A 57671-nucleotide genomic window follows, 5' to 3' on the forward strand; every position below is an offset into this window, starting at 1 on the left:
CTACGTAGCCCGCGAGCTCTATCGACTCATCACATCAAACGATCAAGAACACGTCGCTTGACATCCATAGGAGCATCCTCCCGTCCGGGTCGTTCTCATCCGTCCCGGTCTCGACTAACCTACCGACCAGCCGGTACGGATGGGAGACGCCGTGTGGGAGCCCGAACTCGCCGAACTGGAGCGCCGACGGAAGCTGGCCGAGCGCATGGGAGGCGAGGAACGGGTCGCCCGCCAGCACGCCACCGGACGGCTCACGATCCGCGAACGCCTCGCGGCGCTCACCGACTCCTGGACCGAGATCGGCGCCCTGACCGGCCACGCCACCGGGCCTGACGGCTTCACGCCGTCGAACGTCATCATCGGCCGGGCGACGCTCGGCGGGCGGCGGATCGTCGTGGCGGGCGACGACTTCACCGTGCGCGGCGGGGCGGCCGACGCGGCCATCCACGACAAGCAGATCCTGGCCGAGCGGATGGCGGGGGAGATGCGCGTCCCGCTGGTCCGGCTGATCGACGGCACCGGCGGCGGGGGCAGCGTCAGGCAACTGGAGGACTTCGGCCGTACGTACGTGCCGTTCAACCCCGGCTGGGACCAGGTCGTGGCCAACCTCGGGAGGGTCCCGGTGATCGCGCTGGCGCTCGGCCCGGTCGCCGGGCTCGGCGCCGCCCGCCTGGTCACCTCACACGTCTCGATCATGGTGAAGGAGCTCTCCCAGGTCTTCGTGGCCGGTCCGGCCGTGGTCGAGGCCGGGATGGGGGAGAGCGTCGGCAAGGAGGAGCTCGGCGGCTGGCGGGCGACCTCGGCGGCGGGCACCGTGGACCTGGTCGCCGCCTCGGAGGAGGAGGCGTTCGAGCTGACCCGGCGGGCGCTGTCCTACCTGCCGCAGAGCGCCTGGCGGCTGCCGCCCGTCACACCGTCCGAGGACGACCCCGGCCGCGCCGACCCGGAGCTGGCCGGGATCGTGCCCCGCGACCGCCGCCGGCCGTACGACATGCGCCGGATCCTCGATCTGGTCTTCGACACCGGCAGTGTGCTGGAGCTCGGCCGACGGTTCGCCCCGTCCACGATCACCGCGCTCGCCCGGCTCGACGGGCATCCGGTGGCGGTGCTGGCGAGCGACCCGCGCGTGTACGGTGGCGGCATGACGGCGCTGGGCGCGGACAAGACCGCCCGGTTCGTCGACCTGGCGGAGACCTTCCACCTGCCCGTCGTGCACCTCGTCGACCAGCCCGGCTTCGTGATCGGCAGCACCGCCGAACGGGCCGGCACGATCCGCCACGGCGCCCGCGCGCTGGCCGCCGTCTACCAGTCGACGGTGCCCTGGGCGTCGGTGCTGGTCCGCCGTGTCTTCGGGGTCGCGGGCGCCGCGCACCGGCCCCACCACAGGTACGGCCTGCGCGTCGCCTGGCCGTCGGGCGACTGGGGGTCGCTGCCGATCGAGGGCGGGCTGGAGGTGGCCTTCAAGCGGATGCTGGCCGAGGCGGGCCCGGAGGCCGCGACCCTCAAGGCCGAGATCGCGGCCCGTCTGGAGGCGGTCCGGTCGCCGTTCCGCACGGCGGAGGCCTTCCTGGTGGAGGACCTCATCGACCCGGCCGGCACCCGGCCCGTCCTGACCGAGTGGGTCCGCGACGCCTACGCCGTTCTCGAACCAGGCCCGAGAGCCACCACCCGTCCCTGAGCCCGCGAGGAGCCGTTGAAGGCGCGACGGTAGGCGGACGGAGACGTGCGCATCGCCCGCGAGAAGTGGTGGCGGAACGTCACCGGGCTGTCGAAGCCCACCGCCGCCGCGATCTCCTCCACCGGCACGGTCGTCGACTCCAGCATCGGCAGGCTGGCCGACACCCGCTGGAAGTTCACCCAGCGCAGCGGGCTGGTGCCGGTCCGCCGCCTGAAGTGCCGGATGAACGAGCGCTCCGACATGCGCGCCACCCTGGCCAGGCCGCCGACGCTGATCGGCTCCGTCAGGTTGGCCAGGGCCCACTCCATCGCCCTGGCCACCGGGCCGTCGTCCTCGACCGGGGTCACGGCGCTCTCGACGAACTGCGCCTGGCCGCCCTCCCGGTGCGGCGCGATGACCAGCCTGCGGGCCACCGTGTTGGCCACGCTCGGGCCGTGGTCGACGCGCACGAGATGGATCAGCAGGTCGAGCCCGGCCGCGCTGCCCGCGCTGGTCAGCACGTCGCCGTCGTCCACGTACAGGACGGAGGCGTTGACCGAGACGGCGGGGAACCGGCGTTGCAGCAGGTCGGCGTACTTCCAGTGGGTGGCCGCCTCGCGCCCGTCGAGCAGCCCGGCGGCGGCCAGCGCGAACGCGCCGGAGCAGATCGACACCATCCGTGCGCCGCGCTCGTGCGCCGCCCGCAGCGCGCGGACCAGGTCCTCGGAGACCTGACCGCGCACGTCGGGCACCCCCGGCACGATCACCGTGTCGGCCGAGGCGAGCACGTCGAGCCCATGAGCGGCCCGCATCGTGAACCCGCCCACCACCCGGAGCGGCTCGGTCGTCTCGGCGCAGACCTTGAGGTCGTACCAGGGAACATGGAGCTCCGGCCGGGGCAGTCCGAAGATTTCCACGACGCAGCCGAACTCGAACGGCGCCATCCCGTCGAAGGCCAGCACGGCGATCGTGGGCAGACGTTCGGGCATGAGCATGGCCGCATGTTAGCCCTCGGCTCCCTGCGGCAGAGAGAAGGCATGCACATTTCGGGGGTACAGACCGTTTTGCCCGGTCACCGCTACGCGCAGGCGGAGATCACCGAGGCGTTCTCCCAGTTGACCTCGGCCGATCGAGACCTCCTTGAACGCTTCCACGCGGCCGTCGGCGTCGAAGGCCGCAGCCTGGCGCTCCCGTTGGAGGACTACGCCAAGCTCGATTCGTTCACCCGCGCGAACGAGGCCTACGTCGAGGCGGCGCTGGACCTGGGCGAACGGGCGATCAGCGGGGCGCTGGAGAAAGCCGGCCTGCCACCGGAGAAGGTGGACCACCTGATGCTCTGCTCGACCACCGGGCTCGCCACTCCTTCGCTCGACGCCCGGCTGGCCCAGCGCGCCGGGCTGCGTGACGACGTCAAGCGGGTGCCGGTGTTCGGGCTGGGCTGCGCGGCGGGGGCGGCGGGTCTGTCGCGGCTCAACGACTACCTGCGCGGCTGGCCGGATCACGTGGCGATGCTGGTCTGCGTGGAGCTCTGCTCGCTGACCGTGCAACGCGACGACACCTCGGTGGCGAACCTCATCGCCGGCGCCCTGTTCGGGGACGGCGCGGCGGCGGTGGTGGCCACCGGGCACGGGCCGGGGCCGGAGGTGTTCGCCACGCGCGGCAGGCTCTATCCCGGCACCGAGCACCTCATGGGCTGGGAGGTCGGCGAGCACGGCTTCCGCGTCGTGCTCGACGCCGGGCTCACCGACTTCGTCGCGCGGAAGGTCGGCGGTGACGTCAGGGACTTCCTTGCCGACTATGGCCTGACCCCCGACCAGGTCGCCTCCTGGATCTTCCATCCCGGCGGCCCCAAGGTGATCGACACGCTCGCCGGGGCGCTGGGCCTGCCCGAGGAGGCCGTTCGGCTGACCCGGCGGTCACTGCGCGAGCACGGCAACCTGTCGTCGGTGTCGGTGCTGCACGTTCTCCAGCAGACGCCTCCCCGCCCGGGCCAGCCCGCCGCGCTCCTCGCGCTCGGCCCCGGTTTCTCCGCCGAGATGCTCCTGATGCACTGGTGAACGCCTGGCCCGGTGCTGATCTCGGGCCGGCCGAGAGGCCCAGCGAAGGGCTCAAATCGACCAGTTTGCTGCCAAATTGCCGAAAACTGGCTAAATCAGTAAAGATCGTTCGATGACGCTTGAGGTGCCGCACGGGGGCGGCCTGGCCTTCACCGTTCTGGGGCCTGTCCGCGTATGCGGCGGTGGCGCGGTCAGCGCCCTCGGCCGGTCCCAACGGCGCGGTCTGCTCGGCTTCCTGCTGCTCAACGCGGGCCGGGTCGTCACCATGGAGGCGGTGATCGACGCGCTGTGGGGTGGCGCGCCCCCGACGTCGGCCCGCGCCCAGATCTACTCGGGGATCCACGTCATCCGGCGGGAGCTGCGTGCCCTCGGCATCGACGAGGTGGTCTCGTCCCGTGGCGGCTACACGTTACGGGCCGACGCCGCGAACCTGGATCTCGCCCTGTTCGAGGAGTGCGCCCGGCAGGCCGGGGCCGGGCAGCGGCCCGAGCAGGTGGTCCGGTCGCTGCGCCGGGGCCTCGCCCTCTGGAGCGGCCCCGCGCTCAGCGACGCGTCCGGCGCCTACGTCGAGGCGGTCCGCGCCCATCTGGAGGAGACCCGGCTCGGCTGCGTGGAGAGGCTGATCGAGGCCGAGCTCGCGCTCGGACGGCACCACCACGCGATCGGCGAGCTGCGGCGGCTGGTGATGGAGCACCCGCTGCGGGAGCGGCTGCACGCGCAGCTCATGCTCGCGCTCTACCGCGATGGCCGCCGCACCGAGGCCCTCGACCTCTCCCGCGACCTGCGCCACAGGCTGGTCGAGGAGCAGGGGCTCGACCCGAGCCTGGCGGTGATCGAGCTGGAGCAGGCCATCCTGCGCGCCGATCCGGCCCTCGCCCCGCCGCCGAACGGGTTCCTGTCCGGGGCCGAGACCGACGGGCCCGCGCGGGCGCGCGGTGGCGCGCCCGCCCAGCTCCCGGCGGACACCCCCGACTTCACCGGACGGGATCGGGAACTGGCTCAGGCCCTGCCGGCGCTGGCCGTCCTGGCCGGCGAGCAGGGGAACGCGCCGCCGATCTGCGCGGTGACCGGCCCGCCGGGGGTCGGCAAGACCGTGTTCGCCGTGCACGCCGCGCACCGGATCCGCGAAAGCTACCCCGACGGCCAGCTCTTCGTTGACCTCCGGGGGGCCGACAGCAGGCCGGCCGCGCCGGCCGAGGCGCTGTCCGGCTTCCTGCGCGCCCTGGGCGTCGAAGGAAGGGAGATCCCGGAGGGCTGCGACGAGCGGTCCGCGCTCTACCGGACGCTGCTCGCAGACCGGCGGGTGCTCGTGGTGCTCGACAACGCGACCGACGAGAGTCAGGTACGGCCGCTGCTGCCCGGTGCGGGCACCTGTGCCGTCCTCGTGACCAGCCGCAGACGGCTGGCCGGTCTCGGCGCGCAGACCACCGTCGAACTGCTCCCGTTCGACGGGGAGGAGTCGGTCGAGCTGCTGGGCCGGATCGCCGGAAGCGAGCGCGTCGCGGCCGAGGACCGGGAAGCCCGCGAGGTGGCGCGGCTCTGCGACGGGCTGCCGCTCGCGCTGCGCATCGCCGGGTCGCGGCTCGCCGCGCGACCCCACCGCCGCATCGGGGAGCTGGCCAGGCGGCTCGCCGACGAGCAGCGCCGCCTGGACGAGCTGTCGTACTCGGGGCTCGCCGTGCGAGCCGGTCTCGATCTGAGCTACCAGGCGCTCGGCGAGGCGGAGCGCCGCCTGCTGCGGCGGCTGGCCTTCCTCGACGTCCCGGAGGCAGGGCCGTGGCTGGCCGTAGCGATCAGCGGCGAGCGTCCGGCCGACACGGAGGAGATGCTGGAGGGCCTGACGGACATCCACCTGCTGCGGGTGACCGGCGTCGACGGCACCGGGCAGGTCAGGTACGGGATGCACGACCTGGTCCGCACCTACTGCCGGGAACGGATGGCCGAGGAGGAGACCGCGGACACGGCGCTGTCCGTGCTCTCGTCGGCCGCCCGGCACCTGCTCCGGCTCGCCGCCGAGGCGCGGGGCGCCAACCGGGGCCACGACTACTACGCCCGGCTCGCCGAGGAGCTGGTCGTCCCCATGGAGGAGGAGGTCGTACGGCACGCGGCGGAGCACGCCGTGGACTGGCTGGAGGCCGAGGCCGCCACGGTCTTCGGCGTCCTGCGGCAGACGTCGGCCCACGGGCTCTTCGACGAGTGCTGGCGGATCGCCCTGATGGGAGGCTGGCTGTACGACATCCGGTGCTGCGCGAGTGAGTACCGGGAGATGCTGTCGATCGCGGGCCGGGCGGCGGAGGAGTCCGGAGACCGCCGGGCCCAGGCCATCGTGCCGGCGCTCTCCGCGGAGCTGGGCGTGCTCACCGGAGCCCTGGAGGAGGCCGTACTGACCCTGGAGCCGGCCGAGCGGATCTTCGTCGAGATCGGGGACGAGCACGGGCTGGCCGAGGTCTGGCGGATGCTCGCCCACCTGGAGCGCACGCGCGGCGAGCATGCCGTCGCCCTGCGCCGCTACGAGCGGATACGCGAGACCTTCAGAGTCCTGGACGACCACTCGGGAGAGGCCTTCACACTGCGCTCCATCGGGCAGATCCACCTCGTTGAGGGCCGCGTGGCCGAGGCGCTGCGGTACCTGGAGGAGGCCGTTCGCGTCGCGGAGAAGAGCCGCGGCGACTGGAAGCGGCTCAACACCCTGTTCTGGCTGGGCGAGGTCTATCTGAGAGTGGGACGCGTGGGGGAGGCCCGGGCCGCGTTCCTCACGGTCGCGGAGGCGGCCGACCGGGTGGGCGACTTCACCGGAGGCGCGTTCGCCCGGCTCGGCCTGGCCCAGGTGGCCATCGAGGCGGACGACCACCGGCAGGCCCGGACCCAGCTCGCGCTGGCCCTCGACCACGCCGAACGCTCCGAGCTGGCCCTGGTGCTCTGCAAGATCGGCCTGGCGGTCGGCGGCGTCCTGCTGCGCCTGGGGGATCTCGCGCAGGCCGAGGAGACCATCGAGCGTCTGCTGCCGCGGATCGACAGCCTGGCCTCCCCGCTGATGCGGGCCGAGGCCGTGGAACTGCTCGCGCGGGTCCGCGAGGGCCGGGGAGACGGGGCCGGGCCGGCCTCCGGCGCGGAGTGGCGGAAAGGCGTGTAGCCGGCGTATAGCTCGCGCATCAACCCGGCCTGGCAGAAAGGGAGGCGCCAGCCCGCGTCTCTGTCCGGCGGGCGGTCCAACGGGGGAAGTGGAGGAGTTCTGCGCTGCTTCGACTGGGCGGATCAGCCGAACGACGACGGGGGCACCGAGAACCACGGGGCACTGAACGGGAGGTGGGTTCCGAGATGCGCGACATCATCTGGAACTGAGCGGCCGAACGACAACGACGGGCACTGAAGGGGAGGTGGGTTCCGCGATGCGTGACATCATCTGGAACTGAGCGGACCAGGCCGGGCCGGTTGGACGGGGACCGTGCGCCGGTTCCCGGTCTCCGGACGGCCTTGACTCACCCTGCGGCCGGCGGCGCCTCCAGTGCGCCGCCGGCCGCCTCCGCGCGATGACAAGCGGCCGAGAGACGCGGCTGAGAGAAGCGGCTGAGAGAATGGCTGACGCGAACGGCTGAGGGGAGGCGGCGATGAAGAGCGGTGGGGTGGGGACCTTCCGCCGGGCGTTCGCCGTCACGGAGTTCCGGGCGCTCTGGGGCGCGATGGCCGTCGTGCGCGCGGGGACCCAGCTGGGCCGGGTGGCGCTGGCGGTGCTCGCCTACGAGCGCACGGGGTCCGCCGCGGTGACCGCGCTCGTGTACGCCCTCACCCTGGTGCCGGCGCTGATCGGCGGGCCGCTGCTGGGAGGGCTGGCGGACCGCTGGCCCCGCCGCCGGCTGATCGTCGTCTGCGGGCTGGCCCGGGCCGCGCTGATCGCGCTGGTGGCCGTGCCGGGGATCCCACTGCCGGTGCTCTGCGCCCTGATCTTCGCCTCGCAGCTGCTCGAATCGCCGGCCGTGGCCGCCCAGATGGCGCTCACGCCCGACATCCTGCCCAAGGACGTCTACCAGTCGGGCATCGCGATCCAGCACCTCACCTCGCAGATCGTCAGCCTGGCCGGGTTCGCGGCGGGGGGCGTGCTGGTGGCGGCGGTGGGCACGACCGGGTCGCTGACGATCAACGCGGTGGCGTTCGCGCTGGCCGCGCTGATCGTGCTGCGCGGCATCCGGCCGCACCCCGCCGCGCGGGCCGCGGGAGGCGCGGGGGCCGGCCTGGGGCGGGGCGGCGGGCCGCTGGAGGGGCTGCGCCTGCTCGTCTCCGACCACCGGCTGCGCGGCCTGCTGGCGCTCGCCATGCTCGCCGGGTTTCAGGTGGTGCCGGAGGCGCTGGCCGCCCCCTACGCCGCCGGGCTCGGCCAGGGCACCGTGATGGTGGGCCTGCTCATGGCCGCGATGCCGGTGGGGAACGTGCTGGGCGTGTTCCTCTTCACCCGGTTCTGCCCCACTGAGACGCGGCTGCGGCTGCTCGGACCGCTGGCGTGCGCCGCGAGCGTGCCGCTGCTGGTCTCGGCGGTGGTCCCGGGTCCGGTCGCGGCGCTGCTCCTGTGGGCGCTCGTGGGGGCGCTCGGCGCCTACCAGGTGACGGCGAACGCGGAGTTCGTTCGGATCGTCCCCACTGAGCGGCGCGGCCAGGTGCTGGGGATCGCCTCCTCCGCCCTGGTCGCCGTCCAGGGCATGGGCATGATCGTGGGCGGGCTGCTGGCCACGAACATAGGTGTGGCGGGCGCGCTGGGCGTCGCGGGGGCGGCGGGGCTGGCCGCCGGCGTGCCGGCCGCGCTCGCCTGGCGCCGGGCCCGCGCCCGCGCGGGTCAGGCTCCTGGCCGGGAGACGCTGATCGCCTCCAGGCCCTCGGGCTCCTTGCCGGGGTAGAGGCCGGTGAGCAGCGTGCTGACCGTGTAGAGGTGCCAGGCCAGGGCGGGCTTCTTGACCACGGGATCGGCGAACAGCGCGCGCACCTCGTCCGGGTTGACGATCGGGGTGAGCGCGTCGAGGCCGCCGAGCACCTGCTCGCGCAGCACGTCCGTCAGCGCCGGGCCCGGGCTGGTGCGCCAGCTCCACCCGCCGCCGGTCCTGGGAGTCGGCATATGCGCGGGCGGCACGTGCGTCCGCTCGAACCAGCGCGGCCGACGCGCCGCCATCGCCTCCGCGAACCGCCACGGCTTCCCCTCGATCGGGACGTCCCGCAGCTCGGGGGCAAAGCGCAAAATAAGCGAATAAATCACCTCTTCGGAGAGTCGCCAGCCCTGGTCCAGGCTCAACGCCGCCCGCACCACCCGGTTGTCCAGGAATGGCCGGACCGGGTCGCCCCGGCGCAGCGAGCCCGCCCGTGCACTGGCCTGCCAGCGGCCCACCTTGTACCAGATGTAGATGTGGTCCAGCGCCTCCAGCCGGTTCGGCCGGGCCTGCCACGGCTTGGCCAGCTCCCGCGCGTGCGCGTTCGCCTCGGCGGTGAACAGCTTCTCGTCCTTGTAGAACGTGTTGTTGATCCGCCGGAGCAGTGCCTTGTCGCCGAGGTCGGTCTGGAGCAGGTTGAGGCTGCCGGCCCTGAGGGTCTCACCGCTCTGCCCGGACATGGTCGGCTTGCCGGAGTAGGGAAGGTAGCTCACGATCGACTCGTACGCCGAGGTCATCCCCTCACAGGTGCGCAGCGTCTCCCACGCCCGGCTCAGCGGGTGCTCCACGATCACCGCGTCCTTCGCCGCGGTCTGCGGCGGCGCGATGACCGTGTGCTCGACCTTGAGCCTGGCCGCGATCTGCCGGGCGAGGATCACGTCGGGGTGCGTGTCGAGCCCGTTCGTCGTCACCCGGAACGGCACCCGCGCCGCGTGCAGCAACGCCGCCAGGATGCGGGTGTCGCGCCCGCCGGTCAGCGCCAGGTTCACCGGCTCGCCGGCCTCGCGCAGCGGCGCGACCGTGGCCAGCAGCGCGTCGGCCAGCTCGTCGACGGCCGCCCGCTTGCGCCGCGCCGACGTGGGCGCGGGCGCCGCCTCCGGCAGCGGGGTCTCGGTGATCGTCCGGCTCCCGCCCCGGAGGTCGATCCGCGAGCTGGGACGCAGCGCCGACACCCCCTTGTACGGGGTCTCGTCCGACAGGAAGAAGCCCTGCCTGATCATCGTCTGCAGGGCCATCAGGTCGTGGTCGATCCGGTCCACCTGCTGGGCGGCCAGGTGCACGAGCAGGGCGCGGCTACCCACGACGTGCAGGTCGGGCGTCTCGGCGTAGAAGACCGGGCAGACCCGGTTGATCGCGGTGCTCGCGGTCAGCTCGCCGTCACGGGCGATCCAGGCCGAGAAGCAACCGCCCACGGTGTCGCCGGGCAGCCGCGCGGCGTCGGCCGGATCGGCCAGGTGACCGTTCAGCCCGAGGACCCGGCCGGTCTCCTCGGAGATCAGCGGAGGCCGCCGCGAGTCGTCGGGCTCGTTGGTCCACCCGAACAGGGACACGCCCCTGCCGTGCCACTCTCTGCCGCGGATCACGTCGGCGGGCACGGGGAAAGCGGTTTCGACGACGGCTCGAACCCGGTCGAGGACACGGGCCGGGATGTCCTGCCGCTTCGCGGCCAAGCCCAAATAGACGCGCACGGCACCCATGCCTACCGGATATGACCGCTTTGCCACAACCGATCACGCGGCGGTCGCGGTTTGCGCTCGCTTACGTCACCGGCCCGGCCACCCGTCCACCCGGGCCGTCATACGGCGTGGAGGTGCTTGCAGTGAAATTTCGTCCTTTAGTCATAGGTGTCGGACTTGTTGGAATGCTCGTGCTCGCCGCGTGCGGTGGCGGCCCTGAAGGCTCCGGCGACTCCGGGGAGCGCGCCCCCAGCAGCGAGCACCGGCAACCGGTCCCGACCGCCAAGCCCTCGCCCCTCAAGAGCGAGAAGGCCCCGGCCGAGACCCAGATCTCCACCTTCGCCCTCGACGTGGACACCGCCTCGTACGGCTACGCCCGTCGTACGCTCCAGGAAGGGCGCTGGCCCGAACCTGGGCAGATCCGGCCGGAAGAGTTCGTCAACTCCTTCAGGCAGGACTACGTGGAGCCCCCGGACGACGGGTTCACCGTCCACCTCGACGGCGCGCGGATGACCCGCGACAAGGCGGTCCTGCGCGTGGGGCTGCAGACCCGTGGCTCCTCTGCCGCCGCCCGGCGCCCAGCCAACCTCACGTTCGTGGTCGACGTGTCGGGCTCGATGGCCGAGACCGGCCGGCTCGACCTGGTCAAGCAGGCCCTGCACACGCTGCTCGACCAGCTCGCTCCCGGCGACCAGGTGTCGATCGTGTCCTTCAGCGACGAGGCCCGGCTGCTCGCCTCCATGACCCCGCTCGCCGCCCGCGCCGACCTGCACCGCGCGGTGGACGAACTCACCGTCCAGGGCGGCACGGACCTCGAGTCCGGCCTGGTCGCCGGCTACCAGGAGGCGGCCAAGGCCTTCCGTCCCGCAGCCACGAACCGGGTCATCCTGCTCTCCGACGGTCTGGCCAACCAGGGCAGCACCGCATGGCAGACCATCCTCGACCGGGTCAAGGAACACGCCGGCCGGCAGATCGCCCTTCTCACCGTCGGCGTCGGCCGTGAGTACGGCGACGAGCTGATGGAGCAGCTGGCCGACAACGGCGACGGCGCCGCCGTCTACGTCAGCAGCCAGGAGGAGGCCGACAAGGTCTTCGTCAGGCAACTCCCCGCCACCATCGAGCTGCGCGCCCGCGACGCCAAGGCGCAGGTGGTGTTCAACCCGTCCGTGGTCGAGAGCTTCCAGCTCGTCGGCTACGAGAACCGCGCGCTGAAGGCCGAGGAGTTCAGGGACGACAGCCGTGACGGCGGCGAGATCGGCCCCGGCCACGCGGTGACCGCCCTCTACTCCGTGCGCCTCAGGCCGGGCGCGACCGGCCAGCTCGCCCAGGCCACGGTGCGCTGGCAGGACCCCGACACCAGGAGCCCCGCCGAGGCGAGCAAGTCGGTCGACGCGGGCGCCCTCGCGGACTCGGTCTGGTCGGACGCCCCCCTCCGGCTCCAGGTGGACGTGGTCGCCGCCGCCTTCGCCCTCTACCTGCGCGACCGCGAGGCCTTCGGCCTCGACCTCCCCGCGCTCGCGGAGCACGCCGGCCGCCTGGCCGGCACCGCGGAGGACCCGATGGTGACCGAGCTCGCCGGCCTCATCGAACGGGCCCACGCCGCCGGTTGACCCTCGCCTGTGACGTCGGCGCCCCTGTGCCGTACGCGGTTTGGGGGTGCTTGACCGTCTGCGGAGTCCGATACACTGGTTCACGCAGCAAGGGGCTATGGCGCAGTTGGTAGCGCGCCTCCATGGCATGGAGGAGGTCTGGGGTTCGAATCCCCATAGCTCCACCCCATCATCGACGTTCGAGCCTTGCCCCGCGTGATCGCGGGCAAGGCTCTTTCGTTGCGCCGGCTGCTCGTGACGCTGAGGATCGTGGCGAAGCGACACGCTTCAGGGCGTGCACCGCCGGCCCGACCCCAGACCGTCCGCCTGGCGGTGTTCCGATGGATCACCCGACACAACACGGTCAGGCGGCACTCCCGCCTCGGCCGGCTGAGCTCGATCGACGACGAGAAGACGGCAGATAGCCTGAAGGCCGCCGCTTGAGATCGGTGCCCGCACTCAAGGGAAAGTCCCGACGCCCAGCTCTTTTCGACGGGATGTCGGTCGAGTCAACGAAAGAAGCAATAAATGGATGATCTGAGATCGGTGAATCGACCAGGTCCTCGCTTGATTGTGCTCGGCGTCCTGATGGCCTGCTTTGCGTGGGCGCTGATCATCCCGATGTCCTTGACGACGCCTCCGAGCATATTGCTTGCCGCGGTCTTCATGACCGGGCTGGCTTTATTCGGTGCCGCCATGATGCTGGTGTTGTGGGTCGTGGTGAGCCCGAGTCCTGCCCTCGGCGCCGCATGGTGGAGGACCGCACTCCTCTTGGCCGTCTCATTGGCGCTGTGGGCACCAACGTACGGGTGGGCGGAGCGTGGAGAGCAACCATGGGCATGGTTGGCGGGCTTCGCGATCGCCGCCTGTGCGCTGATCACGTGGCAGACGGGAATCGTGGCGGCGGTGGCCTTGGGAACCGCGGCTTCGATCGGTGGCCTCGTGTTCGATACCGCAATCGCCGCAGGTGTCCTGATAACGCTCGGCTGCGCCCTGGTGGTATGGGCGATGTGCCAAGCATTCGTGTGGCTGCTGCGGCTGCTGTGGGCGGCGCAGGCAGGGCGGGAGGCGCAGGCGGAACTCGCGATCGCCGAGGAGCGCCTGCGCGTCAGCCGCGACCTCCACGACGTGCTCGGGCACCGCCTCGGCATCATCGCTCTCAAAGCAGAATTGGCCGCGGACCTCACCCGCCGTGACCCCGCCCAGGCAGCCATGGAAAGCGAGGGGATCCGCGAGCTCGCAAACGATACGCTGGTCGAAGTCCGGCGGGCGATCCACGGCGAGACGACCGCTGACCTCGCGACCCAGCTCCAGGCCGCCGACCTCGTGCTCCGTTCGGCCGGAATCGAGGCGAGCATCGATGCCGACCAAGAAGTTCTTCCACGTATCCCCCAGGCGCTGTCACGCCTCCTGGCGGCGGTGGTCCGAGAGGCGGTCACGAACGTGCTGCGACACAGTGACGCACGGCATGCGTCGATCACCGTTGCGGACACCGAACCGCTGATCAGGCTGACCGTCGTGAATGACGGAGTCCGCGAGGCCGCGCGGAGTGAGGTGTCCGGCGGCAGCGGTCTGGCGACGCTTTCGGCCCGCTGCACCGCCATGGGCGCCCATCTGATCGTCGATCGCCAGGCCGATAAGAACCGTTTTGAGGTAAAAGTGGAATGCCGAAACGATGCGGGTCGGTCCCGATGAGCTCGCCGATCCGGGTCCTCCTGGCCGAGGACGATGAGTTGATTCGAGAGGCGCTCGTCGGGCTCTTGGAGCGCGAGCCGGACATCAAGGTCGTGAGCGTCGCCAGTGACGGTCGGCAGGCGGTCGAACAGGCAGTGACATACCGACCAGATGTCGCGGTTGTCGACCTACAGATGCCGAAACTCGACGGTTTAGGCGTCATCGTGGAACTCAGCCGAGTGCTACCCGAGTGCGCCGGGGTGATACTCACCGGCCACGGTCATCCCTACGTGCTGCGCCAGGCACTGTCGTCCGGAGCGCGGGGATTCCTCGCGAAGGGCGCCCCCGGCACCGCGCTGGCCGACGTCGTGCGTCGTGTACACGAAGGACGGCGCTACGTCGATCCCGTACTCGCCGCAGATGCGCTCACCATGCCGCCGACACCGCTGACGCCACGCGAGACCGAAGTGCTTCTGGCCGCGCAGGCGGACCGGCCAGTCCGGGAGGTCGCACGGGAGCTCTTCCTCTCGCCAGGAACCGTACGCAACTACCTCGCCATCGTCACCCACAAACTCGGAGCGGACACCCGCTCAGAGGCCTACCGGATCGCACGCGAGAACGGGTGGGTCTGACGTCAGGCTCTTCAGGGTGCACGGACTTTTCATGACAGATGCACGGGTCCACCCGGCGGGGACCGAGCAGAGGCTGTCGAGTATGAACAACACGACGAATCTCGACACCCACGCACACCGTCATCCGTCCGGCCGCGCCGCGGCTGTCGGACATCACCTCCTCGCACGCTGGCCGTCCGTCCTCGGTCTGCTGGCGCTGATCGCCAATATCGCGAACGGAGCGGATCCGCATGTGACCGCGATGATCATCATGCTGGCAGCGATGTGCTACCTCGCCGCCGCCGCTGTCGGATCGCGGCGAAGCGTCTGGGTGATGGTGGGCGTCGCGAGCGTCGCGGTCGTCCTTGCCCGCCTCACGGGACTCGATCCGACCGCGACGCTGCTCGTCATGGGCGCAGGCTTCGCGATCTTCGGGTTCCTTCGCGGCACCGGGGTCGATCGCCGGGAAGTCGGAGTGCAAGTGCTGGGATTCGTGGGCTTCAGCGCCATCGCCCTGACGGCCATGATGTCCAGTCCGGCGTTGGCCGTATTCCTGGCGGCCGTCGCCGCAATCGGACACGCGATCTGGGACGTGATCCACTTCGTCCGCGACAAGGTCGTCAGCCGCTCGCTCACCGAAGCGTGCTTCGTGCTCGACGTCGGCCTGGGAGTCGCGCTCCTGCTGATGTCCTCGACCGCGCTGCCGGTGTGAAGACTCCCGCTGCTAGACGGAGCGCATGACGTGCAGCAGATACTCCTTGCGGTCGAGCGGGTTGTGGTCGGTGCGCGGCCGGGCCGGGGGAGTGCCGGTCACCTCCTGGTAGTGGTCGAAGGCGCAGTCCAGGATGCCCTCGCCGCCGGTCAGCGACGGCAGCCGCCGCTGCAGCGCGTGCACGTGGGCCGCCGGAAGGTCGCCCTCCAGCACGTACGAGGAGCCGCGCGCCACCGAGTCGCGGGGCACGGCGCGCAGGCCCGCCAGGACGGGCATGACCACCCCTACCGACTCGGCCGGGACATCGAGGTGGAAGCGGTGCATGGGCTCGTACACCCGGGTGCCCGCCCGGCTGAGCGCGCTCATCAGGATCAGCGGCGTCAGGTGCCGGAAGTCTCCGGCGGTGCTCGACATGCTCGCGTCGAACACCCCGCCCGAGTGGCTCTGCCGCGCCCAGTAGCCCGACCGGGTCAACGTGACCGCACAGTCGGTGACCTGCCAGCCGCGCAGGCCCTGGCGCAGCGTCTCGCGCACGGTCTCCTCGATCGCCCTGAGGAACGCCGACGGCAGCGAGCCGAGCTCGATCTCCAGCACGAAGCGCACGCCCGAGCCGACGGGGGCCGGGTCGACGCGGAGCCCGACGGTCGCCAGGAACGGGTTGGGCTCCTTGGCGATCACCTCGACGGCCTCGCCGGTGCCGGCCGGGCGTTCGACGCAGATGGTCGTCGTCTCGCGGAAGGTGACGTCGACGCCGAACTCCTCCGCCAGCGTCGCCTGGATGACCTCCTTCTGCACCTCGCCGTACAGGGAGACGGAGAGCTCCTGCCGGACGTCGTCCTGCCGCAGGTCGATCAGCGGGTCCTGCTCGGCGAGCCGGGCGAGCGCGGCGTGCAGCGCGCCCCTGCCGGCCGGGTCGAGGGGCACGACGACGGTCTCCAGCGTCGGCGGGGCGAAGTGGTGGTCATCGGACGTGGCGCGGGGCGCGCCGACCCGGTCACCGATGCGGATGTCGTCGAGCCCCCAGATCCTGCCGATCCGTCCCGCCGACACCGACGCGCTCCGGACGTCCGCGCCGTGGTCGAAGACGCTGATCGCGGTGACCTTCCCCTCGCCGTGGTGACCGAACGGCAGCCGGTCCCGCAGGCGTACCGTGCCCGAGAAGAGTCGGACGTAGGCGATCTTCTCGCCGGACGGGCCGCGTTCGACCTTGAAGACGGTGCCCGAGACCGGTCCGGCGGCGTCGCCCCCGCCGGCGGGCAGCAGCTCGCGGACGCCGGCGATCAGCGCGTGCACGCCCGCGCCCGTGATCGCCGAGCCGAAGAACACCGGGTGCACCAGCGCTCGCCCGGTCTGCGCCGCGAGCTCGCGGCGCAGCCGCTCATGGGTGAGGGCCCGCTCGTCGTCAAGGTACGCCGCCAGCAGCGTGTCGTCGTGGCCGGTGAGCAGATCGGCCAGCGCGGCGGCGAGGCAGGGGTCGTCCGGAGCATGCGGCGTGAAGGCGGCGCGAGCGGTGCCCAGGGCGTGGGCCGAACCCATAGCGACGATCGACGGGGACAGCTTCTCGGACATGCTCCGCAGCAGGCCGGCGTCACGCGCGCCGCGACGGTCGATCTTGTTCACGAAGACGAGCGTCGGGATGCGCAGCCGTCGCAGCGCGCGCATCAGCACGCGGGTCTGCGGCTGCACCCCCTCCACCGCCGACACGACCAGCACCGCGCCGTCGAGCACGTTGAGCACGCGTTCGACCTCGGCGATGAAGTCAGGGTGACCAGGGGTGTCGATCAGGTTGACCACGACGTCGCCGACGACGAACGACACCACGGCGGACTTGATCGTGATGCCCCGCCGTCGTTCCAGCGCCAGGGAGTCGGTCTGGGTGCTGCCGTCGTCGACGCTGCCGATCTCGTCGATGACACCGGCGGCGTGCAGCAGCCGCTCGGTCAGGCTCGTCTTACCGGCGTCTACATGCGCCAGGATCCCCAAGTTGAGCGTTCGCACGAAGCGTCATGTCCTTTGTGAGGCTGATGATCCTTTCCCGGGTGGACATGAACGTTCCTCGCATGTGCTCGCTCCTTGGTCGGCGGCCGTCACCCCGTAGTGCAGCAGGTGGCCGTCCGGCCGGGCAACCGGTTATCCGGGCCGCAGGCGGTCGAGGCTCTCCTGGTAGAAGTCGATGTCGTCGCGCAGCCGCCGCCGGGTGAAGCGTTCGGGCTCCTGCGCGCGGGCCTGCGTGCCGAGGGCGGTCCAGAACGCGCCCGGTGGCGGCTCCTCGTCGCCCTCGGGGATGAACTTGACCGCCTCCAACGCGGCGTCCCTGGCCAGCTCCCAGCCGTCGGCGGCGTCAGGGGAGGACAGGATGTCGTCCTCGACGGCCATCCGGGCGTAGGCGGTGGAGACCAGGACCCACTGGCCCGCGTCGACCAGAGGCGAGGTGCCGGTGCCGAAGTGGAGACCGTCGCGCCTGGCCTCGTACTCCGTCTGGTAGGGGACGCGGAGCTCGATGTGGTGGCCGGCGTGGTCGAAGACCAGCGTCCAGGCGTCGTCGCCCTCCGTGAGAGTGGTCCAGCGGCTGTAGTCGGGGTTGGGGCCCGGCGCTCCGTCCGCGACCGTGAGCCCGATGTGCACGTACGCCTCGGCGATCGTCCTGGCCTCAGGCATGGGCGGCCGCCAGCTCGCGGTAGGTGTCGCGGACGATGAGGAGCCGGTCGAGGGAGAACCTGCCCGGCTCGGCGTCGCGCGTGTCGCGGCCCTGGGCCGACCAGAAGGCATGGTCGGGCACCCTGTCATGGCCCGCCGGGATGAACTTGACCACCTCCTCGACCGCCGCCGTGGCGATCGTCAGCGCCTGACGGGCGGCGGCCTCGTCGTCGGTCGGGACGTTGCCCGCCGTCAGGTCGGCCACCCAGAGCCATTCGCCGGCGTCGAGCAGTTGGGAGGGCTCGCCGCCGCCGAAGTTGGGAAAGTCACCGGTCATCGTCTCGCGCTCGGGCAGGCCGAACAGGAACTCCCGCTCCGTGCCGCAGTCATCGCAGGCGCCCGAATAGCGCGAGGTCAGCTCGCCGCCGGCGGTCACCAGCGCGGTGTCCCAGGTCGTCTCGACCGAACCGCAGGCGCACGGGTGCAGGTCGAGGTACAGATGCGCCTCGTCCCTCGTGCGTGCTATGGCGAATGGCATCGCGTGCTCCCTTCCTGCGTCACTGGTTCCGCCGACCATCATGCCGGGACCTCAACCCCAGGCGTGTCCGCGGATGGTTCCGGAGTGGGACTGGAACTGCGGACGGTGGGGCGTGTCGAAGACGTCGGTGTTGCTTCGGGGGTCCCGGGTGTGGGTGTCGAGACTGGGGGCTTGGGGTCCGATGGGGTGGAGGTTGGTGTGGGTCGGGGGCTTGAGGGGGTGGGTGTCGGTTCGGGGTCGGTTGGTGTGGGTCGGGGGCTTGAGGGGGTGGGCGTTGGTTCGGGGTCGGTTGGTGTGGGCTGGGGGCTTGAGGGGGTGGGCGTTGGTTCGGGGTCGGTTGGTGTGGGCTGGGGGCTTGAGGGGGTGGGTGTCGGTTCGGGGTCGGATGGCGTGGGTGTGGGAGTCGGTTTCGGCGTGGGCGCCGGGTTCGCCGGTGCCGGGGTGCTGGGGGCGGGGTCGCTGGGGCCGGGCGGGCTGGAGGGCGGGTGGTATGTCGCACTGGGATGCGGCGGCGCGGTGTACACGGCACTGGGATCGGGCGGCGCGGAGTAGGTGACATGCGGCTCGGGGGCGGCGGGCGTGGGCTTAGCGGACTCCCGAGCCTCCCGCTCCCGAGCCTCCCGCTCGCGGCTCTCCTGTTCCCAGGCCCCCTGATCCCCGCCGTCGTCGGACTGCTCCGGGACGTGGCGTTCCTCCTCGTACTCCTCCGGGGGGTACCAGCCGGTGCCGTTGGCGATCTTGCGCATGCGCTCCCAGAACGCGTGCCGGGGCTCGCCCTCGATGCTGTGGTCCAGCACCTCGGTGAGCTCCGCGCCGATCGGGTACGGCAGGAGGGCCCGATTGGCGTCGCGGTCGGGGGAGCGCCTGCCGAGCCCCCGGAGCTCGGCCATGTGAACAAGGAGGGCGAATCGGCCGGGACGCTGCTGAGGGGTAGCGGTTCGCACCTGGTTGAGCAGTTCCTGGAGCTCGATGGCCAGATAGACCTCCCTCCTGGTAAGGGTGCCGCCCGGAGCGCTGGGGACCGGCACGGGCTGGTCCTCAGGCACGCCCGACGCGGTGAGGATCGCGCTCACCATCCTGACGGCCGCGCCGCGCTCGAGTGCCGGCACAGGCCAGCCGTGGTCCACGGTCAGCATGTGCACGCCATGGGCGGTGGTGAGCTCGACCGTGTCGCCTATGGAGGTGAAACCGGTGACCACCTCAACCGGCATCCGCGTTCCATCGGGCAGGGTGATGTCGATCAACGTGGAGCCGTACCTGGTGGTCGTGGCCCCGAGGAGGGCGGCGGTGCGGGCGACGGCGGCGACGGTGGCCGTGGCGGTGGGGTGCACGGTCCGGCCGGACAGCTCGTTGATGAGGTCCAGGTGCGCGGCGGGCAGCAGGCCCGTGCGGGCGGCGCTGACCTGCCTGGCCGTCGCTCCCTCGGTGCCGGGCGTCAGCCCCGCGTCCCGCAGTTCGGCGCGGAGCCGGTCCTCGATGGCGCCGCGCTCAAAGGGCGAGGCCGCGGCGCGGGCCTCGATCAGCGCCCTGACGCGGACGAGCGTCGCGGCGTCGCCGCGCCGCAGGTCGGGGACGGAGCTCAGCGGCCCCGGTCGCAGCGCGTGCCCGGCTTCCATGCCCAACTGGTCGGCGACGGCCTCCGCGATCAGCTCGGCGAGCCGCATCCGGACGCTCGTGCCGTCGGAAGGGGACACGGTGACGGAGAGTGTGCCCGGCGCCGACGCCCGCACCTCCACCGTGCCGGCCGGCAGATCGGCCTCGGCCACCTCCAGGGTGAGCGGCCCGGCGGGCGAGGTCACGGCGAAGGTGCTCGGCTGCCCGGCAGGTGTGGTCGCGGTCCTCGGGGAGCCGGTGGGCGCGATGGCCCCGACCCCGGACAGGTCCGCGAGCGTGCCGAGACCCGCCTCGGTCGTCGGGAGGGCTCCGACGGCGCCGGCGTAAAAGTCGGGGGTCGCCGACCGGCCGGTCGTCCAGGGGAACGACGGAGGTGTGTGACCCAGAGTGCGGAGCCGGGCGTCCAGGGCCTGCAGCTCGTGCCGCCACTTGCGTGCCTCGTCCTCCCTCTCGGGGGTGGGCTCCAGGTCGTGGGCCGCCTTCGCGGCCGCCCACCTGCGCGCCAGGTGGCGGAACTCGTCGAAGTGTGCCGACACGCAATGGTCGTGGCCCACGATCGACTTCGCGTGGGAGATCAGACGGCGCAGCACGTTCTGCCGCGCGGCGTACATGGCCTGGCCGGCGTGTGAGATCTCGTGCAGCACCGCGCGGGCGAGCTGGTCGTTCGAGGTACGCGCGGACACCACCATGCGGCCCGTCTTGGGGTCCGTCATGGCCACCCGGCCCGCGGGGACCTCGCCGACCTCGACCTGGAAGGTGAGCGTCCCCCACGCCTGGGTCTGCACCGTCAGCGTCGATCCCGACCAGGTGAGACCGAGCAGCTTCCCGCCGAAGTCGGAGATCCTCAGGTCGCGTGCCGTCGCTTCCTTGAGCTCGTCGAGCGTCGCGTCCGGCAGGTGCGGCGATCTACCGTCGGCGATGAACGCGGAGTCGGCGACCTCTGGCGCGCCCACTCCGCCCGTCGAGCCCACGGAGCGGCCGCCGCTCGCGGTCTCGCCGGTAAGGACGGGGCGCGAGGGCCAGACCGTGGGCGCCTCCAGGGCGGTGAGGTCCGCGCCCCGGGCGGCCAGCTCCGTCTGGACCCGGCTGGCGAAGGTGGCCTGGGTCCGGGGGTTGTCGAAGAGGTCGCGCAGGTCGAGGCCCATGCGGTCGGCGAGCTCCACCAGCGGCGGCGACAGGGTGGCGAACGCCTCCGCGAAGGCGCGGTTGGCGTCCTCGCTGCGCAGCGACCCGTCGGGGGAGATGTGGTAGGTGTAAGTGCGGCCGTCCGGTCCGGTGACGTCGATGCTGATGTCCGCGCCTGAGCGGCCGGCCTTGACCCGGGCGTCCATGAGGGAGCCCCACGGCCTGGCCGGGTCCGCCTGCTCCACCTGCTCCCGCGGCGCCGTGCTCGCCTGTGGCCCCCAGGAGGCCGTGGGCTCCGGCACGAACTCCCACTCGGGGCCGAGGGGAGAGCCGGCCTCCATGGCCGCTACCAGCGCCTCGTAGTCGGTTTCGGACATGATGGCGACCACCTCGCCCGTGGCGGCGCGGGGCAGGTGGATGGGCATGGCCTCGTACCTCGTCCCTTCGGGGGTGAGCGCCTGCCTGGTGAAGGTCAGGTCATAGTCCGTGGTGAGCTGGACGATGACCGCGTTGTCCCTCTCGAAGCGGCTCATCTCCCGGCGGTTGCCCCCGGCGTTCGTCCTGCTGACCGAGGACTGCTCGCCGACGGAGACGCCGCCGTTCACGCCGGAGGAGGCGTCGGAGAGGCCGAAACTTCCGCCGATCGGGAACGCCATCCCGCCGCTGGACGACGAGCCGGCGATCCGCTGGAAACGCCAGACATGCCCGATCTCCACTCCTTCCAGGCCGCGGGCCAGGAGCTGGAGGTTGGACTGCACCGCCTTGACCCAGACGTCCACCTCGCGGTTGCGCAATCCGATCACCGGAAGTCGGATCCGGTGGCCCCGCTCGCCGGTCATCCGCTCGAACAGAGAGGTGGTCGCCATCTCCGACAGCTGGTTGCGCAGCTCCACATCGAGCACCTCGACCGCCTCACCGAACAGCCGCGGGTCCTTGAGCGCTTCGCTGATCCTCTGATACAGGTCGGTCTTGACCGAGTTGGCCATGAAGCTGTGCATCGCAGGCACCTGCCGGGGGTCGAAGGTCCTGCCCGGCTCCGCGGGCTGAGTCCCCACGGGCCTGGTCAGCCCGGCCGGGATCAGCCGGTCCATATCGCCGGTGAGCTCGACGGTGACCTTCCCCGCAGGCTCCTCCCGGGGGGTGAGCCCGACCGCGCCCGCATGCTGACGGGTCCGCTCCACCTCGATCACGAGTTTCACCCGCTGCTGAACCAGGTCCATGCCGTTGAAAAAGGCGAAGCGCTGGAGCTCGGTCTCCTGCTCGCTGAAAGAACCGGTGCTGGCGCGGCTGCGATCGGCGTTGACGCCGGGGCTGTGACCGTGCCCCTCGTCGGAGACGTCGACGCCGGCGTTCACCGAGTTGGACGTCGAGCGAGTCTGCGACCTGCCCTGCTCCTTGTAGTTGTAGTCCTGAACGATGGCGCCGACTTCGTTCGTGCTCTCGAGCAGTTCCGCCGACGGGTCGGTGAACTCGGCCCGGACCGTCACCACGACCTTGTCGCGCCAGCCGAGCTCGTCGTAGGGGGTGTAGTAGCGCAGCGGCGGCAGGCCGTCCGAGCTGAAGATGTTGTCGATCGGCCCCCACCAGCGCGTATCCCCGATGGCCTTGCGGAGGCTGTCGGCTATCACCCGGTCGTGGAGGGCGTCCGGAGCGACCGCCTCGACGGCATCGAGGACGGCGTTGAGCAGCTCGACGTCCGTGCCTTCGCGTGCCAGGCGGATGTCCTCGATGAGGGTGATTCCTATCGAGTCCATCAACCATCGGGGGATTTCCACCTCACGCGGGATCGCGATCAGCTCGGTGGCCCTGGCCAGGAAGTCGTCCACCTTCGTCAGCGTGGATCCGGCGTTCACGACCGTCTTCAGCCCGCCGATCAGCACGGCCGGCGTATGCCCGGCCGCCAGCGGGATCCAGTCCGTGGACTTTGACAACTCCGACAGGTAGCGCTTGACGAGTGGTACGGCCACGCTGCGGTCAAGCTGCAAGGTGCGGTCGAGGAACCGTTCGACCACGTCCGCCACCTGGTACAGGGGCAGATCGAGGCTCCCTTCGGCGTACAGGCGCAGGGCGACACGCTCCGGCACCGTGTAGAGCATGGAGCCGTCGGCCGTTCTGGTGACCTGCGTTCCGTCCCCCTCCACGGCGGTGACGTCCAGTTCGATCTCGGTCAGGAACCTGTACTCCTTGCCGAGCCCGATCCCGAGCCGTTCCCTGCCATAGATGGCCAGGTCGTACTGCGAGCGTGACTCCCCGCCGAAGTGGCCGCCGCCGACCTTGCCGCCCTCCCCGGAGCCGTCGGCGTCCTGGAGATTCACACCCACCGAGCCTTCGACCTTTCCGCCGGACGACCGGCCGGCCGTGACGCCCATGCTGTACAGCGTGAGGTTGATGTTGCCCTTGACGTCGTTGTTCACGCCCAGGAACACCGACTTCCCCACCCTGCCCTGTACGGAGATCGACGCCTTGGTCGGCGCGGCGCCCTGGGGTCTGATCACAAGCTCCGTGCCGTACGGGGTGAGAAGCATCTCTGGGTGGGCGATGAGGCTGCGGACGTTGAGGAACTCGGCGAGATGATGGAAAGCGGGTGAGTCCGGACGTGCTGCTCGCGGAAGCAGCTCCCGGGCCACGTCCAGGAGGTTTGGCACGTCCATGTGCTGGATCGTCGCGTGCCGCATCATCTTGTCGGGGGTCGGCGCCGGCGCGGAGGGCGGAGGCAGGGGCCGTTCCGTGCCGTCCTCGGGAAGGTAGTCACCGGAGATCAGCAGCCGGGCGCTCCCGTCCACGCTTGCCAGCAGCTCCACGTCGCCGTTGGCATGGAGCAGTTCGACGCGGGCGGTGTGCGGGACGTCGAAGATCGCCGGGGGGACGGTGGACTCGGTGAGCTTCACCCCGTTGATCGTGAGACCGGTGGTGTGGGAGAGGTTGCGCGAATAGTCACGTCCGCCGCCCACGCCGGCGTTGGGGCTGACCCCCTCCTGCTCCTTGGGCACCGGATGGTTGGCGCCGTAACCGATGCCGCCTGACACGTTCTCATTGCGTGCGTGCGACCACACGTTGGTGTCGGAGCCGATGTCCAGGTTGACGATGGCGTACTTCTTGCTCATGCCCCCGAACACGGACCTCGGCTTGCCATGCTCGTCGGTGAAGTGCTGGTCGAGTGTGACACGGAGCGTGAGGTGCCGTGGCGCCCGCCCACTGCGCAGGGTCACCAGGTCGATCATGATGCCGTCCTGCGCGGCCTGGTCGTAGCCGGTCTGCAGGCGGTGCTTGACCAGCTGATCGGCGATCTCGCGCTCGTTGACTATCTGGCTCAGCCGTTCCAGCGGATCGGAGGAGTAGATCGGCTCTCCGGTCACCGGGTCGAGCGGGGCCAGCACGCCCATGGCGCGCAGCTTGTCCTCGGTCTCCTTCCTGAGCCGGTCGGCATCGTCGATCCCCCGGACGAGCGCGGGGCCCGCGCCGCGCAACTTGCCGGGGCCGTTGCCGTAGAAGCTCGGCAGCTCGCCCTTGCGGCCCTTCGGAGGGTTGGGATCAGGGTCGTCGCGATGCACCACCGTGCCGTCCTCGCGGACTTCGATGGCCTGCCGGACGACGGGCAGGCCGTACCAGTAGGCGTCCGACTCCGCGAATCGGAACAGTCCGCTGCCTTCTCCCTTGATCGGGCCTATCTGCTTGTCGTCCTCGATCAGATGGGCCGTGACCTCGTAGTCGAACTCCAGCTCCACGCCCTGGGTGTAACCGGTGTACCGCTGGACGCTCGGGTGGTAGGTGACGCCGTTCACGCTCAGCCCGTCCGCGGCGGAGGCACCGGCGGAGGCCCGGCCGTTCGGCCCCGAGGCGACCGCGTACTCGCCGTCTCCGCGAACGGCGTCGAGCTCCGGCACCACCCTGAGGCCGAGCGAGCCGCCCACGCCCGCGGATCGGCTGGACGACTGGTTGCCCGTGGCGCTGGTGACCCCGACGCGCAGCCGCTCCTGCCAGTGCGAGCGGCTGGGCGCGCCGACGGGCTCTGCCGTGTCGACCCGGGGCACGGCCCGGAACGACAACTGGGCGAACGGGCGGCCGTCCACGTGGATGATCCGGGGGACACCCTGTGGATCGTTCACCGCGTGTTCCATGCGGCTGTAGAAGTCGTCGATGAAGGCGGTCAGGACCTGCTGGCGGGCGACGCTGCCCGGCGGGAAGTTCTTCTCGCCCAGAGCCTTCATCGTGTCGTCGGCGAGCTTGAGCATCCCGGTCAGGCCGAGGACGACGTGTTCGGGGAACTCCGCCCGGCGCTGGTCCGCGGGCAGCCGCAACGGGTTGACCGGCGCGCTGTCCATGTACGCGTGCGACACGTAGGCTCGCAGGCTGCCGACGTCGTCGTGGTAGCCGTGGTCCACGACGACCTCGGGCGGCCAGCCTTCCATGGAGGAGGAGCGGGCCTGGACACTCCATCGGGCCTTGCCGTCATACTGGACCGACTCGCCCCGGTTGTCCTCGACACCGCCGTCCAGCCCGAAATCGGTGGCGTTGCCGGTCACCGAACTCGAGAAGCCCGTGTTGTACGTGGCGCTCATGTCCAGATGCTTGAGAAACTCCTTGAGCTGGCCTTCGGGCAACGACGCGATCAACGGGTCCAGCCTGAGGCCCACGTTGACGCCGCGGTGGGCGTTGGCCGTGGCGCCGATGGTCTGACCGCCCTGCGGGAGCACGCCTTGCATGATCTCGGAGGCGACCTTGCCGGGGTCGAGCACCTCCACGAGGTCGGTGACCGACAACTTGATCAGGATCTCGCCGGGGGTGTCGCGCCCCACCCTGATCAACGCGCCGTCGGCCGACAGGACCCGGCTGAACTCCGTGGACAACCTGCGGCCCAGCTCGGCGGGGGTGAAGATCTCGTCGATGCCGCGCTCCTGGAGCAGGTCGTTGACCGTCTCGGTGAGCCTGTTCAGATGCGGCAGCCGGTCCGCCGGGACGAAGCTGGGCAGGGCGGCCAATGAGGGCAGCGACGCGGTCAGTGCCTTCTGGAAAAGGTCCAGCCAGCTCTTGGCCTGCTCCGCCAGCGCGGCGACCTCGGCGGGCGCGGCGCCCCCTTCGAGTGCGGCCAGCAACAGCTCGTACGCCTCCCGCGCGTAGTGCGCGTATTCGCCCGCCGTGTCGTACGCCTGCGCGATGCGTTCGTGCCGTTCGTACATGGTGAGTTCGTTGGCCTCGTTGACTCTCGCCTTCCGCGCGCGTTCCGGCGCGCCATGGTCCTTCTGCCCATCGGCTCTGTATGCCTGGTCCCACGCCACCTTGGCCGCCGCCAGAGCCGCTTTCGCGCTCGCCTCCTTGGCGTTGTACCGTGCCTCCAACCCGGCCATGGTTTCGGTGAGCGAATCAACGGTCCGGCGGACGTACGCGACCAGGTCGGCGTGCGGTGTGGTCACCGGGGGCGGCGCGGCGGCGCTGCCGCTCGACCACGGCGGCAGGGGCGGCGACTGGCCGCGGTCACGCAGGTCGGCGAGCAACTGGTCGATCTCGTGCGCCCAGCGCTGCTTCTCGTCCATCGACCCGGCCGCGCGCCACTTCCTGGTCAGGAAGCGGAACTCGTTGAGCCGCGGCGTGACGCACTCGTCGACGCCCTCGACGGGACGCGTCCTCGACACCCATCGCCGCACTGTGCCCTGCTCCGACCGCGACTCCGCGGCCGCTCGCGTCTGGCCGCCGTGTGAGATCTCGTGCACCACCGCCCGGTACAGGGACTCGTTCGACGCACGCGGCGCGATCTTGATGACGATCGGGTCGGTGACCGAGCCCGTGCGGATCTCCGACTCGGCCACGTTGTCGCCGCTGACGCCGCCGATCCTGATCCGGTAGTGCAGGGTGCCGTGCGTGCGGGTCTCGACCAGCATCGTGGTGGAGGACGGGTCCGCCCAGGTCAGGCTCAGCACCTCGCCGCCGAAGTCCGTCAGGTCGAGATCCGCCGTGATCGCCGCCCGGATCTCCGTGCCCGTCACCGCGCCGTGGTGCGCGGGACGCCGGCGCTGAGGCTGGAACAGCGAGTTCTCGATCTGCTGCGCGGGCACGGTCCGTGGGCCGCCGGTCTCGGGGGCGGGGGCGGGGGCCTGCTGCGTGCCGAGAGCCGCCAGCCGGTCCATGATCTCCTGGGCCGCGATGTCGTAGAAGCCCGCGCGGACGGCGGCGTCGGGACCGAGAGCCCTGGCCGACAACCGGCTGGCGACCTGCTCCGCGTGCTCCACGTCGTCGTTCCAGGCGCGGCTGTGGTCGGCGGCGTCGGACGCGGTGCCCGGATCGGCGTCGGCGAGCTGATCGAGGCCCTCAAGGGCGCCCTCGTTCGCGGGCCTGCCGCCCGCGATCGCGATCTCGGCGCCCAGGGCGGCCGCCGCCTCCGCCACCAGCCGCTCCGCGGTCGCGCCGTTCGCGGCTCGCGACGTCAGCCGCTCCTCGGTGCGTCGCAACGCCTCCGGTGACAGACTGACCGCCCGCCCTCTGGCATCGGTGAGGAAGACCCCGCCGTCCTGCAGCGGGATCGCATGGGGGAAGGCCAGGCGCTGCGCCTCCGTGACGGCCGCCTGGGCCATCACGGCGGACAGCGTGTTGGGCGCCGTGGCCGCCGTCGTGCCGCCGGCCGTCGTGGTACTGCCGGCGGAGGGCGTGGGCTGGGCGGCCGGGTCGGGCGCCGCAGCGTTGACCGGGGCCGGCGGCGCCATCGCCGGATCGGGCGGCGCCCAGGGGGTAGGCTGCGCGGCCTGATCCGGCGGGACTCCCGGGGAGGTCTGGGCGTTCGCCGCGGATTGGGTGTTCGAGGCAGGTGGGGTGTTCGGGCCTGGCTCGGTGCTCGCGGCGGGGTCGGGTCTCGGCCAGACCTGCTGATCTGGCCGACCGGCGTTCTGGTTCGGCTGGTGGGGCTGCTCCTGCTGGCCCTGCCGGGTCTGGTCCGGCTGCGCGCTCTGGTCCGGAGGCGTGGTCTGCGCCGAGCGGGTGCCGGGGGACGACCTGTGCGGATCCGGCTGCGCGGTCGGGTCGGGCGACGCGGGCGGGCTCGGCTGGGTATGCGCGGCCTGCTGGGCGGGAGTGCGCGGGGCGTTCGGAGCGGTCTGCTGCGTGGTGCCAGGGTCTGGCGAAGGCTGCTGGCCGGGCTGGCGGGCCCCAGAGGCGGGCGCCTGAGGGGCGGCCGAGGCGGGGGTCGTCGAGGCAGGGGACGCGGTGGACGGCGCAGGAGAGCCGGACGGGCTCAGCGCGGCCGGCGTCACCCCCGCCGGTGACGGCGCGGAGGAGGTGGGAGCGGTGGACGGGGCGGGCCGGTTGGCCATGGCCTGGTCGACGGCCCTGGTCACGTCGCTGCGGTTGGCCGTGTCGGTGGCCTGGGCGAGTGCCGCGCTCGGGTTGGCCAGGGCCATGGCCACGTCCGGGTTGAACGGGCTGACCGTCCCCGTACGGCCGACACCGCCCATGAAGCCGCCGACGAACGCGTCCGCGCCCGGCATCGCCACTTGCCCGTACACCAGCGCGTTGGCCGCCACACTCCCGACCGGTGAGGCGATCGTGTTGTTGAGGCCGGTGCTCATGGCCCGGCCTGGGAAGCGGAGAAAGGCGTTGCCGAAGCCGGGCGAGTCACCGGCCAGCCGGTTCAGCTGCGAGATGCCCGGGATGGAGTTGGAGAGCCTGGAGGTCCTGTTGGCGAGCCTCATGCCGACGTCCGCACCGAAGAGCGCGCCGACGGCCGAGGCCGCCATTTTCCTCCAGTCCGTCCCCTCCCGGGTGCCCATCTTCCGCTGCTCTTCCTGGCTCTTGTAGTCGATGTAGACCTCTTCGCCGACCTCTTCTAACCGTTCGCGGGCCATCGGCGAGGCGATCAGCCGGGAGAGGCCGGCCAGGGCGGTCACCCGGCCCACGGAGGCTGCGACGAACCCGCGTCCCGCGTTGATGGCGAGCACCTCCAGGATCCGGGCGATGGCCCTGCGCGCCGCGGCGGCGTACGGGCCCACCAGCCAGGCGGTGGAGCCCGCTGAGAAGAAGGCGGCCAGCAGCGCGATGAACGCGGCGATGAGGGCGATGTAGAAGGCCACATTGATCGAGATCTTCGAGTATTGAGTCTCGCGGGCGAAGGCGTCGATCTGCCGGTAGTAGCCGTCGGACTGTTTCGCCAGTGCGCCGGCTCCCGTGTTCTCCCCGAACAGCCGGCTGACCTGCCTGAGGTAGCCGGGTGTCGCGGGCGCATGCCACCCGGAGAGGACCAGCTTGACCGACTGCGCCGTCGGATCGAAGGCGGTGACCATGGCGTTCATCGTTTGCTCGTGTGGCTTGGCCATCGCCCACAGGCCGCTCTCGCTGGCCTTCGGCCAGGACTGCCCGGAGGCCAGCAGGGGGATCAGGACATAGTTGACCCAGTCAGGGAAGGACTCGGTCTCCCAGACGGGCCGGATGTCGGTGGACGACGTCCCACCTTCTCCAGCGGACGGCAGGCCGCCGGACGTGCTGGTGTTGACGTCTATAGGCCCGCCGGCCATGTCCCCCCCGGGTTCTTGTCACCTGCCGGATTCCGGCCGCCGTTCGATGGGCGGTCCTGGTAGGTGTCAGATCTCGGTGAGCAACCTCTGGATGCGTGCCGCCTCGGCCTGGTCGGTGGCGACCGAATTGCTGATGGTGGCGCGCAGGGTCTGGCCCGCCTGGACGATCTGCTCGATGATCTCACGCCCGGATCTGACCATCTGCAGCGGTCCGCCGCTCCGCATGAGCGCCGCCTGGAACTGCAGGCCCTCCGTTCCCTGTCCCCAGGGAGCGGCCGCCATGTGGTCCTCGATCTCGGAGGCCGCCGAGTCCCATTCCTTCTTCAGGACGCCGGCCATGTCGTTCCAGACGCCGAGGCCCGCGGCCACGGTCCGGTCGCTGAAGCGCACCCCGTTGAGCATGAGATCACGTCATCCCTTCCCGGTCATCCGGTCTGCCAGTTGCCGCATCGCGGTCTCGACGTCGCCTTCGATATGGGCTTCCATCTGGTCGGGCGGGATCAGGGGGGCGAAGATCTCCACGACGCGTTCACGCGCCTTGGCGGCGGCGCGGCCGACGGTCTCGGTGATCGTGTCGGCCAACTGCCTGGAGTCGGGGCGGCGGTAGATGCGAGGGTCGAGGTCCAGCCGGATCAGCTCTCCGCGCGCGCCCACGGTGGCCGAGACCAGAGCATCGGCCGACGTCTCCGTCACGCGTACGGCGCGGGCCTGCGCATGCAGCTCCAGCGCCTCGTCCTGCATACGCATGAACGTGGTGCGCAGCTCCTCCGCGTAGGCTTGCATGCCTGCGGCCTCAGCCGACCCGAACTCCACGTTCACCCCGATACGCACAGGTAACATCGCCCACTTTGAGCAAGATTTTCCATAAATTTCACATTGGGCACAAGAGGTGAACAGAAAGAACTTCTAGCACAGAAGAGATTCCACGTGCTCACGTAGGTCGCCGACCTCGCTGAGCGAGACCCGGCGCCGGTGGACACCGCGCTCGACCCGCTCCAGCTCCAGCCGCCTGGCGACCGTGACCCGTCCGCCGATGTATTCGAGCAGCAACTCGTCGCCGATCCCGTCCACCACCTGGAACGGCTCGCCGCGCCACACGCAGACCGTGGTGACGAAGACGGCCTCCTCGCACGCGTCGGCCTGGACCGGCCGTACGAAAAACCCTGGCTCCACCTCTTCGAACCCCTCGGCGGGCACCGGGCTGCGCAGTCGCATCCACAGACCGTCGGGACGCGGGTCAGGGGTGGCCGCGTACTCCACGCCCTGCCAGCGGGCCCGGTAGCCGTACCAGGTCATGCGACGTTCTCGCGTGGCATGACGTGCACCAGCAGCCATCGTCCGGTGTCGCCGTCATAGACGGCGCGCCGCCGCTCGATCCCCTCCGCCGTGAGCTCGACGATCACGGCGCCGTGCGTCAGCACCACCCCGTCGATCTTGTACTCGCGGATCACCTGGTTGACGTTCGGCACGAGCCCCAGGCCGATGAAGGGCGGCTCCTCCTCCACCCAGCCGGCGACCGCGGCCATGGTGTCCTCGTCCACCCCGCCGTACGGCGTGCGGTAGAGGGCGGGCCCGGCGGCATGCCAGCGCAGGATGTTGACCGATCCGTCGTCCGTCACCGCGTCGGGCTCGCCCAGGGCGTCGGCCAGCACGGAGGGGGTGGCGATGTGCGCGACGTCCAGTGCGTGGTGGCAGTAGCCGGACACCCGCGCCTCGCCGCCGACCAGGAGAGCGTGGATGCCGGACGGTCGCAGCAGCTTCTGGACGACCGGCAGCCCCGACGCCGGGTCCAGGAGGAGATCCTGCGCCATGGACGGGACCGCGAGCCTGGCTACCGTCCCCGATTCGAGCGGGAAGGCGACCGGGAGCCCGGGGTTGACCGCCAGCCCCCAGTGCGGGTCCGGCCAGCCGGCGGCCAGCTCCGGGAGCGAGGTGACCCGGTACGTCGTGACGCCGGTGACGGCCCGCATAGCCTCGACCGAGGTGAAGGCCGCCACCCAGGTGCGCTCGTCATCGGTCACGGTCGCCCACGCGGGCCGCTCCAGCCCGGCCGCCGCCTCGGCGCTGATCGGCAGCGCGAAGTCGGCCTCGCGCAGCAGGGACAGGCAACGGGCCAGGTCCCCGGCCGTGTGCGCGGCTTCCAGCTCTTCCTCGAACGGGCTTCTCGCCCCCCACCCCTCCATGCGTTTCACCCTACGACCGCCCGCTGAGGACGTGATCTCGGCGGGGCAGGAAGACTCGCGCAGCAGCGCGAGATGGTCCGAGGCACCCGTACGGCGCTAGTGTGGCTAGAACGCCATTCTAGACCGCTCTAGACCGCTAGGGAGAGCCATGCCGGACGACCTCATCTTCCGCCTGCCGCCCTCGTTCGAGACGGTCGAGGAGGAGCGCCGGCACCGCAAGGAGCGACTGGCCGCGGCGCTGCGGATCTTCGGCAAGTTCGGCTTCGAAGAGGGCGTGGCCGGGCACATCACGGCCCGCGACCCCGAGCTGACCGACCACTTCTGGGTCAACCCGTTCGGCATGTCGTTCAAGCACATCAGGGTCTCCGACCTTATCCTCGTCGACCACGACGGCAAGGTCGTCGAGGGCCGCTACCCCGTCAACGAGGCCGCCTTCGCCATCCACTCCCAGGTGCACCAGGCCCGGCCCGGCGTGGTGGCCGCCGCGCACAGCCACTCCGTCCACGGCCGCGCCCTGTCGGCCCTCGGCCAGATCATCGAGCCGATCACCCAGGACGCCTGCGCCTTCTACCAGGACAACGCGCTGTTCGACGACTACACGGGTGTGGTGACCGACCTGGAGGAGGGCAAGCGCATCGCGGCGGCGCTCGGCGGCAACAAGGCCGTCGTCCTGCGCAACCACGGCCTCCTGACGGTCGGCGACTCGGTGGACGCGGCGGCCTGGTGGTTCATCACCATGGAGCGCTCGGCCCAGGTGCAGCTCGTGGCCAAGGCGGCGGGCCAGGTGATCCAGATCGAACCGGCCAACGCCGCCCTGACCCACCGGCAGATCGGCAACGACCTGGTCGGCTGGATCAACTACCAGCCCCTGCACGACCAGATCACCCGCGAACAGCCCGACCTCTTCGACTGAACGGTCAGCCCACGGGCCGGCGGAAGGTGTGGCGGTAGGCGAGCGGCGACACACCCACGGCCGAGTGCAGGTGCTGGCGCAGGGAGACCGCGGTGCCGAAGCCCGCGCGGCGGGCCACCTGGTCCACCGGCAGGTCGGTCGTCTCCAGCAGATGGCGGGCGCGCTCGACCCGCTGCCGGATGAGCCAGCGGGCCGGGCTCAGGCCGGTCTCCTCGCGGAAGCGCCTGGTGAAGGTGCGCACGCTCATGTTGGCGTGCTCGGCCAGGGCCGCCAGATCCAGCGGGGCGTCGAGGTTGGCCAGCATCCAGTCGCGGGTGGCGGCAGTGCCGGTGTCGGTGGACGGAGGGAGCGGGCGCTCGATGTACTGGGCCTGACCGCCCTCCCGCCACGGAGGCATGACGCAGCGGCGCGCCGCCCGGTTGGCCACCTCGCTGCCGTGGTCGCGCCTGACCACGTGGAAGCACAGGTCGAGGCCGGCCGCCACGCCCGCCGAGGTGAGAACGTCGCCGTCGTCGACGAACAGGACGTCGGGATCGAGCCTGACCTTGGGGAACAACCTCCTGAAGTGGTCGGCGTCGCGCCAGTGGGTGGTGGCCGGGCGGCCGTCGAGCAGGCCGGCGGCGGCCAGCACGTACGCGCCGGTGCAGATCGACATCACCCGCGGGCGGTCCTGGAGCGCGGCGGCCAGGGTGTCGTTGATCGTGCCGTTCAGCAGCGCGCGCCCCGCGTGGATGCCGGGCACCAGCACGGTGTCGGCGGTGTCGAGCACGTCGAGGTCGTGGTCGGGCAGCACGGTGTAGCCCGCCGAGCAGCGTACGGGTGCGCGGCCGGGTGAGCAGGTCACCACCTCGTAGAGCTTCTCGCCCTCCGCCGACTCCGCCGCCCAGAACACCTGCCCCGGCACGCCCAGGTCGAGCGGGGCGAAGTGGTCGAGGACGACGACCGCGATCCGATGGGTCATGGCCGGATTCTTTCAGATGTTGGCTATCCGGTCACTCGCCCGCGCACCGGTGGAGCCTCACGATGGTCCCCATGACCTTGAGCGCCACCCGCCGCCGCGTGCGCCTGCACCGAGCCTGGTTCGTCGCGGCCGTCGCCTTCGTGGCCATCCTGGGCGCGGCCGGCTTCCGCGCCACCCCGGGCGTGCTGATCAACCCGCTCCACGCGGAGTTCGGCTGGAGCACGGGCACGATCTCGCTGGCCGTGTCGATCAACCTGGTGCTCTACGGGCTGACCGCCCCCTTCGCCGCCGCTCTGATGGACCGCTTCGGCATGCGCCGCGTCGTCACGCTGGCGCTGCTGCTGGTGGCCGCGGGCAGCGGGCTGACCGTGCTCATGACCGCGAGCTGGCACCTGCTGCTGCTCTGGGGCGTGCTGGTCGGGCTCGGCACCGGCTCGATGGCGCTGGTGTTCGTGGCCACGGTCACCGACCGCTGGTTCGTACGGCACCGCGGGCTCGTCACCGGCGTGCTGACCGCGGCCGGCGCCACCGGCCAGCTCATCTTCCTGCCCGTGCTGGCCTGGCTGGCCGAGGGGCCCGGCTGGCGGGTCGCCTCGCTGACCGTGGCGGCGGCCGCGCTGGCCGTGGCGCCGTTCGTGTGGTGGCTGCTGCGCGACCGTCCCGAGGACGTGGGCACCACCGCGCTCGGAGCCGAGCCTGGCGCGAGCCGTCCCGAACCCAGCACCGCCAACGCGGCCGTCAGGGCGGTCACGGTGCTCAGGTCGGCGGCGCGAACCCGCCCGTTCTGGTATCTCGTGGGCGGCTTCGCCATCTGCGGCGCCAGCACCAACGGCCTGGTCGGCACCCACTTCATCCCGGCCGCGCACGACCACGGCATGGCGGAGCCGATGGCGGCCGGACTGCTCGCGATCATCGGGATCTTCGACATCGCCGGCACGATCGCCTCCGGGTGGCTCAGCGACCGGATCGACCCCAGGGTGTTGCTCGCCGTCTACTACGGGCTGCGCGGGGTGTCGCTGATGATCCTGCCCAGCCTGTTCGCGGCCACCGCCGAGCCCAGCATGCTGATCTTCATCGTGTTCTACGGGCTCGACTGGGTGGCGACCGTGCCCCCGACGGTGGCGCTGTGCCGGCGGATCTACGGCGCCGACGGGGCCGTGGTGTTCGGCTGGGTGTTCGGCTCGCACCAGGTGGGCGCCGCGATCGCGGCCTTCGGCGCCGGGCTCACCCGTGACCATCTGGGTGCCTACGACCTCGCGTGGTATGGCTCCGGCCTGCTCTGCCTCCTGGCCACCGGCATGTCCCTGGCGATCAGGCATGCTGGACGGCGATGAACGACTCCCAGCCGAACGACTCCCACCCACACGACTCCCACCCACACGACTCTTACGCGAACGACGCCGAGCTGATGGTCCTGCCCCTGGTCGTCAGGATCGAGAGGGCCGAGCCCCCCGAACGCGCCGACGCGCTCGAAGCGGCGGCCAAGGCCGTGCTGAGCCTCCTCGACGACCCGGGCGAGTGGGCCGCCGAGCTGGCGGCTTGGCAGTCCACCGGCAAGATCCGCAAGGTGGTCCGCAGGGCCCGGGGCGCCGAGTGGCGCCGGGCGGTCGCGCTGCCCGGCCGTACGATCGGGCACCGCACCGCCGAGGTGCGCGTGCACCCGCCCGTGCCGCTCGACGACTGGCCGCGCGACCTCGCGCGGCTGCAGGTGTCCGGCACCGAGCTGACCGACACGCGCGACCTGCCGCCGGCGCGGGAGCCGATCCTGTGGGCCAATCCGGGCCTCGCCATGTCGGCGGGCAAGGCGATGGCCCAGGCCGGGCACGCCGCGCAGCTCGCCTGGTGGGCCAGCGACCGCTCCGAACGCGACGCCTGGCGGGAGGCCGGCCTGCCGGTGTCGGTGCGCACCGCCGCGCCGGCCGACTTCGCGGCGAAGGTCGCGGCGGGCCTGCCCGTGGTGCGCGACGCCGGGTTCACCGAGATCGAGCCGGGCTCGTGCACGTTCGTCGCGGAGGCCCCCTGGCTGTACGGGCGCGTCCGCCGATGAACCGCTGATCGGAGTCACCGGACGTCCGCCGGTGAGTCCCGATCCGGAGTCACCGGGCGCGTCCGCTGGTGAGTCCCGCTACGGGGCCATCGGGCGCGCCCGTCGGTGGCCGCGGATCCGGAGCTCCACCTGTTCGGTACAGGCATGATGACACTTCGGCTGCTTCATGAGCGGAATGGCGGGATTTGTCGTACGCTCCCGTCGTGCTCGATGGGGATGATGGGACCGTGGGTTCCGATGTGAAGACGGCAGACAGATCGGGACTCCCCGCCTCTTCGCCAAGGCGCTCCCGCATCGGCGATCTGCCGATGCGGGTGATTTACCGCGGGTGCGCCGTTGTCGCCGCGGTGGCGGTCGCCGCCGTGGGGCTCGTGTTCGTGCTCCCGTCGCGGTCGGACGAGGTCGTCGCAGGGCAGATCGCCGCGCCATCTGCCGTGCCGGCCTCGTCCGGTCCCGCGCCCTCGCCCAGCCCGCCGGCCTCGCCCTCCGCATCCCCGACTCCCTCGCCGACCGAGTCGCTCGCCGCGGTCACTCCCCGGCCGACGCCGACGCCGGGTTCGTCGCTGGCCCCGGGCTACACGGCCATGGAAGCCCTGTACGCCGACATCCGGGTGCCCAGGCTGCCGGCCAGGCCCAAACGCCTCGCGCTCCGGGCGCCCGGCAAGCGTGTGATCGAGGACACCCGGTCGGGGCTCGCCGTGCCCAGGCTGGGCGGGCAGTGGAAGAGGCACGGAGCGGCGCCGTTCACCACCAAGCAGGTGCTGCCGATCAAGCGCGGCTCGACCCGGCGCGGTGTCTTCGTCACCTGCCCGCTGCCCATCGAGGAGCAGGCCGAGCCGCGCGACACCGCGTTGCTCGCCGCCCGCTGGACCCTCAACCACCACCCCAAGGGTGCCAAGATCAGCTGGATCGCCTCGCAGCCGGTAAAGGGCGGTTGGATGCTGGTTTACCAGGTCAAGTACGGCAAGCGCAGCGCGCGCGCGGCGGTCGCCGTAGTTGACGGGGGAATGGCGAAACCTGGTTTGGCGTTTGCTTCGGTGCCGGACACGCAACGCAGTCGATGGGCCGACGTCACCCGCGCGGCCTCGGGGGTGCGTGTCCTCAAGTAGAGGCTTGCTCATGCGGTGATGTGGGGGAAGAACGCCGTGGAACGCACTGGATCGCCACAGGCCACGGACCAGGATCGGTCCAAGCCGCCCTGGCGCTCCGAAGGACTGCCGGGCACACCCGGTGGCCGACGCAAGATGAACTGGTGGCGGTTCGCCGCCACCCTGCTCGTCGTCTACGCGGCGTTCTTCCTGGTGTCGTCGTTCTTCGACAGCCGCCAGGTCGAGACGATCTCCTACACCGAGTTCACCTCGCAGGTCAACGCGAAGAACGTCAAGGAGATCTACGCCACCGGCCTGTCGGTCGAGGGCGACCTGCGCAACGCCGCCAAGGACCCCGACAGCGGCAACAAGGACTACACGCAGTTCCGCACCGAGATCCCCGCCTTCGCCAACACCGAGCAGCTCTCGCAGCGGCTCGACACGGCCGGCGTGGAGATCAAGGCCGAGCCGATCGGCGGCCGCGGCTTCGTCGTCAACCTGCTGCTCTCGCTGCTGCCCGTGGCGCTGCTGGCCGGGCTCTGGATCTGGATCATGCGCCGCGGCGCCGGCATGATGGGCGGCGGCGGCCTGGGCGGCCTCGGCAAGTCCAAGGCGGCCAAGCCGGTCGAGGCCGGCCAGGTACGCGCCACCTTCGACGACGTGGCCGGCATCGACGAGGTGGAGAACGAGCTCGTCGAGATCGTCGACTACCTCAAGGACCCCGGCAAGTACCGCAAGCTCGGCGCCAAGCTGCCCAAGGGCGTGCTGCTCGCCGGACCTCCCGGCACCGGCAAGACGCTGCTGGCCCGGGCCGTGGCCGGCGAGGCCGGCGTGCCGTACTTCTCGGCGAGCGCGTCCGAGTTCATCGAGATGATCGTCGGAGTCGGCGCGTCCCGGGTACGCGACCTGTTCGAGGAGGCGCGCAAGGTGGCGCCCTCGATCGTGTTCATCGACGAGATCGACGCCATCGGCCGGGCCCGCGGCGGCGCCGGCGGCATCGGCGGCCACGACGAGCGCGAGCAGACCCTGAACCAGATCCTCACCGAGATGGACGGCTTCTCCGGCGCCGAGGGCGTCATCGTCATCGGCGCCACCAACCGCCCCGAGATCCTCGACCCGGCTCTGCTCAGGCCCGGCCGCTTCGACCGTACGGTCCAGGTGGGGCTGCCCGATGCCGCGGGCCGCGCCGCGATCCTCGAGGTGCACACCAGGGGGGTCCCGCTCGACGGGAGCGTCAGCCTCGGCGGGCTCGCCAAGATCACGCCCGGTATGACCGGCGCCGACCTGGCCAACCTGGTCAACGAGGCGGCACTGCTGGCCGCCAAGCGGGGCAAGGAGAAGGTCACCGACCTCGACTTCGCCGACGCCCTGGAGAAGCTGCAACTCGGCGCGGCGCGCAGCATCGTGATGCCGGAGGAGGAGCGCAACAGGACCGCCTACCACGAGGCGGGCCACGCGCTGCTCGGCATGCTGCAGCCCGGCGCCGACCCGGTGCGGAAGATCTCGATCATTCCGCGCGGACGCGCGCTCGGTGTCACGCTCTCCACCCCCGACACCGACCGCTACGCCTACGACGAGGAGTACCTCCGCGGGCGCATCGCCGGCGCGCTCGGCGGGATGGCCGCCGAGCAGGTCGTGTTCGGCGTGGTCACCACCGGCTCCGAGAGCGACCTGGAGCAGGTCTCGATGATCGCCCGCGGCATGGTGGGGCGATGGGGGATGTCGCAGAAGATCGGCCCCCTGACCATCCTGCCCTCCGACGGCCAGCAGCCCCAGGCCTCGCCCGCGACGCTCGCCATGGTCGACGAGGAGGCCCGCCGGATCGTGGACGAGTGCTACGAGCGCGCCATCGACGTGCTGACCCGCAATCGCGTCAAGCTCGACGCGATCGTGGAGGCCCTGCTGGAGCACGAGACGCTCGACGAGATCGGCGCGTACACGGCGGCGGGTCTCAGCGAGCTCAGGGTCGCGCAGGCATAGCTTTCCCGAGACTTAGGGCAAGTCGGGATATAGCTGGGTTTAGCGTGGGGAAAGTCTCCCGGAAGAATGGACGGGGGACTGCCATGACTCTGAACGACGAGCTTCTCGCCGGGCTGGGAGACCCCGGCCTGGAGCAGATCGCCGGGATGCTGGGCACCGACGTGGCGACCGCGCGGACCGTTCTCCAGGCGGTGTCGGGCACCATCGTCGGCGGCCTGGTCCGCAACGTCGAGGACCCCGACGGTGCCGAGGCCCTGCGAGGCGCGTTGGACGAGCACATCGACGCCGATCCGTTCAACGGCGACATCGCCTCCCTGACGCGCGACGGGCAGAGCATCCTCGGCCATGTGCTCGGGGGCCAGGGCACCGAGCAGGCCGCTGCCGGGCTCGCCCGTCTCGCCGACGTCGACACGGGCATCCTCACGAAGCTGCTGCCCCTGATCGCCCCCATGATCATGTCGCTGCTGGCCGACCGCGCGAGCGAGCGGGACCTGGACGCCGCCGCCGTCGCCGCGGAACTCGTCCGCGAGCAGTCGACCCTGCCCGGCGAGCTCGGCGAGGTGCTCGCCGGAATGCTGGCCGGGATCTTCGGCGAGACGGTGCCCCAGCAGGCCCGCACGCAGGGGGATTGGTGACCGGTAAGCTGGAGCGGTGATCGTTCTCGCCTCGGCTTCTCCCGCCCGTCTCGCCCTGCTGCGCGGTGCCGGCCTCGACCCCAAGGTGATCGTGAGCGGGGTCGACGAGGAGTCCTTCTCCGCCTACTCGCCCGCGGCGCTCAGCCTCGACCTCGCCAAGGCCAAGGCATCCGCGGTGGCGGGCGGGCTGGACGAGGGGCTGGTCATCGGTTGTGACTCCATCCTGGAGCTCGACGGCCGCCCTTACGGCAAGCCGGCCACCAACGAGGAGGCCGCGGAGCGCTGGCGCGTCCTGCGCGGCCGGACGGGCCGCCTGGTCACCGGTCACTGCGTCATCGACGTGGCCGCGGGCCGGCAGGTGGCCGAGGTGGCCACCACCGTGATCCACTTCGGCCAGCCGTCCGATGACGAGATCGCCGCCTACACCGCCACCGGTGAGCCGCTCGGCCTGGCCGGCGCGTTCAGCATCGAGGGGCGCGGCGGATGGTTCGTCGACGGCATCGACGGTGACCATGGCAATGTGCTCGGCATCTCACTGCCCCTCACCCGGCGGCTGTTCGAGGAGCTGGGCTACACGGTGACGTCGTTCTGGCGCTAGCCTGCCGGGCATGCGATCTGTGCGCGACTTCCTGGCCGGCGTGGGGTTCTTCTTCCAAGGTGTCGGCTGGGTCGCCCGCAATGGGCGATGGTGGCTGTTCGGGCTGATCCCCGCGCTGATCGCGTTCGCCGTCTACGTGGTGGCGCTCGTCTTCCTCGGCACCAACGCCACCGATTTGGCCGAGTTCCTGACCCCGTTCGCCGACTCGTGGGGGTGGCGTGACACCTTCCGGGCGATGGTGGGCGTCGCGCTCTTCCTGGGCGGCCTGGCGCTGGCGGTGCTGACCTTCACGGCGCTGACCCTGGCCATCGGGGAGCCGTTCTACGAGAAGCTGTCCGGCACCGTCGATCCGATCGACGGGGGTGAGGAGCAGCCCTGGTGGCGCACCCTGCCGCGGTCGATCAAGGACAGTCTGGTGACGCTGGGCTTCGTGCTGATGTTCACCGTCCCGCTGTTCTTCCTCGGGTTCATCCCGGTGGTGGGGCAGACGGTGGTGCCGGTGCTGGGCGCGGCCATCTCCGGGTTCTTCCTCACGGTGGAGCTGACCACGCTGGCGCTGGAGCGGCGCGGGATGGCCCGCAAGCAGCGGTTCGCCTTGTTGAGAGGCAGCAAGCCGGCCGCGCTGGGGTTCGGCGTCGCGGTGTTCGTGCTGTTCCTGGTGCCCTTCGTGGCGGTCCTGGCGATGCCCGCCGCGGTGGCGGGCGCCGCCCTGCTCGTCCGCACCCGGCTGGCCCCGGGCGCCGAGGCTCCCCGGGTCCACACCTGACCTTCCGTGAGCCTCTCCCGTTCGGGATCCGGCCTTCGGCGAGACGCGGCCCTTGGGCCTGACGCTCCGTAGGGCTCTGCCCGTTGGGCATGCACGTTCGGCGAGACGCTGCCCCTCGGGCCTGACGATCCGCGGGGCGATCCCGTTCGCGGCCTGCTCGCGTTCGAAGTCTGACGCCCGCGGGTGGTCGTCCACAGGCGGAGGGCGGACCTCGCCGGTCATCCACAGAACGAGTTTCGGCAGCTCGGCGACTTCGGCGGTCCGGCACCCTCATGCCTCATGACGACCAACACCTCCGCGCCCAGCCTCACCCTGGCCGGTCCGGCCGACATCCTGGCCGCGATCCCCTACCTGGTGGGCTTCCACCCCGCCGACAGCCTCATCGTGATCGGGCTCGCCCGCGGCCAGGTCAAGGTGGCCGCCAGGTGGGGCCTTCCGTTCCCGCCCGGCACGCTGGCACCGCTGCCCCAGCTGTGCGAGCGCGAGGGCATCACGCGGATCATCGTGGTCGGCTACGGCCCGGGAGAGCGGGTGACCCCGGCCGTCGACGAGGCCAGGGCGTTCGCCGCCAAGGCGGGGGTGCAGGTCGATGAGGCGCTCCGGGCCCAGGACGGGCGCTACTGGTCCTATGTCTGCGACGTCGCCCACTGCTGCCCGCCGGGCGGCACGCCGTTCGACCCCGTCGCCAGCCCGATCGCGGCCGAGGCGACGGTGCACGGCATGGTCGCCCTGCCCGACCGGCGGACTCTCGAAGACACGATCGCCCCCGTCACCGGCCCGGTGCGGATGGCGATGCGCCGGGCGACCGCCGAGGCGGTCGCCGGATTTCGCGCCGGGTTCGCCGCCGCCGACCCCGACGCGTTCGCCCGGGAGTTCGTCGCCCGCGGGCTCGTGCGAGTCCGCGCGGCGCTGGCCGTCCACGCCGCCGGCGGGCGCGTCGACGACGCAGAGGCGGCCCGGCTGGGCCTTGACCTGGCCGTGGTCAGAGTGCGAGACGAAGCCTGGACCCTGATGGAAGACGGTCACGTCGGTCTGTGGAAAGACGTCATGCGCAGACTGGAGCCCGGGTTCGTGCCGCCCGCCGCGTCGCTGTTCGCCATGGGCTCCTGGCGGTCAGGTGACTGCGTCCTCGCCACCATCGCCCTCGAACGCGTGCTGGCCACCCATCCGGGCTACTCCATGGCCAACCTGCTCATGCACGCCCTGCGCAACCTGCTGTCGCCGGGCATGCTCCGCGGCCGGATGCCCACTCCGGCCGACCTCGACACCGCCATGGGGGCGGCCCGCGCGAGCTGGCTCTTCCCCCTGCTCGACGTGCTCGACGGCGAGGAGCAGGCGGCGTCCGCGCTGACGGCCGAGGCTGGTCAGAGCCCGCCTTCCTCGCGGCGGCGGCGCTCGTTGTAGGCGCGCATCCGCTGCGGATAGCCGGTGAGCTGGACGTCGTACACCGGTAATGCCAGGTCACGGGCTACTTTGTGGATCACCGCGGGGGACCCGACCCTTCGCCGGGTCCATTCGCCGTCGTCGGCCACGGCGACGGCGGTGGTGTCGGTGGCGAACGTCTCGGGTTCGACGTAGAACTCCACGCCACGCCGTGACCGGGCGAAGGCGATGAGCGCTTCAATGTCGGCGTCCGTCGCCTCCCTGTCGAACTTCGCGATCTTAGGGCCGCGCAGACGCCGGATACCGTAGCGGTCTCGCCATCTCATGAGTCCTTTTTATACCGTCAATGTGCCGCGCGCGTCGGGGGAGATCTAAGGGACACATCCGGGATCCTCCCGATGGCCACGCCGTCTCGCCAGGATGCAGTATGGAAATGACTGTTTTCGATCTGAGGAGAGGCATGGCTGTGATGGCTGGGGTACCCACATCCCCGGGCCCGGGACAGGTGCCGCCGGCCCACCTGCGCGTCACCGACCAGGACCGCGAGCACGTGGTGGAGCACGTCAAAGCCGCCTACGCCGAGGGGCGCTTCGACAAGCTCGAGTTCGACGATCGGCTCGATCGAGCGATGACGGCCCGTACCCACGGTGACCTGATGCCCATCATGACCGAGCTCTACGGCACCCATCCGGTTCCTCCGCACCGCCCGATGCCCGGGCCGATCCGTCCCCAGACGGTCCCGAACAGCAACGAGCTCCTCGTCGCCTCGGCGGCCCATCTGCTGATGCTCGTCGGCATCCCGATCGCCGGCCCGTTGATTCTCATGCTCACGGGCGGCAAGACCTCGCCCTACATCCGGCGGCACGCGGTCGAGGCGCTCAACTTCCAGCTCACCGTGCTCGGCGCGACGATCCTGCTGTCGCTGACGATCATCGGCCTCGTGGTCGTCCCGGTGCTCTGGATGGGTGGCTTCGTCCTGTCTGTGATCGGCGGCATCTCGGCACTCTCCGAGAAGCGGTGGTTCGACTACCCGCTGACGGTTCGCCTGGTCAAATAAGCCCTTTCTCGCCGGTCGATGACCAAGGAGGCCGACGTCCCGCTGCGGGTTGCCGTCTGTGACGCGGACGTCCCGCTGCGGGTTGCCGTCTGTAATGCCGATGCTCCGCTGAGGGTGCCGTCTCTGACGTCGTCGGCCGGGCGCGGGCCACGACCATGCTCGGCTGGGAGGGCGGTCAGCGCGACAGGACCGCGTACTTGACGCTCATCACGCCCGCGCCCGTGTTGCCGATGGCGGCGAAGGCGGCCCGGGACAGGTCGAGGCAGCGGCCGCCGATGAACGGGCCGCGGTCGTTGATGCGGACCGTCACCGACTTGCCGTTGGCCGGGTTGGTGACGCGGACCCTGCTGCCGAACGGGAGGGTCTTGTGCGCCGCGGTCATCGCCGACGGATTGAAGCGTTCGCCGTTGGCCGTCATCTGGCCCTCGGCGTAGAAGGACGCGCCGCACCTACCGCTGGCGAGCACGCGGGAGGGCTTCGTCTTCGTCTTGGCAGCGGGCTTCTTGTCGGTCTTCGGCTGGGAAGTGGCGACCGGGTTGGCGGAAGGCGACTTGGCGGTGACCGGCGTGCCCGACGGCGCGGGTGTGTTCGGCGTGGCCTTGGCGCCGGCCGGGGCGGAGGTCTCGCCGGTGGCCGGTCCTCCGACCGGCCCGGTGGGCGAAACGGTCGGCGAAAGCGCGGGTGACGCGCCGGGTGATCCGGCGGACGACCCCGACGGGGAGGGGCTCGGCTCGGCCTCAAGGGCCGAGGCTCTCGGGTCGTCGTTGGCGACGGCGGCCCACGCGGTGGTGGAGGCGGCTGCGACGACGGCTGCTCCGGCCGCGACGGTGACCCAGCGGCGCCTGGCCGGAGAGGTCGTACGCCTCGGCGGGTTGGGGAGGGACGGCTTGTGCGAATGCTGGCCCAAGGTAAACCACAGTCCTAGCTAGGGGAAAGAACCGGGAAAGGCCAGACCGGGAAGATGAGGGGGGCGCATGCCGGCCGATCCCGTGTGCGGGGTGGGGTTCCCCGCGGACCTGGACGAACATATGCGACAAAGAGTGGGTAAAGGCAAGTTAATGCCTTAACCAGTGACATATCTCACTTTGGTTACAAGGTCATTTAGATATTGGATCAATATCCACACATCAGAGCATCAGAGATCGTACGGTCTCCACCGTGTCGGCGTCCTCGGCCCGCTTGTCAGGCCGATAGCGCAGGACGCGGGCGAACCGCAGGGCCATGCCCCCCGGATAGCGCGGTGAGCGCTGCACCCCGTCGAAGGCGATCTCGACCACCAGCTCCGGCCGCACCCTCACGGTCAGCTCGTCGGCCGGCCCCTCGGCCAACTCCAGGAAGCGCTCGGTCTGCCAGGCCAGCAGCTCGTCGGTCAGGCCCTTGAACGTCTTGCCGAGCATCACGAACCCGCCGCCCTCCGGGTCGCGAGCGCCGAGATGCAGGTTGGACAGCTTGCCCTGACGACGCCCGTGCCCCCACTCGGCGGCCAGCACGACGAGATCGAGGGTGTGCCGGGGCTTCACCTTCACCCAGCCGGCGCCCCTGCGCCCGGCCGCGTAGGGAGAGGAGAGCGACTTGACCACCAGGCCCTCGTGCCCGGCCCTGACCACGTCGGTGAAGAACTTCTCCGCCTGCGCCACCTCGTCCGTGACCAGCCGTGGCGTGAGCAGGCCCGGCGGGACCGCACGGCCGAGCGCCTCCTGCCGATCGGAGTAGGGCAGGTCGAGCAGGTCGGCGCCGTCGACCCGCAGCAGGTCGAAGAAGAACACGCTCAGCGGCGTCTGCTCGCGCAGCCGTGCCACGTCGACCTTGCTGGAGGCGCGGCTCGCCGTCACCTGGAACGGGTGCGGGCGCCCGTCGGGACGCAGCGCGATCACCTCGCCGTCGAGCACGAGATCGTCGGACGGCAGCTCGAGAACGGCCTCGACCAGCTCGGGCAGCCGGCCCGTGATGTCGTCGAGGGTGCGGGTGAACACCTTGACCTCGCCGCCGCTGCGATGGACCTGGACCCGGATGCCGTCGAGTTTCCACTCCAGCGACGCCGGCGCGCCCGCCTTGGCCAGGGCGGTCACGACGTTGGGCGCGCTGCCGGCGAGCATCGGCGACACCGCCCGCCCGACCTCCAGCCGGAACGCCCGCAACGCCGGCACCCCGCCCGTCAGCGCCGCCGCGCCGACCGCGGGCAGCCAGCCGCGCAGTGTCAGCGCCCGCCGCACGTCGGCGGACGGCGCTCCCGACGCCTTGGCGACCGCCTCGATCATCACCCCGTCGAGCGCGCCCTGCCGCAGCTCGCCGCCGAGCAGCCGCAGCATGAACGCCTGCTCCTGGCGGGTCAGCCCGGCGAACAGCCGGCTCACGAGCGCCTTGCGGGCCGCCTGGGAGCCCTGCCCGGAGACCGCCTTGATCGTGCTCAGCAGCTCGTCGACCTCGGTGAGCGTGGCGGTCGCGGCCAGCTTGGGCTGGGGGAGGTCCTGAAGGCTGCGCCAGCCGACGCCGATCTGGCGCTGCGGCAGCTCGCCGGACAGGTAGGCGATGGCGATCTCCGCCTCGCCGGCCCCGACCCGGCCGAGCAGCTCCGCCAGATGACCGATCTTGCCCAGGCGCGCGGAAGTCCGCGTCACCGCCTCGGAGACCCGGACCACGTCGATCAGTAGCACAAGCCCTATCGTGCCGCACCGCGCCGACACTTCCCACCGCGCGCGGTCAGCGTGCTGAACGGGTGGGCCGGCGGGCCCACCCGAACGTCAGCGAACCCCCAGCAGGTCGACCACGAAGATCAGGGTCTCGTTGGGCTTGATGCTGGCGCCGGCGCCGCGGCTGCCGTAGCCGAGATGCGGCGGGATGACGAGCTTGCGCCGGCCGCCCACCTTCATGCCCGCGACCCCCTGGTCCCAGCCCGCGATGACGCGCCCGCCGCCCAGCGGGAACTCGAACGCCTCGCCGCGGTTCCACGACGCGTCGAACTCCTCTCCGGACGAGAACGCCACGCCCACGTAGTGGACCTTGACGCTCTGGCCGGGCTTGGCCTCCGGGCCGTCGCCCTCGACGACGTCGACGATCTCCAGGTCGGTGGGCGGGTTGCCCTCCGGGAAGTCGATTTCCGGCTTCTCCAGTGCCACGAAGTGCTCCTGATGACGAGTGAATGGACCCGACGACTCTATGCCGTCGGGATATCGCCGACGTCCATGGCGTGGCCGTTTCCCCGCTGAGATCGATCGCGCGTCGAGCCGCGCCGGCCCCGTCCGGGCGCCGTGTCCGGACGGGCTGAGGGGGTCACCAGCTCTGGTGCAGGGGCATGCCCTCCGTATAGCCCGACGCGCTCTGGACGCCCACCACGGCGCGCTCGTGGAACTCCTCCAGGGTGGTGGCCCCCGCGTAGGTGCACGAGGAGCGGAGCCCGGCCACGATCGCGTCGATCTGGTCCTCGACGCTGGGCCGCAGCGGGTCGAGGTACATGCGCGACGTCGAGATGCCCTCCTCGAACAGCGCCTTCCTGGCCCGGTCGAAGGCGCTGTCGTCGGCCGTGCGCAGCCGGACGGCGCGCGCCGACGCCATGCCGAAGTTCTCCTTGTACTTGCGCCCGTTGGCGTCGGTGCGCGTGTCGCCGGGCGATTCGTAGGTGCCCGCGAACCAGGAGCCGATCATCACGTTGGCGGCGCCGGCCGCCAGGGCGAGGGCCACGTCGCGCGGGTGGCGCACGCCGCCGTCGGCCCACACGTGCCGGCCGAGCCGCCGGGCCTCGGCCGCGCACTCGAGCACCGCCGAGAACTGCGGCCGCCCGACACCGGTCATCATCCGCGTGGTGCACATGGCGCCCGGCCCGACGCCCACCTTGAGGATGTCGGCCCCGGCCTCGACCAGGTCGCGCACTCCGGAGGCCGTCACCACGTTGCCGGCGGCGACCGGCACGCCGGGGTCGAGCGCGCGCACGGCCTTCAGCGCGGAGATCATCTTCTCCTGGTGCCCGTGCGCGGTGTCCACGACCAGGCAGTCGATGCCGGCGTCGAGCAGCTCCTTGGCCTTGGCCGCGACGTCGCCGTTGACGCCCACGGCGGCGGCGACCCGCAGCCGGCCCGCGTCGTCGAGGGCGGGCTGGTAGAGCGTGGCGCGCAGCGCGCCCGTACGGGTCAGGATGCCCACCAGGCGGCCGTCCGCGTCGACGATCGGCGCCAGGCGGTGGCGGCCGTCGTGCAGCCGGTCGAACGCGGCGCGCGGCTCCAGCCCGGCCGGCAGCGTCAGCAGCTCGCTGGACATCACCTGCGAGAGCTGGGTGTACATGTCGATGCCCTGGCAGTCGGCCTCGGTCACCACGCCGACCGGCCGGTTGTCCCAGTCGACCACGATGACCGCGCCGTGGGCGCGCTTGGGCAGCAGTTGCAGCGCCTCGCCGACGGTGTCGTGCGGGGTCAGCGTGAGCGGCGTGTCATGGACGAGGTCACGTTTCTTCACCCAGTCGACGACGTCGGTCACGACGTCGATGGGGATGTCCTGCGGGATCACCGCGATGCCGCCGCGCCGGGCGATGGTCTCCGCCATCCGGCGGCCCGCGACGGCCGTCATGTTGGCCACGACGATCGGGATGGTGGTGCCGGTGCCGTCGTGCGTCGAGAGGTCGACCGCCAGCCGGGAACCGACCGAGGAACGCGACGGCACCATGAAGACGTCGCTGTAGGTCAGATCGTGGCGCGGCTCGAGGTCGTTAAGAAACTTCACGTTCGTCCATCCTATGCAGTGACTGCGTCAACAGTGGTTTGCCCTGATTGCCGGGGGCTTATGATCGGCCGGGATACTCATGGGGGATGGAGGGGCTGTGGACATCACAGACCGCGAGGAGCTGACGGTGGTGGGCTTCGTCGTGCGCACCACCAACGCCGAGGAGATGGATCCCACGCGGGCGAGGCTGCCGGTGCTCTGGCAGCGGGCGGGAGCGCCGGGGGCCTTCGCGCACGTGCCCGGCCGGATCGACGAGCGGCTGTACGCCGTGCTCACCGACTACGAGAGCGACCATCACGGCGCCTACACGCAGGTCGTGGGCATCGGCGTACGCACGGTGCCCAGGCTGCCCGAGGGCATGGTCGCGGTGCGGGTGCCGGCGGCCAGGACCCTGCGGGTCGAGGCGCGCGGGCCGATGCCGCAGGCGGTCATGGAGGCGTGGCAGCAGGTGTGGAAGCACACCGAGGCCGGGGGCACGCCGTCGCGGGTGTTCACCACCGACCTGGAGGTGCACCACCCGGGCGGCGCCGACCTCTACGTCGCGGTCTAGAGACGTTCCGGCTCGCGGTCGCCTGGCGCGGGCGCGATCGTCCCGTAGCCTCTCCTCCGCCGGTGGCACGCCGCCCGACCGTAACGGCAAGCGCCTGACGGCGACCGGTTCACACGGACGGCACGGATCGCAGCTCGATCGGGAACGACGTGATTCCCCGCACGAACGCGTTGGGCAGCATGCGCGGGCCGGCCGGGTCCGCCCAGGCGGCGGAGCCCACGCGGGCCACCCACTCCTCGAAGAAGATCCGCAGCTCCAGCCGGGCCAGCGCGGCGCCCAGGCAGAAGTGGGTGCCGAAGCCGAAGGCGATGTGACCGCCGGGCCTTCGCGTCACGTCGAAGCGGCCGGGGTCGTCGAACACCTCCGGGTCCCGGTTCGCGGAGCCGTACATGAGCAGGACCTGCTGCCCCTGGCGGATGTGCCGTCCGTGCAGCTCGGTGTCGCGGGTGGCGGCCCGGCACATGTTCAGGACCGGCGTGGTCCAGCGGATGAACTCCTCCACGGCGTTCTCGATCAGCGACGGGTCGCGGCGCAGCAGCTCCCACTGGCCGGGGTGGCGGATCAGCGCGGCGATCGTGGTGGCGATGACCGTGCGGGTGGTCTCGGCGCCGCCGTCGAGCAGCAGCAGCGCGTCGCCGGCCAGGCGTTCGTCGTCGTAGCCGGGGTCGGCCGACCAGAGCGACACCAGGTCGTCGCGCGGGCAGGAGCGGCGCTCGGCGGCCAGGGCCAGCACGGCCTCGCCGTACTCGCCGGCGGCCACGGCGGCGTCGTGGGTGACGTACCGCAGGCCGCCGCCCGCCGGGATCGTCGTCTCCGACCAGTGCACGAGCCTCGGCCAGTCCTCGTCGGCGAAGCCGAGCAGCCACCCGATCATGCGCGCGGGCAGCGGCGCGGCCAGCGCGGGCACCACGTCCACGGTGCCCGCCGCCAGGGCCCGCTCGATCAGCTCGACCACCACCTCCCGGATCCGGCCGGCGTAGCGCTCGTGCACGTGGCGCGGCGTGAACCGGCGGTAGACCAGCCGCCGGCGCTCGGCGTGCTCGGGGTCGTCCACGCCGATCATCGACGGGTCGGAGGGCAGTTGGGGGCGGTAGCCGCCGGTGCTGGTCCACAGCTTCGCGTCCCGCTCGATGGCCGTGATGTCGGCGTGGCGGGAGATGCCCCACAGCCCGTTGGCCGCGTCGAAGTGAACGGGCGAGTGCTCCCGGAGCCGGGCGTAGACGGGGTCCGGGTCACCGGCGTAGAGGTCGCCGTCGAGCAGGTCGAGTAAGTCGAGGTCCATGTCAGGCGAGCACCCCTTGAGATCGGAGTTTCGCGGCCACGTCGGCCGGCAGGCCCCAGGCCGACAGGTCGTCGAGCCGGGTCGCGGGGGACAGGTCGGGGTCGGGCGTGCCGAGCAGGCGCGGCGCGGGCATCGGCTGGGTGAGGCCGCCGACCTCGGTGAAGGCGCCGCGGGCCACGTTGTGCGGGTGGGTGGTCGCCTCCGGCATCGACAACACGGGCGAGACGCACGCGTCGGAGCCCTCGAACACGGCCTCCCACTCGGCCCGTGTCCTGGACCTGAACTCCTCGGCCAGGCGGGCCTTCAGGGCGGGCCACTGGCTCCGGTCGTCACGGTCCGGCAGGTCCGTCAGGCCCATCAGCGTCACCATCGTGTTCCAGAACTGCGGCTCCAGCGAGCCGACGGCGAGGAACCCCCCGTCGGCGGTCTCGTACGTGTCGTACATGGGGGCGCCGGTGTCGAGCAGGTTGGTGCCGCGCGGGCCCCAGTAGCCGGACTGCACGCCGTGGTAGAACATCGAGAACAGCAGCGCGGCCCCGTCGACCATGGCGGCGTCGATGACCCGGCCCTTGCCGGTGCGCTCGCGCTCCAGCAGGGCGAGCAGCACGCCGTAGGCGAGCATGAGACCGCCGCCGGCGAAGTCGCCGATGATGTTGATCGGCGGGGTGGGCTTCTCGTCCTCGCGGCCGAGCATCGACAGCACACCCGAGATGGCGATGTAGTCGATGTCGTGCCCTGCGGTCGGGGCCAGCGGGCCGTCCTGCCCCCATCCGGTCATCCGGCCGTAGACGAGCCGCTCGTTCACCGCGTGCAGGTCCTCGGGCCCGATGCCGAGCCGTTCGGCGACGCCGGGGCGGAAGACCTCGATCACCACGTCGGCGTTCGCCACCAGGTCCTTGAAGGCCGCCACGCCCTCGGGCGACTTCAGGTCCAGCCCGATCGTGCGCTTGCCGCGGTCCATGACGTCCGTACGCGGCCGGTCGGTGACGGCGGACACGCGATCGACCCGCAGCACCTCGGCGCCGTGGTCGGCCAGCATCATCCCGGCGAACGGGCCGGGCGCCAGCCCGGCGAGCTCCAGAACGCGCACTCCGGCCAACGGCCCCTGGCGGGCTTCAGACATCTGTGACTCCTCGACTCGAACGTTCAACCAGCCTCAGTAGAACAACATTCGGTGAGCTGTGGCAAGCAGCGTCTCCGACCTTCCCGCGAAGCGGGGAGAGGTATGGGAAACTTGCCCACTGATCGGGTGGTCTACAGGGGTAGGACATGGTTTCGGATAGTACGCCGCTGATCGCCAGGCGCTACCAGTTACTGCGCGAGCTGGGCCGCGGCGGCATGGGGGTGGTCTGGGAAGGCCGCGACACGCTGCTCAACCGGCAGATCGCGGTCAAGGAGGTGCTCCTCCCGGAGGGGCTGCCGCGCGCCGACCAGGAGCGCCAGCTGCTCCGTACGGCCCGCGAGGCCCGGACGGCGGCCCGGCTGAACCACCCGTCGGTCGTCGCGATCTACGACGTCGTGGAGGAGGACGGCCGCCCCTGGATCATCATGGAGCTGGTCCGCCACCCCTCTGTCGAGGAGGTCGTCGCCACGAGCGGAGCCCTGCCCGTACGGCAGGCGGCCGACGTGGGCAGGCAGGTGCTGTCCGCGCTGTGCGCCGCCCACGAGGCCGGCATCCTGCACCGCGACGTCAAGCCGAGCAACATCCTGCTCGCCGACGACGGCAGGGCCGTGCTCACCGACTTCGGCATCGCCACGGCCGAGGGCGACGCCTCGCTCACCCAGACCGGCATGGTCACCGGGTCGCCGAGCTTCCTGGCCCCCGAACGGGTCCGCGCCGCCGAGGCGGGCCCGGCCTCCGACCTGTGGTCGCTGGGCGCCACGCTCTACGCCACCCTCGTGGGCCGCTCGCCCTTCGAACGAGGCGAACCCATGGCCACCCTCAACGCGCTGCTCAACGACGAGCCCGACTACCGTCGGATCCCCCCGATCATGCATCCGATCCTGAAGGGCCTGCTGCGCAAGGAGCCGGAGGACCGGGTGAGCGCCGAGGAGGCCGACCGGCTGCTCGCCGAAATCGCCGCCAGCAGACCCGCCGGCGCCGACCGCGATGTGGAGGAGGCCGGCCCGCGGCGGGCCGGCCGGGCCCTCCTCGCGGTCGCGCTGACGGCCGTGCTCCTGGTCGCCGGCGGCGCCGTCGTCTACCTCCAGACCGCCACGCCCGCCGAGGGCACCCCGCGCCTCGCCGGGCGCGCCGCGACCAGCCCGCTGCCCGCCACCCCGCGGACCACCACGCCCACCCCCACCGCGCCGCCCACGCCCAGCGCGACGCCGACACCGACGCCGTCCAGGTTCGTGCCGGCCGTGCGTGCCTGGAACTCGCCCGACGGCTGGTCGATCGTGCGCCCCACCGGCTGGCGGGGCGCACGCGCGGAGGCCTACACCGAGTGGACGCGCCGCAACGGGACCGCGCACCTGGGCGTCGAGGCCATCTACGCCAACGTCGACGCCTACCAGATCATCAGGGACGCCGAGGAGGTGCTCCGGGAGAACACCACCGACCTGGAGGTCCTGGGCCGCAGGGTGGTCGCCCACCGCGGCACGCGGGCGGTGGAGTGGGAGTTCGCCTACACGGCCGGCGCGCAGGGGAGCGCGCCGTGGGCCATCCCGGGCGCGCGCTACCGCGAGGTACGGCGCGCCCTCGTGGCCGGCGACACCGCGTACATGCTCAGCTGGACGGTCGCCGAGGCCCACTGGAACCGCGACACCCGGCTGATGCGGCAGGTGATCGGCAGCTTTACGGTGGGCGGATGACACCCTGGAACCTCCTTGCCCTGCCGCCCCTTCCCGAGGAGGTGCTGCGCAGCCTGCTCGCCCCGCTGGGCGACCGGGTGGACGTGCGGGTGCCCGCCACCCGCGAGCGGGCCGCGCTGCTCGACGCCCTGCCCGACGCGGAGATCGTGCTGGGCGACTGGACGGGCCTGCTCGCGCTCGACGCCGAGGCGGTCGCGGCCGCGCCCCGGCTGGCCTTCGTCCAGCAGCCGTCGGTCGGTGTCGACGGCCACGACCTGACCGCGCTGACCGCCGCCGGGGTCCCGCTGGCCAACACCGCGGGCGTCAGCGCCGTCGCGGTGTCGGAGTGGTGCGTGGCCGCCGCGCTGTCGCTGACCCGCCGGCTCGCCGCCGCCGACGCCGCGGTCCGCGCGGGGGAGTGGCCGCAGCAGGGGCTCCAGCCGCGCGAGCTGCACGGCCAGCGGGTCGGCATCGTCGGGTTCGGGTCGATCGGCGCCTCCTGCGCCCGGCTGTTCCGCGCGTTCGGCTGCCAGGTGTCCTACTGGACGCGCACCCCCCGCGACGAGCCCGGCCACACCGATCTGGAGACGCTCGTGGCGACCTCCGACGTGCTGGTCGTGGTGATCGCGCTGAGCGACGAGACGCGCGGTCTGATCGACCCGGCCCGGATGAAGCCGGGCGCGCTGCTGGTCAACGCCGCGCGGGGCGGCGTGGTGGACCAGGCCGCGCTGGTCGCCGCGCTGCGTGCGGGCCGGCTCGGCGGCGCGGCGCTCGACGTGTTCGAGACCGAGCCGCTGCCGGCCGGCGACCCGCTGCGCGAGGTGGCCGGGGTGCTGCTGTCGCCGCACGCCGCCGGGGTGACGCCGGAGTCCACCGGACGCCTGCTGGCGGCCACGCTGGACAACCTCGGCGCCGCCCTGGACGGTCGTGAGGTGGCCAACGTGCTGAACTCCGTCTCACCCGTCGTGCGCCGGAAACCCGCCGATTCGGCTTCTTCGTAACGGTCCCACCGCGAACCGCGAAGTTTTCGTGTCTTTAACGACCCCGCTCTGTTCGATGTCAGCCCCGGGAGATACGTTTCTACGGACGATCTCTACCAGCTCAAAGGGGGTGCCGCAGGTGACGACGACGATGTCGACACACCGACGGGCAGTAGAGGAGATCCGGCGGTCCTACGCGGAGATCCCCGGCGACGCCGCGCCTCGGCTGGCCAAGGCCACGTCCAACCTCTTCAGGTTCCGTGACCAGGGCAAGACGGCCAAGCTGTCGGCGCGCGACCTCGCCGAGGTGATCAGCGTCGACCCGGTCGCCATGACCGCCGAGGTCCAGGGAATGACCACCTACGAGCACCTGGTGGACGCCACCCTGCCGCACGGGCTGATGCCGTACGTCGTCCCGCAGCTCAAGACCATCACGCTGGGCGGGGCCGTGACCGGGCTCGGCATCGAGTCGACCAGCTTCCGCGACGGCCTGCCGCACGAGTCGGTCGAGGAGCTCGAGATCCTCACCGGCGACGGCCGCGTCATCGTGGCCCGCGACGACAACGAGCACCGCGACCTGTTCCGGGCGTTCCCCAACTCCTACGGCACGCTCGGCTACGCGCTGCGCATCAGGATCAAGCTCAGACAGGTCCAGCCGTACGTCCGGCTCACCCACGTGAAGTTCACCGACGCCGACAAGTGCATGCTGGCCATGCAGGAGATCTGCGACGGCATGGAGCACGACGGCGAGCCGGTCGACTTCGTCGACGGCGTCTACTTCGGCCCGCAGGAGATGTACATCACGGTCGGCCGTTTCGCCGAGCGCGCTCCCTACGTCTCCGACTACACCGGCATGCGGATCTACTACCAGTCGATCACCCAGCGCAACCGCGACTGGCTGACGGTCCGCGACTACCTGTGGCGCTGGGACACCGACTGGTTCTGGTGCTCGCGCGCCTTCGGCGTGCAGCAGCCAGTGGTGCGTTCGCTGATGCCGCGCCGCTGGATGCGGTCCGACGTCTACCGCAAGCTCGTCTCGCTCGACCGTAAGTACGGCCTGACCGCCCGGATCGACCGGTGGCGCGGTCAGCCCGTGCAGGAGTCGGTCATCCAGGACGTCGAGACGCCGGTCGAGAGAGGGGCCGAGTTCCTCGAATTCTTCCATGACAAGGTCGGCATGACGCCGGTGTGGATGTGCCCACTGCGGTCCTCCTCGCGCTGGCCGCTCTATCCACTGGAACCGGGCAAGCTGTACGTGAACTTCGGCTTCTGGGGCATGGTGCCGTTGCCACGGGGACAGTTCGACGGCTACTACAACCGGCTCATCGAGAACTCTGTGCACGCGCTCGACGGGCACAAGTCCCTCTACTCGACCTCCTTCTACGCCCGTGAGCAGTTCTGGCGGCTCTACAACGGCGATGCCTACTGGCCGGTCAAGCGGGAATACGACCCGAGCGGTCGCCTGCTGGACCTGTACGACAAGTGTGTGCGGGGAAGGTGACAGATGGCACTGGCTTCCATCTTTGAGAAGATCGTCGGCCCTGAGGCGAACATCGCGTTCATGGCGTACGACGGCAGCAAGGCAGGTCCCGACGGGGCGGACGTCTGCCTGGAAGTGAAGTCTCCGATCGCGGTGGCCTATCTCGCGCAGGCGCCCGGTGAGCTCGGTCTCGCCAGGGCCTACGTCTCGGGTCACATCGACATCCACGGCGACATGTACACCCTGCTCGACCGCATGTGGAACATCACCACCAACGACCTCTCCACGGCCGAGAAACTCGCCGCGGTCCGCTCGCTCGGGATGAAGCCACTGCTCATGCGGGTGCCGCCGCCTCCGCAGGAGATGCGGCAGAGCATGCTGGCCCGGATGGGCTCGCGGCACGCCAAGCAGCGTGACGCCGAGGTCATCCACCACCACTACGACGTGTCCAACCGCTTCTACTCGTGGGTGCTCGGCCCGTCCATGGCCTACACCTGCGCGGTCTTCCCCTCCGAGGACGCCTCCCTTGAGGAGGCCCAGTTCGCCAAGTTCGACCTGGTGGCCCGCAAGCTGGGCCTGAAACCGGGGATGCGGCTGCTCGACGTGGGCTGCGGCTGGGGCGGCATGGCGCTGCACGCGGCCGAGCACTACGGCGTCCAGGTCCTCGGGGTCACGCTCAGCAGGCAGCAGGCCGAGTGGGCGCAGAAGGCCATCGCCGAGGCGGGGCTGCAGGACCTCGCCGAGGTCCGCTTCATGGACTACCGCGACGTCACCGAGACCGGTTTCGACGCGGTGAGCTCCATCGGCCTGACCGAGCACATCGGCGCGGCCAACCTGTCGTCCTACTTCGCGTTCCTGTACGGCAAGCTCAAGCCGGGCGGCCGGCTGCTCAACCACTGCATCACCCGGCCGACCGGCACGGAGAAGACGTTCAACAAGGGCGGTTTCATCAACCGCTACGTCTTCCCCGACGGGGAGCTGGAGTCGGTGGGCCACCTGATCAGGCAGATGGAGGACCTCGGCTTCGAGATCCGCCACGAGGAGAACCTCCGCGAGCACTACGCCGAGACGCTCCGCCACTGGTGCGCCAACCTCGACGCCACCTGGGAGGACGCGGTGCAGGAGGTCGGCATGGGCACCGCCCGGGTGTGGGCGCTGTACATGGCGGGCTGCATCGTCGGCTTCGAGCGCAACAAGGTGCAGCTGCACCAGGTCCTCGGCGTCAAGCTGGACGACGCGGGCCACTCGGGTGTCCCGCTGCGCCCGTCGCGCGACTGGCCCTGACGGTCACGGGTGAGGGGTCTCGCGGCCCCTCACCCGTGCGGCGGGTCAGCGAAGCTCGCGCTTGAGGATCTTGCCCGTGGCGGTCATGGGCAGGGCGTCGCGGAACTCCACGACGCGCGGATACTTGTAGGCCGCCATGTTCTCCCGGGCCCAGCCGATCAGCTCCTGCTCGGTGAGCGTCGCGCCCGGCGTGCGGATGACGTACGCCTTGATCTCCTCGCCGTGGGAGTCGTGCGACACGCCGACGACCGCGGCGAGCGAGACCGCCTCGTGCGTCATCAGCACCTCCTCGATCTCCCGCGGGTACACGTTGAACCCGCCACGAATGATCATGTCCTTGGCCCGGTCGACGATCGCGTAGTAGCCGTCCTCGTCGCGGGTGGCGATGTCGCCGGTGCGGAACCAGCCGTCGCGCATGACCTCGGCCGTGGCCTCCGGCCGCCCGTAGTAGCCCTTCATGACGTTGTGGCCGCGGACCGCGATCTCGCCGGGCCCCTCGCCGTCGATCGTCTTCCAGTCGCTGTCGATCAGCTTCATCTCCACGCCCCAGATGGGGGTGCCGATCGTGCCGGGCTTGGTGGGCCGGCCGAGCTGGTTGAAGCTGGCCACGGGGGAGGTCTCCGACAGGCCGTAGCCCTCGAGGATGCCGATGCCGAACGTCTCCTCGAAGTCCCGCAGCACCTCGACCGGCGACGAGGCGCCGCCCGCGACCGCGACCCGCAGGGAGCGCGGCACCTCCGCGCCCTCCGCGTGGATCTTCGTCAGCATGGCCCAGTACATCGTCGGCACCCCGGCGAACAGGGTGACGCCCTCCTTGCGCATCAGCTCCAGAGCCTCGCCCGGCTCGAAGCGCGGCATCAGCACCAGGGTGGAGCACCGGCGGAAGCCGCTGTTCATGACGGTGGTCTGCCCGAAGGAGTGGAACAGCGGCAGCACCGCCAGCGACACGTCGCCGCCCTCGGCCCTGGGGAACATCTCGTCCGAGACCACGGCGTTCATCAGCATGTTCTGGTGGCTCAGCTCGGCGCCCTTGGGCTGGCCGGTGGTGCCGGAGGTGTAGAGGATCACCGCGGTGTCGTCGGGGTCGGTCTGCACGGTCTCGAACTCCGCCGGCATCCCGTCGATCGCCGCCCAGAACGACTCGCCGTACTCGGACTCGGTGGCCAGCGGTGTGGCCGGCAGCACGAAGAAGTGCTCGCAGCCCTCGGCGGCCTCGAAGCCGGCCCTGCCGCGCTCGCCGAGTGGCAACTCGGGCGTGCCCTCGAAGCAGAAGAGCGCCTTGGCGTCGCTGTCGTCCAGGTGGTAGGCGATCTCACGGCTCTGCAACAGCACGTTCAGCGGCACCACGGTCGCCCCGGCCTTCAGGATGCCGAAGTAGACGAACGGGAAGTACGGCACATTGGGACAGGCCAGCGCCACCTTGTCGCCCTTGCCGATGCCGCGCGAGACCAGCAGGGCGGCGACCTGCCGCGCCACAGTGTCGATCATGGAGTAGGGCAGGCGCAGGTCGCCGAAGACGACGGCGGTCCTGTCGGGGGCCTTGCGGGCGCTGTCCTCCAGGACGATCGACAGGTTGAGCATGGTGCGTTCTCCCTTTCCGTGGCAATCCTCGCAGTATGAACATACCGGCCGGTAGGTGACGCCAGCCACAACGAGATATGGACGCGGCCCACCACGTGGAGTAAG

43 protein-coding genes and 1 tRNA gene are annotated in these 57671 nt (G+C 71.1%); 25 read left to right on the top strand and 19 right to left on the bottom strand.

Annotated elements, in window-relative coordinates; translation table 11 throughout:
- The first annotated feature begins 139 nt into the window (after positions 1 to 139).
- On the top strand, positions 140 to 1678 hold the full coding sequence (locus tag AC5L3X_RS13265; protein WP_189127292.1) for an acyl-CoA carboxylase subunit beta: 1539 nt from the start codon (positions 140 to 142) through the stop codon (positions 1676 to 1678).
- Here the strand turns inward: AC5L3X_RS13265 and AC5L3X_RS13270 are convergent.
- Positions 1633 to 2634, bottom strand: a complete 1002-nt coding sequence (locus AC5L3X_RS13270) for a helix-turn-helix domain-containing protein (RefSeq protein ID WP_494857476.1) — start codon at positions 2632 to 2634, stop codon at positions 1633 to 1635. The genes AC5L3X_RS13265 and AC5L3X_RS13270 overlap by 46 nt on opposite strands.
- Positions 2635 to 2694: 60 nt before the next feature.
- On the opposite strand from AC5L3X_RS13270, the gene AC5L3X_RS13275 reads away from it, so the two are divergent.
- The 3 genes from AC5L3X_RS13275 (at position 2695) to AC5L3X_RS13285 (ending at position 8600) form a co-directional block, all read left to right on the top strand.
- Positions 2695 to 3714: a type III polyketide synthase gene (locus tag AC5L3X_RS13275; protein WP_189127290.1), complete on the top strand. Its 1020-nt coding sequence runs from the start codon at positions 2695 to 2697 to the stop codon at positions 3712 to 3714.
- Between the two features lie 112 nt (positions 3715 to 3826).
- Positions 3827 to 6847, top strand: coding sequence for an AfsR/SARP family transcriptional regulator (locus AC5L3X_RS13280; RefSeq protein WP_494857242.1), 3021 nt, complete (start codon positions 3827 to 3829; stop codon positions 6845 to 6847).
- A gap of 475 nt (positions 6848 to 7322) precedes the next feature.
- The gene (locus AC5L3X_RS13285) at positions 7323 to 8600 is read left to right on the top strand and encodes an MFS transporter (RefSeq protein WP_494857243.1); all 1278 of its coding nucleotides are present in this window, start codon (positions 7323 to 7325) and stop codon (positions 8598 to 8600) included.
- On the opposite strand, the gene AC5L3X_RS13290 is transcribed toward AC5L3X_RS13285, so the two are convergent.
- Positions 8540 to 10321 carry an asparagine synthase-related protein gene (locus tag AC5L3X_RS13290; RefSeq protein WP_494857244.1) on the bottom strand — a complete coding sequence of 594 codons (1782 nt, stop codon included), beginning with the start codon at positions 10319 to 10321 and terminating at the stop codon, positions 8540 to 8542. The genes AC5L3X_RS13285 and AC5L3X_RS13290 overlap by 61 nt on opposite strands.
- A 164-nt stretch (positions 10322 to 10485) precedes the next feature.
- Here AC5L3X_RS13290 and AC5L3X_RS13295 point away from each other — a divergent pair, with 164 nt between their 5' ends.
- The 6 genes from AC5L3X_RS13295 (at position 10486) to AC5L3X_RS13320 (ending at position 14886) form a co-directional block, all read left to right on the top strand.
- Positions 10486 to 11910 (top strand): vWA domain-containing protein, encoded by a 1425-nt coding sequence (locus AC5L3X_RS13295; RefSeq protein WP_494857245.1) that lies wholly within the window; start codon positions 10486 to 10488, stop codon positions 11908 to 11910.
- 91 nt (positions 11911 to 12001) lie between these two features.
- A tRNA-Ala gene (locus tag AC5L3X_RS13300) sits at positions 12002 to 12074 on the top strand.
- Positions 12075 to 12105: 31 nt separating this feature from the next.
- Positions 12106 to 12333, top strand: coding sequence for a hypothetical protein (locus AC5L3X_RS13305; protein WP_494857246.1), 228 nt, complete (start codon positions 12106 to 12108; stop codon positions 12331 to 12333).
- An 84-nt stretch (positions 12334 to 12417) separates the two neighbouring features.
- A complete protein-coding gene (locus AC5L3X_RS13310; RefSeq protein WP_494857247.1) occupies positions 12418 to 13584 on the top strand; it encodes a sensor histidine kinase in 1167 nt (388 codons plus the stop codon).
- Positions 13581 to 14195 (top strand): response regulator transcription factor, encoded by a 615-nt coding sequence (locus AC5L3X_RS13315; RefSeq protein ID WP_189127284.1) that lies wholly within the window; start codon positions 13581 to 13583, stop codon positions 14193 to 14195. Before AC5L3X_RS13310 ends, AC5L3X_RS13315 begins: the two co-directional genes overlap by 4 nt.
- A gap of 82 nt (positions 14196 to 14277) precedes the next feature.
- On the top strand, positions 14278 to 14886 hold the full coding sequence (locus tag AC5L3X_RS13320) for a hypothetical protein (protein ID WP_189127283.1): 609 nt from the start codon (positions 14278 to 14280) through the stop codon (positions 14884 to 14886).
- 12 nt (positions 14887 to 14898) lie between these two features.
- On the opposite strand, the gene AC5L3X_RS13325 is transcribed toward AC5L3X_RS13320, so the two are convergent.
- The 8 genes from AC5L3X_RS13325 to AC5L3X_RS13360 all read right to left on the bottom strand — a co-directional run bounded on the left by AC5L3X_RS13325 (position 14899) and on the right by AC5L3X_RS13360 (position 31478).
- Positions 14899 to 16884: a GTP-binding protein gene (locus AC5L3X_RS13325; RefSeq protein WP_494857248.1), complete on the bottom strand. Its 1986-nt coding sequence runs from the start codon at positions 16882 to 16884 to the stop codon at positions 14899 to 14901.
- A 132-nt stretch (positions 16885 to 17016) separates the two neighbouring features.
- Positions 17017 to 17544 carry a hypothetical protein gene (locus AC5L3X_RS13330; protein WP_494857249.1) on the bottom strand — a complete coding sequence of 176 codons (528 nt, stop codon included), beginning with the start codon at positions 17542 to 17544 and terminating at the stop codon, positions 17017 to 17019.
- Positions 17537 to 18061, bottom strand: a complete 525-nt coding sequence (locus tag AC5L3X_RS13335; protein WP_494857250.1) for a hypothetical protein — start codon at positions 18059 to 18061, stop codon at positions 17537 to 17539. Before AC5L3X_RS13335 ends, AC5L3X_RS13330 begins: the two co-directional genes overlap by 8 nt.
- Positions 18062 to 18099: 38 nt before the next feature.
- On the bottom strand, positions 18100 to 29295 hold the full coding sequence (locus AC5L3X_RS13340; RefSeq protein WP_494857251.1) for a WXG100-like domain-containing protein: 11196 nt from the start codon (positions 29293 to 29295) through the stop codon (positions 18100 to 18102).
- A gap of 66 nt (positions 29296 to 29361) precedes the next feature.
- The gene (locus AC5L3X_RS13345) at positions 29362 to 29697 is read right to left on the bottom strand and encodes a hypothetical protein (protein WP_494857252.1); all 336 of its coding nucleotides are present in this window, start codon (positions 29695 to 29697) and stop codon (positions 29362 to 29364) included.
- Between the two features lie 9 nt (positions 29698 to 29706).
- Positions 29707 to 30078, bottom strand: a complete 372-nt coding sequence (locus tag AC5L3X_RS13350; protein ID WP_494857253.1) for a YbaB/EbfC family nucleoid-associated protein — start codon at positions 30076 to 30078, stop codon at positions 29707 to 29709.
- 123 nt (positions 30079 to 30201) lie between these two features.
- On the bottom strand, positions 30202 to 30591 hold the full coding sequence (locus AC5L3X_RS13355; RefSeq protein WP_494857254.1) for a UCP033725 family protein: 390 nt from the start codon (positions 30589 to 30591) through the stop codon (positions 30202 to 30204).
- Positions 30588 to 31478, bottom strand: coding sequence for an SseB family protein (locus tag AC5L3X_RS13360; protein WP_494857255.1), 891 nt, complete (start codon positions 31476 to 31478; stop codon positions 30588 to 30590). Before AC5L3X_RS13360 ends, AC5L3X_RS13355 begins: the two co-directional genes overlap by 4 nt.
- A gap of 148 nt (positions 31479 to 31626) precedes the next feature.
- On the opposite strand from AC5L3X_RS13360, the gene AC5L3X_RS13365 reads away from it, so the two are divergent.
- Positions 31627 to 32391 carry a class II aldolase/adducin family protein gene (locus AC5L3X_RS13365; protein WP_494857256.1) on the top strand — a complete coding sequence of 255 codons (765 nt, stop codon included), beginning with the start codon at positions 31627 to 31629 and terminating at the stop codon, positions 32389 to 32391.
- A 4-nt stretch (positions 32392 to 32395) separates the two neighbouring features.
- Here the strand turns inward: AC5L3X_RS13365 and AC5L3X_RS13370 are convergent, their stop codons facing one another.
- Positions 32396 to 33352, bottom strand: a complete 957-nt coding sequence (locus AC5L3X_RS13370) for a GlxA family transcriptional regulator (RefSeq protein ID WP_494857257.1) — start codon at positions 33350 to 33352, stop codon at positions 32396 to 32398.
- A 71-nt stretch (positions 33353 to 33423) separates the two neighbouring features.
- Here AC5L3X_RS13370 and AC5L3X_RS13375 point away from each other — a divergent pair, with 71 nt between their 5' ends.
- The 8 genes from AC5L3X_RS13375 to AC5L3X_RS13410 all read left to right on the top strand — a co-directional run bounded on the left by AC5L3X_RS13375 (position 33424) and on the right by AC5L3X_RS13410 (position 41870).
- The gene (locus AC5L3X_RS13375) at positions 33424 to 34686 is read left to right on the top strand and encodes an MFS transporter (protein ID WP_189127273.1); all 1263 of its coding nucleotides are present in this window, start codon (positions 33424 to 33426) and stop codon (positions 34684 to 34686) included.
- Positions 34683 to 35399: a peptidyl-tRNA hydrolase gene (locus AC5L3X_RS13380; RefSeq protein ID WP_494857258.1), complete on the top strand. Its 717-nt coding sequence runs from the start codon at positions 34683 to 34685 to the stop codon at positions 35397 to 35399. Before AC5L3X_RS13375 ends, AC5L3X_RS13380 begins: the two co-directional genes overlap by 4 nt.
- A gap of 308 nt (positions 35400 to 35707) precedes the next feature.
- Positions 35708 to 36508, top strand: a complete 801-nt coding sequence (locus tag AC5L3X_RS13385) for a hypothetical protein (protein ID WP_494857259.1) — start codon at positions 35708 to 35710, stop codon at positions 36506 to 36508.
- Between the two features lie 135 nt (positions 36509 to 36643).
- Positions 36644 to 38467 (top strand): ATP-dependent zinc metalloprotease FtsH, encoded by a 1824-nt coding sequence (ftsH, locus tag AC5L3X_RS13390; RefSeq protein ID WP_494857260.1) that lies wholly within the window; start codon positions 36644 to 36646, stop codon positions 38465 to 38467.
- A gap of 83 nt (positions 38468 to 38550) precedes the next feature.
- Entirely contained in the window at positions 38551 to 39102 is a 552-nt protein-coding gene (locus AC5L3X_RS13395) for a DUF937 domain-containing protein (protein WP_189127271.1), read from the top strand.
- Positions 39103 to 39118: 16 nt separating this feature from the next.
- Positions 39119 to 39700, top strand: coding sequence for a Maf family protein (locus AC5L3X_RS13400; protein WP_494857261.1), 582 nt, complete (start codon positions 39119 to 39121; stop codon positions 39698 to 39700).
- A gap of 10 nt (positions 39701 to 39710) precedes the next feature.
- Positions 39711 to 40466, top strand: coding sequence for an EI24 domain-containing protein (locus AC5L3X_RS13405; protein WP_494857262.1), 756 nt, complete (start codon positions 39711 to 39713; stop codon positions 40464 to 40466).
- A gap of 279 nt (positions 40467 to 40745) precedes the next feature.
- The gene (locus AC5L3X_RS13410; RefSeq protein WP_494857263.1) at positions 40746 to 41870 is read left to right on the top strand and encodes a DUF4192 domain-containing protein; all 1125 of its coding nucleotides are present in this window, start codon (positions 40746 to 40748) and stop codon (positions 41868 to 41870) included.
- Here AC5L3X_RS13410 and AC5L3X_RS13415 read toward each other — a convergent pair.
- On the bottom strand, positions 41831 to 42175 hold the full coding sequence (locus AC5L3X_RS13415; protein ID WP_358481136.1) for a hypothetical protein: 345 nt from the start codon (positions 42173 to 42175) through the stop codon (positions 41831 to 41833). The two genes, AC5L3X_RS13410 and AC5L3X_RS13415, sit on opposite strands and share 40 nt — an antisense overlap.
- Before the next feature lie 134 nt (positions 42176 to 42309).
- On the opposite strand from AC5L3X_RS13415, the gene AC5L3X_RS13420 reads away from it, so the two are divergent.
- Positions 42310 to 42906, top strand: coding sequence for a DUF1707 and DUF4870 domain-containing protein (locus AC5L3X_RS13420; RefSeq protein ID WP_494857264.1), 597 nt, complete (start codon positions 42310 to 42312; stop codon positions 42904 to 42906).
- Between the two features lie 175 nt (positions 42907 to 43081).
- Here the strand turns inward: AC5L3X_RS13420 and AC5L3X_RS13425 are convergent, their stop codons facing one another.
- The 4 genes from AC5L3X_RS13425 to AC5L3X_RS13440 all read right to left on the bottom strand — a co-directional run bounded on the left by AC5L3X_RS13425 (position 43082) and on the right by AC5L3X_RS13440 (position 47616).
- On the bottom strand, positions 43082 to 43813 hold the full coding sequence (locus AC5L3X_RS13425; protein ID WP_494857265.1) for a septal ring lytic transglycosylase RlpA family protein: 732 nt from the start codon (positions 43811 to 43813) through the stop codon (positions 43082 to 43084).
- A 220-nt stretch (positions 43814 to 44033) separates the two neighbouring features.
- Complete coding sequence (locus AC5L3X_RS13430; RefSeq protein ID WP_494857266.1) at positions 44034 to 45560, bottom strand: ATP-dependent DNA ligase; 1527 nt, start codon at positions 45558 to 45560, stop codon at positions 44034 to 44036.
- A gap of 87 nt (positions 45561 to 45647) precedes the next feature.
- On the bottom strand, positions 45648 to 46022 hold the full coding sequence (locus AC5L3X_RS13435; RefSeq protein WP_189127263.1) for an FKBP-type peptidyl-prolyl cis-trans isomerase: 375 nt from the start codon (positions 46020 to 46022) through the stop codon (positions 45648 to 45650).
- A gap of 154 nt (positions 46023 to 46176) precedes the next feature.
- The gene (locus AC5L3X_RS13440; protein WP_189127262.1) at positions 46177 to 47616 is read right to left on the bottom strand and encodes a GuaB1 family IMP dehydrogenase-related protein; all 1440 of its coding nucleotides are present in this window, start codon (positions 47614 to 47616) and stop codon (positions 46177 to 46179) included.
- A 97-nt stretch (positions 47617 to 47713) separates the two neighbouring features.
- Here AC5L3X_RS13440 and AC5L3X_RS13445 point away from each other — a divergent pair, with 97 nt between their 5' ends.
- Positions 47714 to 48166, top strand: coding sequence for a GyrI-like domain-containing protein (locus tag AC5L3X_RS13445; protein WP_494857267.1), 453 nt, complete (start codon positions 47714 to 47716; stop codon positions 48164 to 48166).
- 109 nt (positions 48167 to 48275) lie between these two features.
- Here the strand turns inward: AC5L3X_RS13445 and AC5L3X_RS13450 are convergent, their stop codons facing one another.
- Together AC5L3X_RS13450 and AC5L3X_RS13455 are read right to left on the bottom strand one after the other, a co-directional pair.
- On the bottom strand, positions 48276 to 49448 hold the full coding sequence (locus tag AC5L3X_RS13450; RefSeq protein WP_494857268.1) for a cytochrome P450: 1173 nt from the start codon (positions 49446 to 49448) through the stop codon (positions 48276 to 48278).
- Position 49449: 1 nt separating this feature from the next.
- Positions 49450 to 50571 carry a CaiB/BaiF CoA transferase family protein gene (locus AC5L3X_RS13455; protein WP_189127259.1) on the bottom strand — a complete coding sequence of 374 codons (1122 nt, stop codon included), beginning with the start codon at positions 50569 to 50571 and terminating at the stop codon, positions 49450 to 49452.
- Positions 50572 to 50717: 146 nt separating this feature from the next.
- On the opposite strand from AC5L3X_RS13455, the gene AC5L3X_RS13460 reads away from it, so the two are divergent.
- The 4 genes from AC5L3X_RS13460 to AC5L3X_RS13475 all read left to right on the top strand — a co-directional run bounded on the left by AC5L3X_RS13460 (position 50718) and on the right by AC5L3X_RS13475 (position 55985).
- Positions 50718 to 52262 (top strand): serine/threonine-protein kinase, encoded by a 1545-nt coding sequence (locus AC5L3X_RS13460; RefSeq protein WP_494857269.1) that lies wholly within the window; start codon positions 50718 to 50720, stop codon positions 52260 to 52262.
- Positions 52259 to 53242 (top strand): NAD(P)-dependent oxidoreductase, encoded by a 984-nt coding sequence (locus tag AC5L3X_RS13465; protein WP_494857270.1) that lies wholly within the window; start codon positions 52259 to 52261, stop codon positions 53240 to 53242. The genes AC5L3X_RS13460 and AC5L3X_RS13465 overlap by 4 nt, the downstream gene beginning before the upstream one ends.
- Positions 53243 to 53372: 130 nt before the next feature.
- Complete coding sequence (locus AC5L3X_RS13470; RefSeq protein ID WP_189127257.1) at positions 53373 to 54722, top strand: FAD-binding oxidoreductase; 1350 nt, start codon at positions 53373 to 53375, stop codon at positions 54720 to 54722.
- Positions 54723 to 54725: 3 nt separating this feature from the next.
- A complete protein-coding gene (locus AC5L3X_RS13475) occupies positions 54726 to 55985 on the top strand; it encodes a class I SAM-dependent methyltransferase (RefSeq protein WP_494857271.1) in 1260 nt (419 codons plus the stop codon).
- A 45-nt stretch (positions 55986 to 56030) separates the two neighbouring features.
- On the opposite strand, the gene AC5L3X_RS13480 is transcribed toward AC5L3X_RS13475, so the two are convergent.
- On the bottom strand, positions 56031 to 57566 hold the full coding sequence (locus tag AC5L3X_RS13480; protein WP_494857272.1) for a long-chain-fatty-acid--CoA ligase: 1536 nt from the start codon (positions 57564 to 57566) through the stop codon (positions 56031 to 56033).
- Between the last annotated feature and the right edge of the window lie 105 nt (positions 57567 to 57671).

It is taken from the genome of Nonomuraea sp. CX421 (assembly GCF_059358955.1).

Excerpts from the sequence above, each read along its gene's own strand:
- AC5L3X_RS13420 (WP_494857264.1), top strand. The coding sequence starts at position 42,310 with ATGGCTGTGATGGCTGGGGTACCCACATCCCCGGGCCCGGGACAGGTG.
- AC5L3X_RS13410 (WP_494857263.1), top strand. The coding sequence starts at position 40,746 with ATGACGACCAACACCTCCGCGCCCAGCCTCACCCTGGCCGGTCCGGCC.
- AC5L3X_RS13370 (WP_494857257.1), bottom strand. The coding sequence starts at position 33,352 with ATGACCCATCGGATCGCGGTCGTCGTCCTCGACCACTTCGCCCCGCTC.
- AC5L3X_RS13475 (WP_494857271.1), top strand. The coding sequence starts at position 54,726 with ATGGCACTGGCTTCCATCTTTGAGAAGATCGTCGGCCCTGAGGCGAAC.
- AC5L3X_RS13375 (WP_189127273.1), top strand. The coding sequence starts at position 33,424 with ATGACCTTGAGCGCCACCCGCCGCCGCGTGCGCCTGCACCGAGCCTGG.
- AC5L3X_RS13385 (WP_494857259.1), top strand. The coding sequence starts at position 35,708 with ATGCGGGTGATTTACCGCGGGTGCGCCGTTGTCGCCGCGGTGGCGGTC.
- AC5L3X_RS13470 (WP_189127257.1), top strand. The coding sequence starts at position 53,373 with ATGTCGACACACCGACGGGCAGTAGAGGAGATCCGGCGGTCCTACGCG.
- AC5L3X_RS13365 (WP_494857256.1), top strand. The coding sequence starts at position 31,627 with ATGCCGGACGACCTCATCTTCCGCCTGCCGCCCTCGTTCGAGACGGTC.
- AC5L3X_RS13355 (WP_494857254.1), bottom strand. The coding sequence starts at position 30,591 with ATGACCTGGTACGGCTACCGGGCCCGCTGGCAGGGCGTGGAGTACGCG.
- AC5L3X_RS13460 (WP_494857269.1), top strand. The coding sequence starts at position 50,718 with ATGGTTTCGGATAGTACGCCGCTGATCGCCAGGCGCTACCAGTTACTG.
- AC5L3X_RS13290 (WP_494857244.1), bottom strand. The coding sequence starts at position 10,321 with ATGGGTGCCGTGCGCGTCTATTTGGGCTTGGCCGCGAAGCGGCAGGAC.
- AC5L3X_RS13275 (WP_189127290.1), top strand. The coding sequence starts at position 2,695 with ATGCACATTTCGGGGGTACAGACCGTTTTGCCCGGTCACCGCTACGCG.
- AC5L3X_RS13330 (WP_494857249.1), bottom strand. The coding sequence starts at position 17,544 with ATGCCTGAGGCCAGGACGATCGCCGAGGCGTACGTGCACATCGGGCTC.
- AC5L3X_RS13310 (WP_494857247.1), top strand. The coding sequence starts at position 12,418 with ATGGATGATCTGAGATCGGTGAATCGACCAGGTCCTCGCTTGATTGTG.
- AC5L3X_RS13335 (WP_494857250.1), bottom strand. The coding sequence starts at position 18,061 with ATGCCATTCGCCATAGCACGCACGAGGGACGAGGCGCATCTGTACCTC.
- AC5L3X_RS13280 (WP_494857242.1), top strand. The coding sequence starts at position 3,827 with ATGACGCTTGAGGTGCCGCACGGGGGCGGCCTGGCCTTCACCGTTCTG.
- AC5L3X_RS13265 (WP_189127292.1), top strand. The coding sequence starts at position 140 with ATGGGAGACGCCGTGTGGGAGCCCGAACTCGCCGAACTGGAGCGCCGA.
- AC5L3X_RS13395 (WP_189127271.1), top strand. The coding sequence starts at position 38,551 with ATGACTCTGAACGACGAGCTTCTCGCCGGGCTGGGAGACCCCGGCCTG.
- AC5L3X_RS13315 (WP_189127284.1), top strand. The coding sequence starts at position 13,581 with ATGAGCTCGCCGATCCGGGTCCTCCTGGCCGAGGACGATGAGTTGATT.
- AC5L3X_RS13455 (WP_189127259.1), bottom strand. The coding sequence starts at position 50,571 with ATGTCTGAAGCCCGCCAGGGGCCGTTGGCCGGAGTGCGCGTTCTGGAG.
- AC5L3X_RS13465 (WP_494857270.1), top strand. The coding sequence starts at position 52,259 with ATGACACCCTGGAACCTCCTTGCCCTGCCGCCCCTTCCCGAGGAGGTG.
- AC5L3X_RS13340 (WP_494857251.1), bottom strand. The coding sequence starts at position 29,295 with ATGGCCGGCGGGCCTATAGACGTCAACACCAGCACGTCCGGCGGCCTG.
- AC5L3X_RS13360 (WP_494857255.1), bottom strand. The coding sequence starts at position 31,478 with ATGGAGGGGTGGGGGGCGAGAAGCCCGTTCGAGGAAGAGCTGGAAGCC.
- ftsH (WP_494857260.1), top strand. The coding sequence starts at position 36,644 with ATGAACTGGTGGCGGTTCGCCGCCACCCTGCTCGTCGTCTACGCGGCG.
- AC5L3X_RS13450 (WP_494857268.1), bottom strand. The coding sequence starts at position 49,448 with ATGGACCTCGACTTACTCGACCTGCTCGACGGCGACCTCTACGCCGGT.
- AC5L3X_RS13415 (WP_358481136.1), bottom strand. The coding sequence starts at position 42,175 with ATGAGATGGCGAGACCGCTACGGTATCCGGCGTCTGCGCGGCCCTAAG.
- AC5L3X_RS13285 (WP_494857243.1), top strand. The coding sequence starts at position 7,323 with ATGAAGAGCGGTGGGGTGGGGACCTTCCGCCGGGCGTTCGCCGTCACG.
- AC5L3X_RS13480 (WP_494857272.1), bottom strand. The coding sequence starts at position 57,566 with ATGCTCAACCTGTCGATCGTCCTGGAGGACAGCGCCCGCAAGGCCCCC.
- AC5L3X_RS13295 (WP_494857245.1), top strand. The coding sequence starts at position 10,486 with ATGCTCGTGCTCGCCGCGTGCGGTGGCGGCCCTGAAGGCTCCGGCGAC.
- AC5L3X_RS13320 (WP_189127283.1), top strand. The coding sequence starts at position 14,278 with ATGAACAACACGACGAATCTCGACACCCACGCACACCGTCATCCGTCC.
- AC5L3X_RS13345 (WP_494857252.1), bottom strand. The coding sequence starts at position 29,697 with ATGCTCAACGGGGTGCGCTTCAGCGACCGGACCGTGGCCGCGGGCCTC.
- AC5L3X_RS13380 (WP_494857258.1), top strand. The coding sequence starts at position 34,683 with ATGAACGACTCCCAGCCGAACGACTCCCACCCACACGACTCCCACCCA.
- AC5L3X_RS13350 (WP_494857253.1), bottom strand. The coding sequence starts at position 30,078 with ATGCAAGCCTACGCGGAGGAGCTGCGCACCACGTTCATGCGTATGCAG.
- AC5L3X_RS13405 (WP_494857262.1), top strand. The coding sequence starts at position 39,711 with ATGCGATCTGTGCGCGACTTCCTGGCCGGCGTGGGGTTCTTCTTCCAA.